The organism is Nocardia sp. NPDC003999 (genome assembly GCF_053604885.1).
On sequence record NZ_JBSGIB010000017.1, the window covers coordinates 56,414 to 114,084 of the forward strand.

The window sequence follows — 57,671 nt, forward strand, 5'->3', positions numbered from 1 at the left end:
GCGATCGTGGAGCCGCCGTCGTCGACCCAGCCCGCCAGCAAGGCGGTGATGCTGACCGCCGGTGCGGTGTTCGGCGTTTCGATCGTGCTCGTCGGCAGCTATCTGCTGCTGCGCCGAGGTCTCGATCGGCGGCGGCTGCGCAGGTGGGAGACCGAGTGGGTGGCGGCCGATCTCACCTGGGGGCACGGCTGAGCCTTGGTGCGGCGTGCCCGCCGGGCGAGGGTAGGGAACAGGCGCAGCGGGCACGTCGCGTGCCGCGCCGCTACGCGGCGAACGAAGCGGGCCCGGCACTGACCTGAGATTAAGGCATCGGCGTGCCGGACGGCCCGGTTCGCCGCTGATCGCCGGAGATCCCACCACATAGACCCGGTTATGTTGTGACACAGCATAACCGGGTCCGCTGCGCCTCAGACCGGAAAAAGACTGTGCTTGCGGGGGTTGGGCTCGGCGCTCGCCTCTTTCTCGCGCAGCAGACGCAGCGCCCGGCGGATCTCCAGTCTCGTCTGCGAAGGCTCGATCACCGCATCGATGTAGCCGCGCTCGGCGGCGATCCACGGCGTGGCAACCGTCGTGTTGTACTGCTCGATCATGGCGTCGCGCACGGCCGCGCGGTCCTCAGGGGCCACCTGGGCGAGCTGCCGTTTGCCGACGATGCTCACCGCGCTCTCCGCACCCATCACGGCGATGCGCGCGGTCGGCCAGGCCAGGCTGACGTCGGAGCCGAGTTGCTTGCAGCCCATCACGGCGTAGCCTCCGCCGTAGGCCTTGCGGACCACGACGGTCACGATCGGGACGGTCGCCTCGATCACCGCGCGGAAGAACCGTCCGCCGCGCTTGATCACTCCGCTGCGCTCTTCCTCCACGCCGGGCAGCACGCCGGGGGTGTCCACGACGAAGATCAGCGGCAGCCCGAAGACATTGCACAGCCGGATGAAGTGCGTCGCCTTGTCCGAGCACTTGGCGTCGATCGCGCCGCCGAGGACCAGCGGCTGATTCGCGATCACCCCGACGCTGCGCCCGTCCACCCTGGCGAAGCCGGTGATCAGGTTCTGCGCGGTCGCCGCGCTGATCTCGTGGAAGTCGCCGTCGTCGAACAGGCGCAGCAAGATCTCGTGCATGTCGTAGCCCTGCCGATCGGAGTCGGGAACGATCGAGTCCAGCTCCAGATCGTGCGGCGTGACCTGCGGCTCCAGGCCCGGATTGACGACCGGGCCCGGCTCGAGGCAACTTGACGGCAGGTAGCCCAAATAGGTCCTGGCCCAGTCGAAAGCGTCCTGCTCGGTGGCGGCGACATGGTGGACGGTGCCGTTGGCCGCCTGCGCCTGCGCGCCACCCAGTTCCTCCATGGTCACCTCCTCGCCGGTGACCTCCTTGATCACCTCGGGGCCGGTGACGAACATGTAGGACTTCTCGGTCGCGATCAGAATGTCGGTGTTGACCGGTGCGTAGACCGACCCGGCCGCGCATTTGCCCAGCATGATCGACACTTGCGGGACGAAGCCCGACAGTCGTTCCTGGCGGCGGCTCATCAGCGCGTACCAGGCCAGCGAGGTGACCGCGTCCTGGATGCGGGCGCCGCCGGAGTCGTTGATCGCGACGACCGGGCAGGCGTTCCTGGTGGCGAAATCCAGCGCCGCGGCGACCTTGCGGCCGAACATCTCGCCGACGGAGCCTCCGAAGACCGTCTGATCGTGGGCGATCACCACGACGGGCCTGCCGTCGATCCGCCCGCGGCCGGTGACCACGCCGTCGCCGTACATGGCTCCCGGGGTGCCCGGCTGGCGCACCAGCGCGCCGGTCTCCACGAAACTCCCCGGGTCGAGTAGCGCGCGCACTCGCTCCCGCGCGCTGGGAATGCCCTTGGTCTTGCGCTTCGCGATGCCGTTTTCGCCTGCGGGCTCTTCGGCCAGTTCCAGAATCCCCCGCAGCTCGTCCAGCTTGTCTCGCGTACCGCTCATATGTGTTGTCGCCCTTCGAAACTCGTCGCGACGCCGTACGGCAGCGCGGCGCTCGATGCTATCGGCGGTGCGATCTGCTGCACAGCGGTTCGGATGATCTGATGGAACAGCTCACAGGTTTGCCTTTCGATGCCTCGGTTCATAGCACGCGACGCCCCGGCTCACGGCGACGACACGGACTGTGTGACGTCCCAATCGTGGCCGTAGGTCGCGATGAACCGTCCCCAGAGCGCCGGAGGGGACTACTCAGGGCGGTGCCGACGGATCTAGGGTGATCTCGACGCAGCGCCGGAAATGCGCGGACGGCGCTGCGTCACACACTCCGGAAATCGGTGCGCCCGCGGAGACATCGGGCCGGATCCGAAAATAGCGGTGCCGCAGCGGTTCTGCCTGTGCGGGACGCGGGCTGCGCGAATTCCAGCGAAAGTTGTGATTGCGCCCAACGGGTCGGGCGGCCGCTGATGACTTACCCGATGCGGCGGAACATATCTCGATTCCATCACGATCCGACGCTAACCTTCGGGAGGCATGATGGGCAGGCAGTCGAGAACGAGTACCGAGACGTTGACATCGAAACTCGTCGCACACCTGGCCGGGCGCTCCGGCCGCGACGCGTCCGGCGATGTCGCGACGACCGCACGGAACTGTCTGGCGGCCGCTGTCGAACTACTGGCTCCGCGTCCGGCGCCCGCGACGGTCCGGCCGCCGGAGATCGCCGGTTTCGCCTCGCGCTGGGCGCGGGAGGGCATCACACTGGAAACGGTGCTCGGCGCATATCACGACGAAATCCGTAGCGGCCTGGAATTCCTCGCCGACGAGGTCGCCGACGAGCGAACCGATCATTTTCTCGCGGGTGCGCGATTGGCGGTCCACGTACTGGAGATGGTGACCGTGGCGGCGTCGACCGCTTATGTCGACGAGCACCGCGCGGTCGCGCGGGAACATCAGACCGCGGCGCAGACGCTGGTCTCCGCGCTGCTGGGCGGGCACGCGGTCGGCGAACTCGCCAGGGCGACAGGCATTCCGATCGCACGGTCGTATCAGGTCGTCGCGCTGGGCATTCCGGCGCATCCGGACGAGCGAAGACCCGGCACGGGCACGGACGCGGCCCGGCGCAAACTCCGTCGCGTGCAGGCCGCGCTGGCCGGTCCGCTCGGCTCACGGGCCTTGTCGGTGCTGTCCGCCGCGGGCGGCACGGTGCTGGTGCCGCTCGACGACGTGCCCGCCCGCACCGGAACATTCACCATGACCGACGACGTGCTGGCCATCGTCGGTGAGGCCGCCGAGGTCCCGTTGACGGCCACGGTGGCCACCGGCCGCACCGCGCGCATCCCGGAACTGGCCGGTCGCGCCCACGATCTGCTGGACCGGCTGCGGGCTGCGGGCGGGCCGCCGGGGCTGTATCGGGTGGCCGACGCGGGCGATGCCCCGGCTTGTGAACTGCCCCAGCCGGGCCATATGGCCATCGTCACCTCGCCCAACGATCGCGTGATCGGCCGTTCTGCCTGATATTCCGCCGCTATCGTCGACTGTGCCCTGATCTCGAGGGTGAGCAAAGGAGTTCGAGTGACCACCGCGTTGACCGATCGCGATATTCTGCGCGAACTGGAGCCCACCGCCGAACGCCTGCTCAACGACCATCTGCGCAAGGCGAAATCCTGGAATCCGCACGATTACGTGCCGTGGGACGACGGCCGCAATTTCGCCGCCCTCGGCGGAATCGATTGGGAGCCGGGTCAATCCGCGCTTTCCGAGGTCGCGCAGACCGCGATGATCACCAATCTGCTCACCGAGGACAATCTGCCGTCGTATCACCGGGAGATCTCGGAGTCGTTCTCGCTGGACGGGGTATGGGGTACCTGGGTGGGCCGGTGGACCGCCGAGGAGAACCGCCACGCCATCGTGATGCGCGACTATCTGGTCGTGACCCGCGCGGTCGATCCGGTGCTGCTGGAGCAGGCGCGGATGGCGCATATGACCACAGGTTTCGCCACACCCGGCGAAGAGGAGCGGTTGCTCCATTCGGTCGCTTACGTCACGTTGCAGGAGCTCGCGACCAGGATCAGCCACCGCAATACGGGAGCGGCCTGCGGGGAACCGGTCGCCGAGCGTATGCTGCAGCGAGTTGCCGCCGACGAGAACCTGCACATGATCTTCTACCGGAACATCAGCGCCGCGGCCCTCGACCTGGTGCCGAACGAAGCGCTGCGCGCCATCACCAGCGTGGTCACCCGATTCCAGATGCCGGGGCTGACCCAGCCGAATTTCCGGCGCAACGCCGTGCTGCTGGCCAAGCACGGCATCTACGACTTGCGTCAGCATCTCGATGTGGTGGTGCGTCCGGTGCTGCGCGCGTGGCACGTCTTCGAACGCGACGATCTGACCGGCGACGGCGAACGAGCCCGCGAGGAACTGCACGCCTACCTCGAAGACCTGGAGATCCGGGCGCGCCGGTTCGAGGAACAGCGTGAACGCGCCGCGGCCAGACAAGCAGAACGGGCCGCCGCAGCCGGATGAGCCCACGTATGCCGATCACCGCGGTGGCGATGGCCCTCATCGCCACCGCTGCCGCTGCGCCCGTTCTCGCCGATCCGGTGCCGCAGACCCCGCCGCCCGCCGTCGACCCCGCCATGACCCGCACCGGGCTGCTCTCGATCGAGGACCTGGGCGGGGGGCACGAACGGCTGTCGATCGCCTCGGCGGCGATGCGCCGGATCATCACCGTCGACATCCTGCGCGGCAGCGGAGCGGCGCCGCGCCCGGTGCTGTACCTACTCGACGGCGTCGACGGCGATGCCACGTCCGCATGGCTGACCAAGGGCGCGGCAGCCGAGTTCTTCGCGGGCAAGCCGGTGGACGTGGTGCTGCCCGGCGGCGGCACCGGCAGCATGTACAGCGACTGGGTCCGGCAGGACGCCGCACTCGGACTCAACCGCTGGGAGACGTTCCTCACCACCGAGCTCCCGCCCATCGTGGAGTCGCTGCTGCGCACCGACGGGCGTCGCGCCATCGCCGGGGTGTCGATGGGCGCACAGGCGGCGATGATGCTCGCCCAGCGCCATCCGGGCTGGTATCGCGCCGTCGCCGGGATGAGCGGGTGCTACTCCACCGCCGACCCGCTGGGGCACGCGGTGACCACCATCACGGTCGCCTCGCGCGGCGGCAACGTGAACAATCTCTGGGGCCCGCCGACCTCACCGGAGTGGGCCGCGCACGACAGCCTGCTGCACGCGGAGAACCTGCGCGACACCGCCGTTTACCTCTCGGCGGCCACCGGGCTGCCGACGGGAGCCGATCTGGTGTCGGTCGCGAACTCCCCGTCGGTCGCGGAAGCGCTGCAAACCGCAGGCGGCGGTGCTGCGCTGGAAGCGGGCGCCCGGGCCTGCACCGAGCGGTTCGCCGACCGCCTGTCCCAGCTGAACATCCCCGCCACCCTGGAGTACACCGCGGCGGGCATGCACACCTGGCCGGACTTCCAGGCGCAGCTGCCGAAGGCGTGGCGGGTGCTTGCGCAGGCACTGGGGCTGCCCACGCCGTCGTGAATCGGCGGAATGAGCGCGGCGCGCTCGCGTTGACACCGATATGACCTCGGCGCTGTCCCCTGTCCGGTTCTCCGTTCTCGATCGCTCGCGCGTCCGGCGCGGTCAGAGCCATCCGGCCGCGTTACGGGAGACCGTCGAGTTCGCCCAGCTCGCCGAACAGTGGGGCTATCACCGTTTCTGGGTGTCGGAGCACCACAGTGTGCCCGGCGTGGCGGGCTCGGCGCCGACCGTGCTCGCGGCCGCGGCGGCAGGAGCGACCGAGCGGATCCGGATCGGCACGGGCGGTGTGATGCTGCCCAACCACCAGCCGCTGGTGGTCGCCGAGCAGTTCGGCGTGCTGGAATCGCTCTACCCGGGACGCATCGACATGGGTCTCGGCCGCTCGGTCGGGTTCACCGACGGCGTGCGGCGAGCGCTGGGGCACGACAAGCGCGACGCGGAGGATTTCGACGCCCAGCTCGCCGAGCTGCTGGGGTACTTCGCCGAGGGCAGACAGGGGGTGCACGCGTGGCCCGCCGAAGGGCTGCGTATCCCGGCGTTCCTGCTGGCCACCGGGTCCGGCGCCGAGCGGGCCGCCCGCTTCGGGCTGCCGCTGGTCATCGCCGCGGTCGGCGGGGAGGACCGCATGGTGGAGGCTATCGAGCGCTATCGTGCACTGTTCCGCCCCGCCGCGGTGGGCGCGGCGCCTTACGTCGTGGTCTCCGCCTCGATCGTGATCGCCGACAGCGCTCCCGAAGCGCATCGGCTGCTGCTGCCGGAGGCGTGGTCCGGCGCATACGCGCGCACCCATGGCGAGTTCCCGCCCCTGATACCGCCCGTGGAAATCGAAGCGCGCACCATGACCGATCGGGAGCGCCGGATCTTCGACGAGGGGTTGCGCGGCCACCTGTACGGAACCGAGGACGAGGTCGCCGGCCGACTGGAGCGGCTGGTGGGCAGGACGGGCGCCGACGAAATCCTCGTACACACCAGCACCTACGATCGCGACGCGCGGCTGGATTCGCACCGCCGCCTGGCTTCGCTCGTCGGCCTGTCGCGCGTGGCTGTCCGCGATCGGGCCGGTACAGCGGCCTGATCAGCCGGTGCTCGCCTATGGGAAGCGCACTTCGGCGGCGGCATAGCCGAACAGTCTGCGTCCCTCGGCGCGCGCGTCGACCGCGATGGTCGCCCGCCGCCTGCGCGGGTCGATCGAGGTGACCCGGCCGCGGAATTGGATCACGCCGGTGCCGACCGGTGGTATGCGCAGGTGCTGCGCGTTGTGCGCGAACTGCACACGAAACCGGGTGAGGGCCGCGGGGTCGCCGAGCCAGGAGCTCAAGAACGAGGTGGCCAGACCCAGTTTGAGCATGCCAGGAGCGACCACGGTCGGCAGGCCGCTGGCGACCGCGACCCTCTCGTCGAACAGCACCGGATTGGATTCGCCCGTCACCCCGGCGTAGTTGACCAGGTCGCCACGGGACAGGCGCATGGTGCGAAGGGGCAGTTCGGCGCCCACCGACAGGTCGGCGAAAGCGACGCGCGGACGCGGTATCCGGCGCAGCGGCGTCGGCGCGAGGTGATCCGCCGCGGCCGGGACGACGGCGCTGCCCCGCGCCGGTGCGTCCGGGGAGCGATGGCCCATGGCGACCTTGCGTACGGCGTCGGCCAACCACGGATCGCGACCGCCCACCCGGGCGAGCAATGCGCTGGAGCCGGTCTGCACCACGGTGCCGTGCTGGTCGATGAGCACGCTCTTGATCGCGAGGACGTCGTAATCGCCGAAGTGCCGGAACGATTCGAAATAGACGTCGCAGGTGAGGCGATCGCCCGCCAGCAACGGCCTGCCGAAGTCGAAAACTTGGTCCGCGTGCAGGATCCGGGTCGGGTCGTAGCCGGTGATCAGCGTGTCCAGAATTTCGCGGTGCACTCTGGTGAGGATTATCGAGCTGAATGTGGCGGGCGCGATGAGCCCGGGAAAGCCGAGTTCGGCCGCGGCGTCCTCGCTCCGATGCGCGGGATGGGAATCCTGGACGGCGCGGGCGAATTCCCGGATCTTTTCCCGTTCCACCTCATAGCGGAGAGTGGAACGGTAACGATGGTCGATGAGCGATCTGGCCTGATCGGCCGGATTCACCGCGGTCTCGTTCATGGTTGCTCCTGTATCGCGAAATGGTGGACGACGGCGCGCTCTCGTCACGAGAGCGGACCGAACCGCCAGACCAGGGGCGGCATCTGCTCGGGAGTCACGGTGCCGACGACGTCCACCCCCGCGTCGTGGAAGCTGCCCACCGCGCGGGCGAGGTGGTCGGCCGAGGTGATCAACACGACGTCGCGCGCGCCGATCGCGCGCATGATCGTCGCCGAGCGTTCGGCGTTCTGCACGGTCGTGGCCGCCTCCGGTTCCAGATGGATGCGCGCCGCGGGTACGCCGCGAGCGATCAGCCAGTCCGCCATCGCCCGTGCCTCGGTGACACCGTTGTGCGCGTTGCCGCCGGTCACGATGATCGGCGAGAAGGGAGCCAGCAACGCCTGCAGGTATCCGGCGTGCAGGCGGTCGACCAACTCCGGGCGCATGGCGCCGTCGGGCAGCAGCCCGTAGCCGAGCACGACGATGGCGGTCACCGGTCCGCGCGGTGTGGGCATGGGCGCGGGGACCGGCGCCTGTGGTCCGGCGGTCACGGATCCCCAGTCGGCGGAGCCCGAGCCCTCCGCCGCGGCGGAGGGGAGATGGGTCGCGGCGGCGGCGACGGCGACCACGCCCAGCAAGGTGCGGGCGAGACGAACCACGATGGCGGACATGGGATCTCCAAGCGGTTAGCCACCGGATGGCCACCGATGGCTGGGGTGCAGCGTCCGTCCATGATGCGGCCGCAGGCCGTTGCGGAACCGTAATCGTCTGGTGATCTGGACAATTCACCGTCCGCGAGCCGCTCGCTTGTGCCCGACGACCTCGTCGGCGAATTCCGGGACCGGTCGTCTTCGCCTTCTTGTGCCGCTTCCCTAGCCGCGTCGAGTACGGTCGTGAGGTCTCCAGACCCGGCCGTGGCGGGTGGGCGGGTCGTGTTCGCCGGTTCTAGCGTTGATCCGGCTTCGGTGCCGTCGATCGGCGTGAACGGCCATCGAATGACCTGTTTCCGTCGAGCGCGTGGCTCGTGCCCTGACTTCGCCCGAGGGCTCGACGGAAGCACCGACCGCCACGCGTTGCGCTCGCCGGACGGGATCTCGCAACCCGCCTCTGTCCGGCGCGCACGTCCCCGGCGCGCGGCGGTGTGCCCACCGAGCGGACCCTCGCACCCCCGCTCGGTGGGCATCGGGGCGTATCGATACGACCGGCTCGAATTAGTTTTGTTCAGGTGAACAAAACCGCATTGCCGTGGCGTGGAATGTCGACTCAACGAAATGGCTCGGGTATCGAGCGGCGGGTGGGGCGTGTTCCAAGTATTCGTGTCGTAGGCGAGTGATCGTGAAATGCGGGTATTCTGATCCGGTTCGGACCTGCGTTCCTCTTCCGGCGCCTCCAGGTGGCCTTGTGGTATCTGCCCACTTGATGAATTCACAGGAAATATTCGGGCGGGCCGAAAACGGCAATATCCTCTTTCGGAGTTGTTTTCGGTATGGGTAGCCAGCAACGAGGTTGTTACGCCCCTTTGCCGGATGGTACGTAGGCGGACCGCATGCTTCGCTCCGGCGCGTGCCGGGTCGGCGCTCGGGAACCGCAGCGACGTCGGATGTCTCGGCGGTGGTTTGCCCATCGAGTCGAGCGGTGCGCACTCGCGGCATTCGCACACGACATCGATGCGAGCGGCCTGCTGCCGGGCATTCGCCCTCTCCTCGTTCCGTGCGTCGGTGGGAGGCTCGATTCGCCTGTGGTGGCCCGGCGGGTCCATGTTCGATCTTGAAACAGGGCAGGTCCGCGTATCACTTGCGGGAAACTGGAACGGCTGGCAGGCTAACGCTCAGCACGCGACTGGACGGTCGTCCTGTCGCTTTGCTCTGCCGAAGAAAGATTGTGCGTGTGCCATGGGTTCGTCTTCTCAGCAATGGGAAACAGAGTGTTCGCCGCGAATAAAGAATCGTGGTATATGAAGTGCTCTATGGTGTCGGGTTTACCGTCAGTGAAGGTGGCCTCGAGATGTCCATCTCGGTAACCGCCGAGAAACATTCTCCTGCCGAAAAACACGGTCGGGCCGGCGAGCACGGGCGAGCCACCCCGCTCGCGGGTACCTCGACCGGCTGCTTCGTCACCGATACCTGATCGAACTACTCGGTAGTTCTCGCCGACCCGCGCCGCTGCTCGCGACGCCGGGTTTCTTCGTCGACCCTGCGATACCCGGGATGTGAAACGTGGACTCGAGCGCTGGTGAATCGTCCGACCGCATGTTGGAGTACCTGAAGAAGGTCACCGTCGAGCTCATGACGACTCGCGACGATCTGACCCAGTTGCGGGAGAAGATCGACGAGCCGATCGCGATCGTCGGCATGAGCTGCCGCTATCCGGGCGGCGTCGAATCGCCGGAGCAGCTGTGGGAGCTGGTCGCGGCGGAAGTGGACGCGGTGGGCGGGTTCCCGGCGGACCGGGGCTGGGACCTCGATGGGCTGTACGACCCGGATCCGGACCGCTTCGGCAAGGTGTACACGCGGGAGGGCGGCTTCCTGCGCGGCGCGGGCGACTTCGACGCGGGATTCTTCGGCATCGGCCCCCGGGAGGCGGCGGCGACCGACCCGCAGCAGCGGCTGCTGCTGGAGGCTTCCTGGGAGGCCCTGGAGAACGCCGGTATCGCCCCGACCTCGCTGCGCGGCAGCGATACCGGCGTGTTCGCCGGTGTCATGTACGAGGACTACGAGCACACCGCCAGGGCCGCTGGACCGATCGCGGAGGGCTACGCGGGTATCGGTTCGACGGGCAGTGTGGTCTCGGGCCGGGTGGCCTATACGTTGGGCCTGGAAGGCCCTGCCGTGTCGGTGGACACGGCGTGTTCGTCGTCGCTGGTGGCCATCCACCTGGCCTGCCAGGCGCTGCGGCGCGGAGAGGCGTCGCTCGTGCTGGCGGGCGGCGTCACGGTGATGTCGACACCGTTCCTGTTCGTCGAGTTCTCCCGGCAGCGAGGTCTGTCGCGGGACGGTCGATGTAAGGCGTTCTCGGCGGCGGCCGATGGGGTGGGCTGGGGCGAAGGCGTGGGCGTGCTGGTGCTGGAGCGCCTGTCGGATGCGCGGCGCTCGGGGCACGAGGTGCTCGCCGTGATCAGGGGCTCGGCGGTGAATCAGGATGGCGCGAGCAATGGTTTGACCGCGCCGAACGGTCCGTCACAGGAGCGGGTGATCGCCTCGGCGCTGGCCGCGGCGGGGCTGACGCCCACTGATGTGGACGCGGTCGAGGCGCACGGTACGGGCACGTCGCTGGGAGATCCGATCGAGGCGCAGGCCCTGATCGCCGCGTACGGACAGCAGCGGGACGAGCCGCTGCGAATCGGTTCCCTGAAATCGAACATCGGTCATGCGCAGGCGGCGGCGGGTGTCGGCGGTGTGATCAAGATGGTGCAGGCGCTGCGCCACGGAGTGTTGCCGAAGACGCTGCACGTGGATGCGCCGTCGCCGCACGTGGATTGGTCGGCGGGGGCGGTGCGGCTGCTGACCGAGGCGGAAGCATGGCCCGCGTCGGCGCAGCGGGTGCGCCGTGCGGGTGTGTCGTCGTTCGGGATCAGCGGCACGAACGCGCATGTGATCGTGGAGGAAGCGCCCGCGCCGGTCGCCGGGTCCGACGGCGAGTCCGCCGATACCGAAGCCGGTCCGGCGTGCGCGGCAACCGTCGTTCCGTTGCTGGTGTCGGCGAAGACCGATGACGCGCTCCGCGCCCAGGCGGCGCGGCTGCACGCGTGGCTGCTCGAACACCCGGACGCCGACCTGCGGAGCGTGGCGTCCGCGCTGATCGAAACCAGGGCGCAATGGAATCGGCGCGCCGCGGTGGCCGGTAGCGATCGTGACCAGTTGCTGTCCGGGTTGGCGGAGTTGGCGGCCGGTACGTCCGCCGGTGCGCTCGAAGGTGTGGCCGGATCGGGGAAGACGGCCTTCCTGTTCACCGGTCAGGGTGCGCAGCGGGTGGGCATGGGGGCAGGGTTGTATGCGGCGTTTCCGGTGTTCGCCGCGGCGTTCGACGAGTTGTGCGCCGAATTCGATCGCTTGCTCGGGCCGGGTGTCTCGCTGCAGGACGTCGTCTTCGGCGCCGCGAGTGCGGATTTGCTGCACCGCACCGAGTTCACGCAGCCCGCGCTGTTCGCGTTCGAGGTGGCGTTGTTCCGGCTCGTCGAGTCGTTCGGCCTCACTCCCGATGTGCTGATCGGTCATTCGATCGGTGAGCTGGTGGCGGCGTATGTGGCGGGTGTGTGGTCGACGGCGGATGCGTGCGCGTTGGTGGCGGCGCGTGGGCGGTTGATGGGGGCGTTGCCCGAAGGCGGCGCCATGCTCGCTGCGGCGGTCACCGAGCGGCGGGCCGTCGAGATCACGGCTGCGCACGAGGGTCGACTGTCGGTGGCGGCGGTGAACGGTCCGTCGTCGGTGGTGTTCTCCGGCGACGCGGACGCCATCGGCGCGGTCGAGCGGCAGCTGTCCGATGCGGGGGTCACGGTCTCGCGGCTGCGGGTCAGCCATGCGTTCCATTCCGCGCGAATGGATCCCATGCTCGCGGAATTCCGCGCAGTCGCACAGCGGCTGACGTACCGGATGCCCACGATCGCGGTGGTGTCGAATGTCTCCGGGGCGCTCGCCGGGGCCGAATTCACCGACCCGGGTTACTGGGTCGAGCAGCTACGCGGTTGCGTGCGGTTCGCGCCGGGCGTGGACGCTCTCGTGGCCGCCGGGGTCCGCCGCTTCGTCGAAGTCGGCCCGGACGCGGTGCTGGCCGCGACGACACGTCGCTGCCTGGCCGAACACCCGCGGATCGAAGCCGAGTCGATGGTGACGGCCGCGTCGCGCCGTTCGGGCGACGAGGTGACGCAGTACATCACCATGCTCGCGCAAGCCCACACCGCCGGTGTCGAGGTGAACTGGCGCCCCCTTTTCAGCGGGCGGACACCAGAACGTGTGTCGTTGCCGACGTACGCGTTCCAGCGGCAGCGGTACTGGTTGGAGCCGCTCGCGATCGAGGCGTCACTCGAGTCATCGGATCATCCGATGCTTACCGGCGCCGTGCCGTTGGCCGGTCGGGACGAATGGCTGTTCACCGGTCGGCTGTCGTTGCGGACGCACCCGTGGCTGGCCGAGCACGCCGTTTTCGGGTCGGCGCTGCTGCCCGGCGCCGCGTTCGTGGAACTGGCGCTGACCGCGGGGGCCCGGCTCGGTGCCGGGTTCGTCGAGGAACTGCTGCTGGAAGCGCCGCTGTCGCTGACCGACGACGTCGCGATCGACGTGCAGCTGACCGTCGAACCCGCCGACGACGCGGGCGCGCGCCGGTTCGCGATCTATTCGCGTGCGGTGGTGCCCGGAGAAACCGAAGCGAGCGAGTGGATTTCACACGCCAACGGTGTCCTCGTCGCCGCCGCGGAGAGTGTGCCCGCCTGGGTCGAATCGGGATGGCGCGCCGCGCCGGAGGACGGGCGATGGCCGTCGAGCGGGGCCGAACCGGTGCCGGTCGACGGACTCTACGACCGGTTGGCGCGGCTCGGCTTCGGGTACGGTCCGCTGTTCCAAGGCGTCACCTCGGCTCGGCGCGACGGCGACGACCTGCTCGCCGAGGTGTCGCTCGCTACCGAGCCCGATGCTCAGGGACCGGCCTTCGGCATCCATCCCGCCCTGCTGGACGCCGCCTTCCACACCGCGATCACCGAACTGGCCGACGACATGCCCGCGGGCAGGCTGCCTTTGCCGTTCTCGTTCGGTGGGGTCCGGCTGTATCGCGCCGGGGCGACGGCGCTTCGGGTGCGTCTGGAACGGGTGGGGGCCGGACGCATCCGGGTAGCCGCCTTCGACGACACCGGTGCGCCCGTGCTGAGCGTCGAAGCGCTGACGGCTCGCCCGGTGGATGCCAAGGCACTCGACCGTGGAGCTGGACGCCGTGCGTCCCTGTCGGACATCGAATGGGTGCAGGCGGCCGCCGTCGCGGGCGGCGCGTCGGGCACGATCGCACTGCTCGGGGAGGCGAGTGTCGCGGGTGCCGATCGCCGCGGGACGGCACCGGCCGATCTGCTCGGCGACCAGGCGCCGCCGGAGATCGTCGTGTGGTCGCCGGACGGACCGGCCGATGGCGGCGTGACCGCGCGGACGCGCACCTGGCTGCGGGCGGCGCTGGAGTTGATACGGGAATGGCAGGCCGAGGAACGATGGCACGATTCGCGGCTGGTGATCCTGACGCGGGGTGCCGCGGGCCTGCCGGGCGAGAACCCTGACCCGGCCGGGGCCGCGGTGTGCGGTCTGGTGCGCAGCGCCCAGGCCGAACACCCCGGCCGGTTCGTTCTCCTCGACGCCGCACCCGAGGACGACCTCACGACCGAAGTGATCGCCGCGGCGGTGCGGTCGGAGGAACCGCAGCTGGTCGTGCGCGGCGGAGAACTGCGCGTCCCGCGGCTGCGCAGGCAGCACGCGGCGGCGGACGGCAACGGTCTCGGTGCGGGTGCGGTGCTGATCACCGGTGGCACCAGCGGACTTGGAGCCGAGGTGGCGCGTCATGTCGTCGCCACCCACGGCGTGCGGCGGCTGGTGCTGGTGTCGCGCCGTGGTGAACAGGCCGACGGGGTGGCCGATCTGGTGAGCGAGCTGACCGCCGCGGGCGCGCGGGTGCGGGTGGCGGCCTGCGATGTGGGCGACCGGGCCGAAGTGGCGGCGCTGCTGGCGGATCTGTCGGACGAGTTCGCGCCCAGCGCGGTGGTCCATTCCGCGGGCGTGCTCGATGACGCCACCATCGAGACCCTGACCGCCGAACAGCTCGACCGGGTGCTGGCGTCGAAGGCCGACGCCGCCTGGCATCTGCACGAACTGACCGGCGGCCTGGGACTGGCCGCCTTCGTGCTGTTCTCCTCGGTCGCGGGTGTGGTCGGCGCGTCCGGCCAAGGGAATTACGCGGCGGCGAACGCGTTCCTGGACGCGCTGGCAGTAGGACGGCGGGCGGCGGGGCTGCCCGCGGTATCGATCGCCTGGGGATCGTGGAACCAGAGCATCGGCATGACCAGTGGGCTGGGCGGCGCGGCGATGGCGCGGATGGGTCGCCTCGGCGTGCGGCCGTTGGAAACGGCGTATGGCTTGACGCTGTTCGATCGCGCCGTCGCCGCGTCGTCGCCGGTCGTGATCGCGACGGAGTTCGACACCGAGGCACTGGCGGTGCAGGCCAGGGAAGGGTCGCTGCCGCGACTGCTGCAGTCGATCGTCACGGTGCCGGTGCGGCGGGCCGCCGAGACGAGTGGGACGTTGGCGCGGCGGCTGGCCGCCGCGCCCGCGCAGGAGCGTGCGGCGATCGTGCTCGACGTCGTCCGCGAACAGGTCGCCGGTGTGCTCGGCCATATCTCCGGCGACGCCATCGATCCGACGGCGCCGTTCACCGAACTGGGCTTCGATTCGCTCGCCGGTGTGGAGTTCCGCAATCGCCTCGCCAAGACGACCGGCGTGCAACTGCCCTCGACGCTGGTGTTCGATCACCCCACCGCCGCGGCGGTGGCGGCCTTCGTGCGCTCGCGGGTGGGCGAGGCGACCGAAACCGACGCCGGGCGGCCCGCGCGGGTGACGCGCCGGATCCGTGCCGACGAGCCGATCGCGATCGTCGGGATGAGCTGCCGGTACCCGGGCGGTATCGAATCGCCGGATGGACTGTGGGACCTGGTGGCCGCCGGTGCGGACGCGATCGGCTCGTTCCCCGTCGATCGCGGGTGGGATCTGGATCGGCTGTTCGATCCCGACCCCGACCACCCGGGAACCTCCTACCTGGACCGAGGTGGATTCCTCTCCGGCATGGCCGATTTCGACGCGGGCTTCTTCGGAATCGGTCCGCGCGAGGCGGCGGCGATGGATCCGCAGCAGCGGTTGCTGCTGGAGGCGTCGTGGGAAGCGCTGGAGCACGCCGGTATCGATCCGTCGGCACTGCGCGGCAGTGACACCGGCGTGTTCACCGGGGTCTCCTATCAGGACTACGAAGAGATCGCCAAGGCCGCGGGTGCGGTCGCCGAAGGCTATATCGGTACCGGTTCCACCAGTAGCGTGCTCTCCGGTCGCGTGGCATACACCTTCGGATTCGAGGGTCCGGCGGTCACGATCGACACCGCCTGCTCCTCCTCGCTGGTGGCCATCCACCTGGCCTGTCAGGCGCTGCGCCAAGGGGAGAGTTCGCTGGTGCTGGCCAGTGGCGCCCAGGTGATGTCGACGCCGTTCATGTTCGTCGAGTTCTCCCGGCAACGCGGTCTTTCCCGGGACGGGCGGTGCAAAGCCTTCTCGGCCTCCGCCGATGGTGTCGGCTGGGCCGAAGGCGTCGGTGTGCTGGTGCTCGAGCGGCTGTCGGACGCGCGCAGGCTCGGTCACGACGTGCTCGCGGTGATCCGGGGTTCGGCGGTGAACCAGGACGGTGCGTCCAACGGGCTGACCGCGCCGAACGGTCCGTCGCAGGAACGGGTGATCGCGGCGGCGCTGGCCACCGCGGGACTGGCCCCCGAGGACGTGGACGCGGTGGAGGCGCACGGCACGGGCACACCGCTGGGCGACCCGATCGAAGCGCAGGCGTTGATGGCGACCTACGGGCAGGGCCGGACCGAGCCGCTGTGGGTCGGTTCGCTGAAGTCGAATATCGGGCACGCCCAGGCCGCCGCGGGGATCGGTGGCGTGATCAAGATGGTGCAGGCGTTGCGGCACGAGATGCTGCCGAAGACGCTGCACGTGGACGCTCCGTCGCCGCACGTGGACTGGTCGGCGGGGGCCGTGCGGTTGCTGACCGAACAGCGGCCGTGGTCGGCCTCGGTCGAGCGGGTGCGCCGGGCGGGAGTGTCCGCGTTCGGGATCAGCGGCACCAACGCGCACGTCATCGTGGAGGAAGCGCCGGGAGCCCCGCAGCGCGCGGCGGTGACGAAACCGGCGGACGCTTCGCCGGGAATGCCGCTGCTGCTGTCGGCGAAGACCGAGGCGGGGCTGCGGGCGCAGGCTGCTCGGTTGCGCGAGTGGCTCGCGGCCAGGCCCGACGCCGACCCGGTGGACGTGGCCCATTCGCTGCTCACGACGCGGGCCCGATTCGATCGGCGCGCAGCGGTGGTCGCGGGCGACCGCGCGGCCGTGCTGGCCGGGCTGGCGGATCTGGCGACCGGTGCGAGGTCGCCGGGAGTGGCCGAGGGCGGCCCCGTCGGCGGGAAGATCGCGTTCCTGTTCACCGGGCAGGGGGCGCAGCGAGTCGGCATGGGCGCTCGGCTTTACGCGACTTTCCCGGTCTTCGCGGCGGCGTTCGACGAGCTGTGCGCCGAATTCGACGGTCTGCTCGAATTACCCGAGCCTGGAATGTTGTTGCGGGACATCGTCTTCGGTGCCGCGGGTGCGGAACTCCTGCACCGCACGGAGTACACCCAGCCCGCGTTGTTCGCCTACGAGGCGGCGATGGTGCGGTTGATCGAGTCCTTCGGGATCACGCCGGACGTGCTGATCGGGCATTCGATCGGCGAACTGGTCGCGGCGTACGTCTCGGGGATGTGGTCGACCGCCGACGCGTGCGCGCTGGTGGCGGCGCGGGGGCGGTTGATGGGCGCGCTGCCCGAAGGCGGCGCGATGCTGGCCGCGGCCGTCCCGCCGGAGCGAGGGACCGAGCTCATCGCCGGATTCCGCGGCGAACTGTCGATCGCGGCGGTGAACGGACCCTCCGCGATCGTGATCTCCGGTACCGAAGGTGCCGTCGCCGAGTTGGAATCCATGCTGACGGCGGACGGGATCAAGACGTCACGGTTGCGGGTCAGCCACGCGTTCCACTCGGCGTCGATGGAACCGATGCTGCCGGAATTCGAGGCGATGGCCGCCGGTCTCGACTACCGGAGCCCGCTGCTGCCGGTGGTGTCGAACGTGTTCGGCGTCGTGGGGGGCGAAGCGCTTTCGGATTCGCTGTACTGGGCCGGTCATGTCCGCGACACCGTGCGCTACGCCCCGGGGGTCGACGCGCTGGTGGATCTCGGTGTCCGGAAGTTCTTCGAGGTCGGCCCCGATGCGGTGCTGACGGCGATGACCCGTCAGTGCCTGCCCGACGAGGTCGGGTCCCGGTCCGTCGTGGCGGCGGCGAGCAGGCGCGGCGTCGACGAGGTCACCCAGTTCCTCGGCTTCCTCGGGCATGCCTGCAACGCCGGTGTCGAGGTGAACTGGGAGCCCTTGTCGGAGGGGCGGTCACCGGAGCGTATTCCACTGCCCACCTATGCCTTTCAGCGTCGGCGCTATTGGCTGGACGTGGTCCGGCCGGTCGCGGCGGGCGCCGTCGACCATCCGATCCTGCTGGACGCGGTGCCGGTGGCGGGCAAGGACGAATGGCTGTTCACCGGGCAGCTGTCGAATGGCAGGCAGCCGTGGATCGCCGATCATGTGGTGTTCGGTACGCCGGTGGTACCGGCGACGACGTATCTGGAACTGATGTCGGCGATCGGCGATCGGCTCGGGATGCGCTCGGTCGAGGAGATGCGGCTGGACATCCCACTGGCCCTCGGTGAGCGCGCCGTCGACGTGCAGGTGTCGGTCGGTGCGGCCGAAGCGGACGGGCGGCGGAGCTTCACCCTGTACTCCCGCACCGCGGACCTCGACGACGCCGAGGCGTGGATTCCCCATGCAGGTGGCGTGCTCGCCGCCGACCACGGCCCCGAACTCGCCACCGGCTGGGACCGAATTTGGCCGCCCGCGGGCGCGGAACAACTCGACGACGAGGCGATCTATCGGCGGATCGCGCGCCTGGGAATGGAATACGGTCCCACCTTCCGTGGGATGCGCGCGGTGTGGCGGCGCGGCGACGAGGTGTTCGCCGAGGTAGCGCTGGACGACGCCACCGCCGCCGCGGCGTCGGGTTACGGCATTCATCCGGCGTTGTTCGACGCCTGTCTGCACCCCGCGCTCGACTTCGTCATGGACGAGCTGCCCGCCGGGCGGGTTCCGCTGCCGGTCACGGTCGGGGGCCTGCGGCTGGCCCGGTCCGGTTCCGGGCCGGTCCGGGTCCGCGCGGTGCTGTCGGGCGGCTACCGGATCCGGATGGATGTGGTGGACGAGACCGGCGCACCGGTATTGGGCACGGAATCCGTCGTGGTGCATCCGGTGGAGCGGCGCACGGTGGAGCGGGTCCGGTCGAATACGGCGCCGGTGCCGCTGCACGGTCTGGAGTGGGTGCCGGTGTCCGCCGGCACCGCCGAGCCGACGGGATCGATGGCGGTGCTCGGTGCGGGAAGCGTGGCCGGAATCGACCTGCGCGTCACCGACCTGAGCGAATCGGTCGACGCCGATGAGGACGCGGCAACGATCGTCTGGGTGGCCGAGACCGCGGAAGCGGGCGCGGACCCGGCGCGAGCGGGCAGGCAATGGGTCACGCGGACACTGGAACTGACGCGGTCGTGGCTGACCGACACGCGGTACGACCGGGCGCGGCTGATCGTGGTGACGCGGAACGCGCTCGGATTGCCGGGCGAGTCGCCCGACCCGGCGGCCGCTGCCGTCGCGGGCCTGTTGCGCAGCGTTCAGGCGGAGCATCCGGGCCGGATCGTGCTGCTCGATCGGGACGGCGAGATCGATGCCGGAGTGGTGGCTGCGGCGCTGGCCGCGGACGAACCACAGGTCGCGGTGCGCGACGGCCGGTTGTCGGCGCCACGGGTGCGCCGGATCGCGGCCGCACCGGCCCCGGGGGCGATGTCGTTCGGGACGGGTACGGTGCTGGTGACCGGCGGCACCAGCGGGCTGGGCGCGCTGATCGCGCGACATCTGGTGACCGAGCACGGAGTTCGGCGGCTCTTGCTGGTCTCGCGACGCGGTCGCGATGCCGCCGGGGTCCCGGAACTCCTCGCGGATTTGTCGGCGCTGGGCGCGCGAGTGGATGTCGAGTCGTGTGACATCGCCGATCGCGACGCGCTCACCGCGATACTGGCGTCGGTGCCGGAGCGGTTCCCGTTGTCCGGCATCGTGCATGCCGCCGGGGTGGTGGACGACGGCACCGTCGAGACCCTGACCACGGAGCAAGTGGATCGGGTGCTGCGCCCGAAGGTGGATGGCACCTGGCTGCTGCACGAGGCGACGCGGGACGCGGATCTTTCGGCGTTCGTGGTGTTCTCGTCGCTCGCGGGGCTGGCGGGCTCGCCGGGCCAGGGCAACTACGCGTCGGCGAACTCGTTCGCCGACGCGGTGGTCCGGCTGCGCGGTGCCGCGGGCCTGCCCGCGGTGTCGGTGGCCTGGGGGCCGTGGAACGCGGGCACGGGAATGACCGGCGACCTCGGTACTTCCGGGTTGGAACGGTTGCGGCGCTTGGGTTTCCGGCCGCTCGGCGATACGACGGGACTGTCCCTCTTCGACGCCGCGCTCACCGCGGGCTCGGCGCTGGTGGTCGGTGCGGAATTCGATCGATCGGGACTGGCGGAGCAGGCCGAGGCGGGAGCGCTCCCGAAACTGCTGAGTGCGCTGGCGCCCTCGTCCGCGCGGACCGCTCGCGCCGGTGGGGATCCGGTCGGGCGGCTGGCGTCGGCCGCGCCCGCCGACCGTGCCGAGGTGGCCCTCGCCGTGACCAGGGAGCAGGCGGCGGCCGTGCTCGGGCACGCCACCGCGGAGGCGATCGACCCCGATACCGCGTTCACGGAGTTGGGTTTCGACTCGCTGGCCGGTGTGGAATTCCGCAACCGGCTCGCCGAGGCCACCGGGCTGTCGCTGCCCTCGACCCTGGTATTCGACCATCCGAGTTCCCGTGCGGTGGCGGGTTTCCTCGTCTCCAGGCTCGGTGACGCTCCGCCCGCGCGACCACGTCCGGTGCGGGTGACGTCGCGGACTCGCACGGACGAGCCGATCGCGATCGTCGGCATGAGCTGCCGTTATCCCGGCGGCGTGAGTTCCGCCGAGCAGCTGTGGCAGCTACTGGTCTCGGGTACCGACGCGATCACGCCGTTCCCCACGGACCGGGGCTGGGACCTCGATCGGCTGTATCACCCGGACCCGGACGAACCAGGCACCACCTACGTGCGCGAGGGTGGCTTCCTCACCGACGCGGGCGGGTTCGACGCCGCTTTCTTCGGGATCGGCCCCCGGGAAGCGACGGCCATGGATCCACAGCAGCGGCTGATGCTGGAAGCCGCCTGGGAGGCGTTGGAAGACGCCGGTATCGATCCGACCGCGCTGCGCGGCAGCGATACCGGAGTGTTCGTCGGGGCTACCCCGTCCGGCTATTCCGAGCGGGTGGTCGGCGCGTACGAGGGATTCCGGATGACCGGGAACTCCGACAGCGTCACCTCGGGACGAGTGGCCTATGTCCTGGGTCTGCAGGGTCCGGCCATGACGGTGGACACGGCGTGCTCCTCCTCATTGGTGGCGCTGCACTTGGCCTGCCAGGCGCTGCGAAACGGGGAAACGTCGCTGGCGCTGGCCGGCGGTGTGACGGTGTCGGGCAGCCCGGAGCTGTACGTGGACTTCGCGCGGCAGCGGGGGCTCGCGCCCGACGGGCGGTGCAAGTCGTTCGCCGCGGGCGCGGACGGCGTCGGCTGGTCGGAAGGGGTCGGCGTGCTCGCCCTGCAACGGCTTTCGGACGCTCAGCGATCGGGCCACGAGGTGCTGGCGGTGATCCGGGGGTCGGCGGTGAATTCGGACGGTGCGTCCAACGGCCTGACCGCGCCGAACGGTCCCTCGCAGGAGCGGGTGATCGCGTCGGCACTTGCGGCGGCGGGCTTGGAGCCGGTCGACGTCGACGCGGTGGAGGCACACGGCACGGGAACTCCGCTGGGCGATCCGATCGAAGCGCAGGCGCTGATCGCGACCTACGGGCAAGGGCGGACCGAACCCGTGCGGATCGGTTCGTTGAAGTCGAATATCGGCCATTCGGTGGCGGCCTCGGGCGTGGGCGGCGTGATCAAGATGGTGCAGGCCCTGCGGCACGAGATGCTGCCGAGGACGCTGCACGTGGACGCTCCCTCGCCGCACGTGGATTGGTCGGCGGGGTCGGTGCGGTTGCTGACCGAAGCGGAGCCCTGGCCCGCGGGGCAGCGGGTACGGCGGGCGGGGGTGTCGTCGTTCGGGATCAGTGGGACGAACGCGCACGTCATCGTGGAAGAAGCGCCCGCACGCGACGAACGGCCCGCCGTGCGGGACCACCGCTGCGATCCGGACGGTGTGATCGCGTGGGTGGTGTCGGCGAAATCGGAGGCCGGTCTGCGGGCGCAAGCGGAACGGCTGCGCGCCTGGGCGGCCGAGCATCCCGAGGCCGACGCCCGTGCGGTCGGACGCTCGCTGGTGGAGACCCGCGCTCAGCTGGAGTGGCGTGGCGCCGCGCTCGGCCGTGATCGGCAGCAATTGCTGGCGGGACTGGCGGAATTGGCCGCGGGTACCGGGTCCGGCGTGGTCGAAGGGACGGCCGGATCGGGTAGGACCGCGTTCCTGTTCACCGGACAGGGCGCGCAGCGCGTGGGCATGGGCGCCGAGCTGTACTCGGCCTACCCCGTGTTCGCCCACGTGTTGGACGAGGTGTGCGCCGAATTCGATCGGTTGCGCGAGAACTCGGCCGACGCGGCGCGTTCGCTTTCGGTGGGCGATCCCGCGCCGTCGTTGCGGGAGGTGATGTTCGCCGATCCGTCGGGTGTGCTGGATCGGACCGAGTGGACGCAGCCCGCCTTGTTCGCGTTCGAGGTGGCGTTGTTCCGGTTGGTCGAGTCGTTCGGGATCACCCCGGACGTGCTGATCGGGCATTCGATCGGTGAGTTGGTGGCCGCGTATGCGGCGGGAGTGTGGTCGTTGCCGGACGCGTGCGCGTTGGTGGCGGCGCGGGGACGGTTGATGGGGGCGCTGCCGGAAGGCGGGGCCATGCTCGCGGTAGCCGTCTCCGAAACCGATGCGGCGCACCTACTCGCCGGTTTCGGTGACCGCGCGTCGATCGCCGCGGTGAACGCCCCGGACGCGGTGGTGATCTCCGGCGACGCGGACGCGATCGACGAGCTGGAACGAACTCTCGCGGCCCAGGGCCGCAAGACGACGCGGCTGCAGGTCAGCCACGCGTTCCACTCCGCGCGCATGGAACCCGCGCTGGCCGGCTTCCGCGCGGTCGCCGAGAAACTGACCTACCGGGAACCCATGCTGCCGATCGTGTCGAATGTGACCGGAGCGGTGGGGGAGACCTTCACCGACCCGGAGTACTGGGTCGGGCAGATCCGCGCGGCCGTCCGGTTCGCGCCCGGCATCCGGGCGCTGGCCGACACCGGCGTGCGCCGGTTCCTCGAAATCGGTCCTGACGCCGTACTAACGACCATGACCCGCAGCGTTATCGGAGACGAGCCGGGGAGCGGATGGTTGACGGCCCCGGCGGCCCGCCGCGTGGGAACGGAAGCGCGCCAGTTCGTGACGTTCCTGGCGCGTGCGCACGTCGCCGGAACGACGGTGGACTGGCGGCCGCTGTGGGAGGGCGGCTCGTCGCGGCGAATCCCTCTGCCCACCTATGCATTCCGTCACCAGCGGTATTGGCTGACCGCCATCGAACACACCCCCGACGTGCGGTCCTCCGGCCTGGACGATGTCGACCATCCGCTGCTCGGCGCCGCGGTCTGGCTGCCCGACTCGCACGGTGTGGTGGCGACCGGCCGGTTGTCGCTGTCGAGCCATCCGTGGCTCGCCGACCACATGATCGGCGGGACGGTGCTGTTGCCCGGCACGGCCTTCGCGGAGCTGGCGCTGTACATCGGCGCGATGACCGGCAACCCGCGCCTGGCGGAGCTCGTCGTGACGGCGCCGCTGGCGGTGCCCGCCGACGGCTCGGTCGAATTGCGGGTGCTGGCGGACGGCCCCGACGACACCGGCGCACGTGCGGTGTCGGTGTATTCGCGCCCGCGTCGTTCCGGCGCGCCGGAACAGGCGGACTGGATCCGGCACGCTACCGGAACCCTTGTCGCGCAAGCGCCGTCGGCCGAGGCGAACCCGACGACGGAAACCTGGCCGCCTGCCGGGGCGCAGCCGGTCGATATCAGCGATATGTACACCGAGTTCGCCGACCGCGGCTACGGGCACGGGCCGCTGTTCCAGGGACTGACCGCACTGTGGCGGCGCGGCGAAGAGGTCTTCGCCGAGGTGCGCCTGCCGGAACAAGAGCATTCGGCGGCCGATCGGTTCGGGCTGCATCCGGCGTTGCTGGACGCGGCACTGCACGCGATCCGGTTCACCGGGCTCACCGGAGAACCCGCTCCGGACGAGATCTACGTGCCCTACTCGTGGGAGAACGTGGACCTGCACGCCGTGGGCGCGGGCGCGGCGCGGGTACGGCTGACCGCGGCCGAGTCCGGATCCGGTGACCGGGACAACCAGCCGATCGCGGTGACGCTCACCGATCCGCACGGGGAGCAGATCTTCCGGATCTCGGCGTTGACCATGCGCCCGATTCCGATCGACACGCTGCGTTCCGCAGGCGCCGCCCCGACCGGGCACGACCCGTATCGGCTCCGGTGGGTCCCGGTGCCGGTGGCGGAACACACCGGACTCGTCGCGGACGAGCACTGGGTGCGCGGCGGCGCCGACGAGTTCGTGCGCGTCGGCGGAGGTTCCGTCGCCGTGATCCGGGTCGAAGAGACACCGGTGGACAGCGATGTGCCCGGCGTGGTGCGCACCCGGCTCGCCGAGACGGCGGAGCGGGTCACCGGACTGCTGACCCGCCACGATCGCGTCGTCGTGGTCACCCGCGGTGCGGTCGCCGTGACGCCCGCCGCGCCGGTGGACCTTGCGGGCGCGGCGGTGTGGGGCCTCCTGCGCAGCGGGCAGCACGAGAACCCGGGACGGATCGTGCTGGTCGACGTGGCGGACCGGTCGGGATACCGCCGTGCCGTCGCGGCCGCGCTGGCCATGGCCGAGGAATCCCAGGTGGCCGTGCGCGATAGTGCGGTGTACGTGCCGCGGTTGAGCCGGAGCGGGGCAGACCGGACACGGTCGCCGCGGCCGAATCCCGACGGCACGGTGCTGATCACCGGCGGCACTGGAAGCCTTGGTGCGCTCACGGCCCGGCACCTGGTCGTCGAGCACGGTGTGCGCCGGGTGCTGGTGGCGAGCAGGCGCGGCCCGGACGCGCCGGGTGCCGCGGAACTGGCGGCGGAACTGACCGAACTGGGCGCACATGTGGAGGTGCGGTCCTGTGATGTGAGCGATCGGGCGGCCGTCGACCGGCTGCTGTCCACCGTGGCGCCGGAACATCCGCTCACCGCGGTCGTGCACACCGCGGGCGCTCTCGCCGACGGTCTCCTGACCGACCTCACCTCGGCGCGGCTCGCGACGGTGCTGGGGCCGAAGGCCGACGCGGCCTGGTATCTGCACGAAGCCACGACCGATCTCGAACTGTCGATGTTCGTGCTCTTCTCCTCGTTCGCGGGGACGATCGGCAGCCCGGGCCAGGCCGACTACGCGGCGGCGAACGCCTTCCTCGACGCGCTCGCCCAGCACCGGCACCACCGGGGATTGCCCGCCACGTCCATCGCGTGGGGACCGTGGCGGGCGGAGAGTGGCATGACGAGCACCCTCACCGAGACCGGCATCGCGCGGATGCGCCGTGAGGGCCTGATACCGCTGGACGACGACTACGGAATGGCGTTGCTGGACAGCGTGCTGGCCGCGGGCGAGCCGACCGGTGTCGGCGTGCGTCTCGATTCCGCGGTGCTGAACGCACTGGCCGCATCGGGTGCGTTGCCCAGGATGCTCGGTTCCCTGGTCACCGCGGCGCCGCGACGGGCAGGCGGGGTGCGTTCGCTGGCACAGCAGCTTGCCGCGACCGCCGAAGCGGAGCGCGCAGGCGTCGTACTCGCCGCCGTTCGGGAGCACATCGCAGCGAGTCTCGGCCACACTTCCGGCGACGTGGTCGATCCGCGTGCTCCGTTCACGGAGTTGGGATTCGACTCGCTGGCCGGCATCGAGTTCCGCAATCGCCTCGCCAAGGCCACCGGGCTGGCGCTGCCGTCGACACTCGTCTTCGACCATCCCACCGGCGAGGCCCTGGCGGCGTACCTGGGTTCCCGGATCGCGGAGATGGTGCCCGTGGACGAGCCCGCCGCCGCGCCCGCGATACCCGTGGAAACCGGGGCGAGGGGTGCGCTCACCGAGCTGGTCCTGGCAGCGCACCGGCGTGGCCGGGTCGGCGCCGCGATACCGATGCTGCTGGAGAGCGCCGAACTCGTCGACACTTTCACCGCTGCGGCAGGGTCCGGTGATCCGGCGCCGATCCCACTGAGCAGGGGCGCCGGAGCGGCGACACTGCTGTGCGTTCCGTCGTTCGTGGTCGGCACCGGGCCGCACCAGTTCGCCCGGCTCGCCAGGGAACTCGGCGGCGACCGGTCGATCGCGGCGCTGCGCCTGCCCGGTACGCAGCCGGGCGAGGCGCTGCCCGAGTCGTGGGATGTGCTGCTGGATCACTTGGCGGCGGCGGTGCGCAACCGCGGAGACGACCGGCCGGTCGTGCTCCTCGGCTACTCGGCGGGCGGCGCGATCGCGCATGCGCTGGCGCATCGGCTCGAGCGGGACGGGCGCGGACCGTCCGCGGTGATCCTGCTCGACACGTATTCACCCGACGACCCGGAACAGAACCGCCGGGTGCTGCTGAGCGCGATCGGCTCCGTACTCGACCTCGGCCACGAGGTCACCGAGATCGGTGATCACGGCTTGGTCGCCATGGCGAGATACGCGCGCCTGTTCGAGCAGCGCAGGCCGTTGTCGATCACCGCGCCGACGTTCGACCTGCGGGCCGCGACACCGCTGCCGGGGCTCGACCTCGCCGAGCCGGTGCCTGCCTGGCTGCACACCGGCGAGACGGTCGAACTCGACGCCGACCACTTCTCGATCATCGGGGCGGCGACCTCGGCCGTCGCGGCCGAGATACGGCGCTGGCTGAGCGAACTCGATGACAAGGAGCCGATCCTCGCGCGGTCGGCGGCAGGCAGTGACGGAGATCCGCGATGACCGCCGGGCGGGCGTGGCACGCGGCATCGAAGCGGCGAGACAGAGGAAATCCCATGGTCGAAGCGGCGAATGACATCGCTATCGTCGGAATGTCGTGCCGGATGCCGGGCGCTTCCGACCTGGAGAAGTTCTGGCGGTTGCTGCGCGAGGGCCGCGATGCCGTCGGGCAGGCGCCCGCCGACCGGCCCGGTCTCGAGGAGACCGCGGGATTCCTCGACTCGGCCACCGAATTCGACGCCGGATTCTTCGGCGTCCCACCGAACGAGGCGAACGCCATCGACCCCCAGCAGTTGCTCGGGCTCGAGCTCAGCTGGGAGGCGTGGGAGGACGCCGGTCTCGGGGACGCGACGGGGGCGCGGGCCGGCGTGTTCCTCGGCTGCACCGGCACCGATTTCGCCGAAATCGTTGCCGCGCAGGGCAGCACCGGCGTCGGTCGGCATTCGCTGTGGGCCGTCGGACGAGGGGTCACCGCCAACCGGATCTCGAACTACTACGGGTTCACCGGGCCGAGCATGGTCGTCGACAGCGGGCAGTCCTCGTCCCTGGTCGCGGTGCACCTGGCCTGCGAATCGATCCGCGGCGGCGAATGCGAGGTGGCCGTGGCGGGCGGGCTGAATCTCATCCTGTCTCCGTTGAGCGGCGAACGGTACGAGCAGTTCGGCGCGCATTCGGCGTCGGGGAAATGCCACACCTTCGACGACCGGGCCGACGGTACCGTCCGCGGCGAAGGCGGCGGCATGATCGTGCTCGAGCCGGTGGAGCGTGCGATCGCCGCGGGACACCGGATCTACGCCGTGATCCGTGGCAGTGCCGTCAACAACGGCAACGAGCGGCAGGTATTGAGCGCCCCGAGCGGCGCTGCCCAGGCCGCCGTCATCCGGGCCGCGCTGACGGCGGCCCGGGTCGACGGCGCATCGGTGCAGTACGTGGAATTGCACGGCACCGGCACGCCCGCGGGCGACCCGGTGGAGGCGGCGGCGCTGGGCGAAATCTACGGCGCGGGCCGCCCGGCGGGCCGGCAGCTGGCCGTGGGTTCGGTCAAGACCAACATCGGGCATCTGGAAGGCGCCGCGGGAATCGCGGGATTGATCAAGACCGCACTGTGCCTGCGGCACGGACAGCTCGCGCCCAGCCTGAACTTCCGAAACCCCAATCCCCGTATCCCGCTGGACGAGTTGGGCCTGCGGGTGCAGACCAGCACGCAGCCGTGGACGGGCGACGCGCGTCGCCGGGCCGGTGTCTCGTCGTTCGGGATGGGGGGAACGAACGCGCACGTGATTCTCGAGGAGGCGCCCGCGACGGCTGCCGTCGAGGTGACCGGCGAGACCCGGCCCGCGGTGTGGCTGCTGTCGGCCCGGAACCGGGAAGCCTTGCGGGAGCAAGCTGTTCGTCTGCGGGAGTGGCTGGCGGAGCACCCGCGAGCCGGTAGCGCCGAGGTGGCGTACTCGCTCGCCCACACCCGGACGCCGATGGAGTGGCGGGCAGCGGTGGTGGGGTCCGGCGCCGATCGGATGCGTGCCGGGCTCGCCGCCTTGGCCGACCCGGCACCCGACCTGGTCGCCGCTGATCCCACGGTGGTGTCCGGCCGGGCCGCGGCGCGCCGGGTGGTGTTCGTGTTCCCTGGCCAGGGCAGCCAGTGGGTGGGAATGGGCGCCGGACTGCTGGCGTCGGACGAGGTCTTCGCGGCGTCGATCGCGGAATGCGAGGCGGCGCTGGCGCCGTTCGTGGACTGGTCGCTGACCGACGTGCTGCGCGGGACGCCGGGAGCCGCCTCGCTGGATCGCGTGGACGTGGTGCAGCCGGTCCTGTTCGCGATGCTGGTATCGCTGGCAAGGCGGTGGCAGGCGGCCGGTGTGCGGCCGTCCGCGGTGGTGGGGCATTCGCAGGGCGAGATCGCGGCCGCGGTGGTGGCCGGTGGACTGTCGCTCGCGGACGGGGCGCGCGTGGTGGCCCTGCGATCGCGCGCGGTCGCGGAACTGCTCGCGGGCTCGGGCGGTATGGCGTCGGTCGGCTTGCCGGGTGACGCGGTCGCCGACCGGCTGGCGGCCTTCGGCGGCCGATTGTCGGTCGCGGCGGTGAACGCGCCCGGCCAGACCGTGGTGTCCGGGGCGGCCGACGCGATCGAGCGGTTCCTGGCCGAGTGCGCGGCGGAAGGGATCTGGGCGAAACGTATTCCGGTGGACTACGCGTCGCATTCGGCGGCGGTGGAACGTATTCGCGACCGCGTGCTGGCCGACTTGGCGCCGATCCAGCCGAAAGCCGGTGCGATTCCGTTCTTCTCGACGGTGACGGCCGAGTTCGTGGACACCTCCGGCCTGGACGCGGCGTACTGGTATCGCGGATTGCGCGAGCAGGTGCGCTTCGCCGAGGCGATCGAGGCGTTGCTGCGCGCGGAGATGACGGCATTCGTGGAGACGAGTCCGCATCCGGTGGTCGCCTCGGCGATCGAACTGGTGGCCGAGGCGTTGGGCGCGGCCGACCGAGTGGCGGTGTGCGGCACGCTCCGGCGTGGTCACGGGGGCCCGGAGGAGTTCGCCACGGCGTCGGCCCGGGTCTACTGCGCGGGTGTCGACGCGGTGGCGGCGGAATTGGCTCCGCCGGCCGCGCGAGTCGACCTGCCAATCTACGCGTTCCAGCGCCGCCGGTGCTGGACGCCGGAGGTCGGCGCGGGCGCGGCGGATCTGCGCCGTGCCGGGCTGGTCGCGCCGGATCATCCGATACTGGGCGCCGCGGTGCCGGTGGCGGAGCGCGACGAATGGCTGTTCACCGGGCTTCTGTCCCCCGACACCCAGCACTGGCTGGCGGATCACCTCGTCTTCGGGGCTCCCGCGGTGCCCGCGGCGGTCTGGCTCGATGTCGCGTGGAGCGTGGGCGCTCGGGTGGAGGCCGCGCGGGTCGAGGAACTGCGGATCGAGGCGTCGCTGCCCGCGAACACGCCGTGGACGATCCAGGTGCGCGTCGCGGCAGCCGACGGGAGTGGTCGGCGGACGTTCACCATCCACGCCCGGCCCGCCACCGGTGCCGCCGCGGAATGGTCTCGGTGCGCGCAGGGAGTGCTGGCCGGAGACCGAGACGAGATCCCCGCTCGGCCGGACGTCGAGTGGCCGCCCGCCGGAGCCGAACCGGTGGCCGCCGAGGAACTCTACGACCGGCTGGCAGGCCGCGGGCTCGGCTACGGTGTGGCATTCCAGGGCGTCACGGCGTCCTGGCTGCGCGGTCGCGACGCGTTCGCCGAGGTTTCGCTCGACGAGTCGGTCGGCGATCGAGGCCGGTTCGGCATCCATCCCGCGCTGCTCGATGCCATGGCGCACGCCGCGACGGATCTGCTCGCCCACGACACACCCGACCGGACGCCGATGCCTCTGTCGTTCACCGGCGCTCAGCTGTATCGCTCCGGCATCGCCGCCGCCCAGGTGCGGATCGAGCGGGTCGATGCGGACACCGTGCGGGTGACGGCCGTCTCCGAGGACGGCGAGCCGGTTCTGGTGATCGGCTCGCTTCGGCTGCGCATGGTCGATCGGGTGATGGACGACTCCCCGGCGGCGGTACCCGTGTCCGCGCCGACGCGCCGCAGGCGCGCCGCGGTAGAGGGTCCGCTCGCGCCGCGGCTGTTCGCCGTCCCCGAGCCGGAGCGCGACGCGCTCGTGCTGAACGTCGTCGCCGAACAGGCCGCCGCGGTACTCGGCTACGAGTCTCCCGAGGCCGTGCCCGCCGATCTGCCGTTCACCGCCTTCGGATTCGACTCGCTGAGCGGCGTCCAGTTGCGCGACCGGCTGGCCGCGGCCACCGGGCTGACGCTGCCCGCGACGCTGATGTTCGACCACCCCACGCCCACCGCGGTGGCGCGGCTGGTGCGCGCTCGGCTCGAAGGGACCGATCCCGCCGCGCCGCGTACCGTGCGCCGCGCCCGATCCGACGAGCCGATCGCCATCGTCGGGATCGGCTGCCGCTTCCCGGGCGGTGTCGGATCGGCCGAGGACCTGTGGCGTCTGGTCGCCTCCGAAACCGACGCGATCACGCCGTTTCCCGAAGACCGGGGATGGGACCTGGAGCGGCTGTTCCATCCCGATCCGGACGAGCCGGGCACGGTCTACATCCGCGAAGGCGGATTCCTCTCCGGCGCGGCGGAATTCGACGCCGGGTTCTTCGGCATCGGGCCGCGGGAGGCGGCGGCGATGGATCCGCAGCAGCGGCTGATGCTGGAAGTCGCCTGGGAGGCGTTGGAAGACGCGGGCCTGCACCCCGCCGCGCTCCGCGGTACGGATGCCGGTGTGTACGTCGGCGCCTGCGCCTCCGGCTACGCCGACGGCGTGACCGGGGAGTACGAGGGTTTCCGGCTGACCGGGACGTCGCACAGCGTCATCTCCGGCCGCGTGGCCTACGCCTTCGGCCTGGAAGGTCCCGCGGTCACGATCGACACCGCGTGTTCCTCGTCGCTGGTCTCACTGCACCTGGCTTGTCAGGCGCTGCGCCAGGGCGAGACCTCCCTGGCGCTGGCCGGTGGGGTGAGCATCTCGGCGAGTCCGGCGCTGTTCGTCGACTTCGCGCGTCAGCGGGGGTTGGCGGCGGACGCGCGGTGCAAGCCATTCTCCGCCGCGGCCGACGGCGTGACCTGGTCCGAGGGCGTCGGCGTGCTGGTCGTCGAACGCCTCGCCGACGCCCGTCGCCTCGGGCACCGGGTCCTGGCGGTCGTGCGCGGTAGCGCGATCAACCAGGACGGTGCGAGCAATGGCCTGACCGCGCCGAACGGTCCGTCGCAGGAGCGGGTGATCGCGGCGGCGCTGGCCGACGCGGGGTTGCGGCCCGCCGATGTCGACGCGGTGGAGGCGCACGGAACCGGTACCGCGCTGGGCGATCCGATCGAAGCGCAGGCGCTCATCGCCGCCTACGGCGCCGAGCGAGCGGAACCGCTGCGCATCGGATCGGTGAAATCGAATATCGGTCACGCCGTCGCGGCCGCCGGTGTCGGTGGCGTGATCAAGATGGTGCAGGCGTTGCGGCACGAGATCCTGCCGAAGACAGTGCATCTCGATGCGCCGACTCCGCACGTGGACTGGTCGGCGGGTTCGGTGCGGCTGCTGAGCGAGCCGGAGCCCTGGCCTGCGGGCGACCGGCCGCGTCGTGCCGGGGTGTCGTCGTTCGGTATGAGCGGGACGAACGCGCACCTGATTTTGGAAGAAGCTCCGTCGCAGGCGATTTCGGCAGAGACGCCTACCGCCGCAGATGATCCGGGTGATGGTGATCGCGGTGTCCGGACGTGGACGGTGTCCGCGCGCACCCCGGAAGCATTGCGTGCGCAAGCGATTCGGCTCACCGAATGGCTCACCGCGCAACACGACGTGAACGTGGCGGATGTGGCGCACACACTGCTGCGGCACCGCGCGCAGCTGGAGTTTCGCGCCGCGGTGGTCGGGCGCGAACTCGGGGATCTGCGGTCCGGGCTCGCGAGTCTGGCCGAAGCCTCCGACAGCGATTCCGTGGTCACCGGCCGTGCCACGGCGCGGCGGGTAGCGTTCGTGTTCCCGGGTCAGGGCAGCCAATGGCCCGCGATGGGCGCCGAACTGCTCGCCACGCATCGAGTTTTCGCGGAGTCGATCGCGGACTGCGAGGCGGCGCTGGCGCCGTTCGTGGACTGGTCGCTGACCTCCGTCCTGCGTGGGGAGCCGGGCGCGGCATCGTTGGACCGGGTGGATGTGGTGCAGCCCGCGCTTTTCGCGGTGCTGGTGTCGCTGGCGCGAGTGTGGCGGGCGAGCGGTGTGGAGCCCGCCGCGGTGGTGGGGCATTCGCAGGGTGAGATCGCGGCGGCTGTGGTGGCGGGCGGGCTTTCGCTCGCCGACGGCGCGCGTGTGGTCGCCGTCCGGTCCCGGATCGTCGCGGAGGAACTGGCGGGCGCCGGTGGCATGGTGTCGGTCGGGCTGGCGGCAGAGGCGGTCGCGGACCGCTTGGCCGGGTTCGGGGACCGGTTGTCGGTGGCGGCGGTGAACGGGCCGGGGCAGACCGTGGTGTCGGGGGAGATCTCCGCCGTGGACGAATTCCTCGCGGCCTGCGCGGCCGACGGTGTGTGGGCGAAACGGATTCCGGTGGACTACGCGTCGCATTCGGTCGCGGTGGAAGCCATCCGCGAACGAGTCCTGACGGAGCTGGCTCCGGTCGCGCCGGTATCCGGTTCGGTGCCGTTCTTCTCGACCGTGTCCGCGGACTATGTCGACACCGCGACGCTGGACGCCGCCTACTGGTATCGCGGCCTGCGCGAGCCCGTCCGGTTCGCCGAGTCGGTCGCAACGCTGCAGCGAGCGGGTGTGAACGCCTTCATCGAGGTCAGCCCGCACCCGGTTTTGACCGTAGGGATCGAGCTGGCGGCGGATGCCATCGGCATGTCCGGCCGCGTGGCCGTGCTGGGCACCCTGAGACGCGAACTCGGCGGGCCGGAACAACTCTCGCTCGCGCTGGCGCGCGCCCACTGTGCCGGTATCGACCTGGCCGCACGGGCATTGGCGCCCGTCGCCACCCGGGTGGACTTGCCGCGGTACGCGTTCGAGCACAAGCGGCACTGGCTGGCGCCTGGCGGTGTGCCGGATATTCGGCAGTCGGGTCTGGACGAGGCGGCGCATCCGTTGCTGGCGGCGATGGTCCGGCTGCCGGACAGCGACGAGGCGGTGTTCACCGGCCGGCTGTCGCGTTCGGCGTATCCGTGGCTGTCCGATCACGCTGTCGCGGGTGTGGCGTTGCTCCCCGGAACCGCCTTCGTGGAGCTCGTCCTGCACGTCGGCGCGGTGGTCGAGTGCACGCGGGTGTCGGAACTGGTGCTCGAGGCGCCCTTGGTGGTGCCGTCGTCGGGGACCGTCGAGCTACGGGCGGTGGCCGCCGCACCGGACGAGTCGGGCAGGCGCAGGGTGTCGGTGTACTCCCGGTCGGACGAGGCCGCATCCCGTGTCGGGCACGATGCGGCCGACCGGAGCTCGGGCACGCCGTGGGTCCGGCACGCCGTCGCCACGATCACCGCCGAAGCGGATGCGGCCGAGGCGTCGGTCGTGGCCGTCCGCCCACCGGCCGCTGTGGCCGCGATCGATAGCTCCGCTGTCTACCCGGAGTTGGCCGAGCGTGGCTACGAATACGGTCCGGTGTTCCAGGGACTGACCGCCCTGTGGCGCGGTGACGGCGAAGTCTTCGCCGAAGTGACACTGCCGGAGCCCGGCCGCGCCGGTGCCGCCGAATTCGGCGTACATCCGGCATTGCTGGACGCGGCGCTGCACGCGGTCCTGCTCGGCGGGCTCGTCTCCGACGTGCCGGATGGGACGGTCGCGGTGCCGTTCTCCTGGGAGAACGTCAGGCTGTACGCGACGGGAGCGACCACGCTGCGGGTCCACGCGTCCCTGTCCGGCTCCCCGTCCGCCGGACCGCGGATCGCGGTGACCCTCACCGATACCTCGGACCTGCCGGTGGCCGAGGTGGGCGCGTTGACCATGCGCCCGATCCCGGTCGAGGCGCTCGGACGGTCCCGGCCGCGCAGCGAGGGACTCGGCTACCGGGTGGAGTGGGTCGCGTCGTCCGCGCCGGAAGTCGCGGCCGCCGGGGTCTGGAGCGAAGCCGAAGACGGCGACACCGTGCGCGTCGAGGGACGGGTGGCGACGGTGATCCGGCTCGACGAGGCCGCGGGCGGCACTGTGCCGGAATCGGTACGGGATGTAGTGACCGCGGTGACCACGCGGGTGCAGCGGTTGCTGGAGCGGGAGACGCCTATCGTCGTGGTGACCCGCCAGGCCGTGGCGGTGCATCCCGGTGAATCGGTGGATCTGTCCGCGGGAGCGGCGTGGGGATTGCTGCGGACCGTCCAGAGCGAGCATCCGGATCGGATCCTGCTCGTCGACGTCGACGACTGGGCCGAATATCGGGAGAGCGTCGCGCTCGCGATGACCACGAGCACCGAACCCCAGTTCGCCGTCCGCCGTGGTGTCGCGCACGTTCCGCGCTTGCACCGGGCAGCGGGCGACGTCGGGAACGCGAGCGTGGCGACGCGGGCTTCGGCGTGGGCGCTGACCCACCACGGCAAAGGTGCCCTGACCGGCGACAACCTGACGCTCACCGAGACGCCGGACGCGTCGCGGCCGCTCGGCCCCGGCGAGGTCCGGGTGGCGCTGCGGGCGGTCGGTCTCAATTTCCGCGACGCCTTGATCGCCTTGGGCATGTACCCCGATCCGGACGCTGTGCTGGGTGTGGAGGGCGCCGGTGTGGTGGTCGAGGTCGGTTCCGAAGTGCCGAATCTCGTGCCGGGCGAACGTGTTTTCGGGTTCTTGACCGGTGTGGGGTCGGTCGTGGTGGCGGACTGCCGGTTGTTGGTGCGGATGCCTGCGGGGTGGTCGTTCGCGGAGGCGGCGGCGGTGCCTGCGGTGTTCGTGACGGCGTTTTATGGGTTGGTGGATGTGGCGGGGGTGCGTGCTGGGGAGCGGGTGTTGGTGCATGCGGCGACGGGTGGGGTGGGGTTGGCTGCGGTGCAGTTGGGGCGGTGGTTGGGTGCGCGGTTGGTGGTGACGGCGAGTCGTCCGAAGTGGGGTGTGTTGCGGGGGTTGGGTTTTGGTGACGAGGAGATCGGTGATTCGCGGTCGCTCGATTTCGAGGGGAAGTTCCGTGCGGGGCTGGGTGGTGTGGATGTGGTGTTGGATTCGTTGGCGGGTGAGTTCGTGGACGCCTCGTTGCGGTTGCTGGGGCCCGGTGGCCGGTTCGTGGAGATGGGGTTGCTGGATCGGCGTGATCCCGAGCAGGTAGCCGCCGACCACCCCGGGGTGCGGTACGACAGTTTCGTCCTGCTGGAGGTGGCGCCGGAACGGCTGCGGGAGATCCTGACAACGGTTGTGCAGCTGTTCGAGGCCGGGATCTTGACGCCGTCCCCGCTCACCGCATGGGATCTGCGGCAGGCGCCGGAGGCGTTGCGGTTGATGAGTCAGGCTCGGCATATCGGCAAGAACGTGCTGACGGTGCCCGCGCCGTTGCGGCCTGAGGGGACGGTGTTGATCACCGGTGGTACCGGTGGGTTGGGTGCGTTGGCGGCTCGGCATCTGGTCACCGAGTACGGGGTGCGCAGGCTGGTGCTGGCGAGCCGACGCGGCCCGGAAACGCCCGGTGCGGCCGAACTCCGCGACGAACTCGAGGCTCTGGGTGCGCACGTGGAGGTCGTCGCCTGTGACGCGGCGGACCGGGACGCACTCGAGACGACGCTCGCGGCGATCCCGTCCGAGCATCCCCTGACCGGCGTCGTCCACGCCGCGGGTGTGCTGGCCGACGGCCTGTTCACCGGCTTGACGGCGGAGCGGATCGCGGAGGTGTTGCGGCCGAAGGTGGATGCGGCGTGGAATCTGCACGAGGCGACGCGGCATCTGGATTTGTCGATGTTCGTGTTGTATTCGTCGGTCGCGGGTGTGATCGGTAATGCGGGGCAGGCGAATTACGCGGCGGCGAACATGTTCCTGGACGCGCTGGCGCAACACCGGCAGGTGAACGGCCTGGCGGCGACCTCGATCGCGTGGGGACTGTGGAGTCGCAGCACCGGTATGACGGGCGCGTTGGGTGATGCCGATATCGCCCGTTTGCGGCGGGAGGGTTTCCCGCCGTTGGGCGAGCGCGAGGGGATGGCCCTGTTCGACGCGGCACTCGCGGGCGGCGCGTCGTCGTTCGTGGCTGTCCGCGTCGACCGTGACGCACTGGCGGAAACCAAAGCTCGCGCCCTGACAAGCGATTTGGTGCGACCCTCCCGCCGCAGGATCGCCGATGCGGTGGCGCAGCGACCGGAACTGGCCACGCGGCTGGCGGGTCGCTCGGCTGCCGAACAGGACCGCATCGTCCTCGATCTCATCCGCGCCCAGGCGGCGGCGGTGCTGGGACATACGAGCGCCGAGTCGATCCCGGCGGACAAACCGTTCCGCGACATCGGCTTCGACTCACTCGGTGTCATGGAATTCCGCAACAGGCTGTCCGAAGCCATCGATCTGCAACTGCCGTCGACGCTGGTCTTCGACCATCCGACCGCCACAGCTATGGCGAAGCTGGTGCGCTCTCTGGCGGCGCCGACCGCCGCCGAGCAACCCGCCGAACAGGCGCCACGCCGGGACCGCGCGGTCGACGAACCGATCGCCATCGTGGGCATGAGCTGCCGCTTCCCCGGCGGGGTCACCTCACCGGAGAGTCTCTGGGACCTGCTGGTCGCCGGCGTGGACGCCAGCGGAGACTTCCCCACCGACCGCGGCTGGGATCTCGAGCGACTGTTCGACGCCGACCCGGACAAACCGGGTACCTCCTACACCCGCCGCGGCGGATTCCTCGCGGACGCCGGTGATTTCGACGCCGGTTTCTTCGGCATCGGTCCCAGGGAGGCGTCCGCCATGGACCCCCAGCAGCGCTTGCTGCTGGAAGCGACCTGGGAGGCGCTCGAGAATGCCGGTGTCGACCCGGTCGCGTTGCGTGGCAGCGATACCGGCGTCTTCGCCGGAGCGTGCTCATCCGGCTACGGCGACCGGGTCACCGGAGAACTGGAGGGCTACCGCCTCACCGGCACCACGCACAGCGTGATCTCCGGCCGGGTGGCCTACGTCTTCGGTTTCGAAGGCCCGGCCGTCACCGTGGACACCGCGTGCTCCTCGTCGCTGGTCGCCCTGCATCAGGCCACCCGCGCCCTGCGCGACGGAGAGACCTCGCTGGCACTGGCCAGCGGTGTGACCGTCGCGGCCGATCCGTATCTCTACGTCGACTTCGCCCGCCAGCGCGGCCTGGCGCCCGATGGACGCTGCAAATCGTTCTCCGCCGACGCCGACGGCGTCGGATTCGCCGAGGGCGTGGGGGTGCTCGTGCTCGAACGGCTGTCCGATGCCCAGCGCCTCGGGCACACCGTGCTCGCTCTCGTGCGCGGTAGCGCGATCAACCAGGACGGTGCGAGCAATGGCCTGACCGCGCCGAACGGTCCGTCGCAGGAGCGGGTGATCGCGGCGGCGCTGGCCGACGCGGGGTTGACGCACGCGGATGTCGACGCGGTGGAGGCGCACGGAACCGGGACGACGTTGGGCGATCCGATCGAGGCCCGGGCCCTGATCAATGCCTACGGGCGCGACCGCGCCGGTCGCCCGCTGCTCATCGGGTCGGTGAAATCCAATCTCGGCCACACCATCGCCGCCGCGGGCGTCGGTGGCGTGATCAAGATGGTGCAGGCGCTGCGGCACGAAACCCTGCCGAAGACACTGCACGCGGACGAGCCGAGCCCGCATGTGGACTGGTCGGCGGGCACCGTGCGACTGCTGACCGAGGCAGAGGCGTGGCCCATCGGGGGCCGGGTCCGCCGGGCAGGCGTGTCGTCCTTCGGCGTCAGCGGCACCAACGCGCACGTCATTCTGGAAGAGGCGCCCGCGGCGGGGCTGTCACCGATCGTGCCCGCTCCCGGGCCACGCATCGAGACGGTCGTGCCCTGGCTGGTGTCGGCCGAATCCGAGTCGGGCCTGCGGTCGCAGGCCGAGCGGCTACGGCAGTGGTCGATCCGCCACCCCTACGCCACACCATGGGACACCGCCCACGCGCTGCTCACCACCCGTGCGCAACTGCCGTGGCGCGGCGCTGTCGTCGCACGCGACCGGGACGAACTGCTGGCCGGGCTGGCCGAATTGGCCGCAGGCAGCCCGGGTGCGATCGCCGCGAAGACGAATGGGGCGGGCCGGACGGCGTTCCTGTTCACCGGGCAGGGCGCTCAACGCGCCGGGATGGGCGCCGGTCTGTACGCGGCGTTCGGCGTGTTCGCCACGGCCTTCGACGAGATCTGCGCCCATATCGATCCGCTGCTCGGCCGGTCGCTGCGGGAGCTGGTCTTCGACCCGGACGGCGCCGGTCTGCTGGAGCGGACCGAGTTCACCCAGCCCGCCCTGTTCGCGTTCGAGGTGGCGCTGTTCCGGCTGCTGGAATCGTTCGGCGTCGTTCCGGACGTGCTCATCGGACATTCGATCGGCGAACTGACCGCCGCGTATCTCGCCGGGGTGTGGTCACTGCCGGACGCGTGCGCGCTGGTGGTGGCGCGTGGGCGGTTGATGGGCGCATTGCCCGGCGGCGGCGCGATGCTGGCCGCGGCGATCCCCGAAGAACAGGCGGTGGATCTGCTCGAGGAGTTCGCCGGTGAGGTTTCGCTGGCCGCGGTGAACGGTCCGGGAGCGGTGGTGTTCTCCGGCGCGGCCGCCGCGATCGACGCGATCGCCGACCGGCTGGCCACGGCGAACGCGCGGACTTCACGGCTGCGGGTGAGCCATGCGTTCCATTCGGCGGCGATGGAACCGATGCTGGACGAATTCCGCCGGGTGGCCCGAGGCTTGACCTACCATCGGCCGTCCCTGCCGATCGTGTCGAATGTGTCGGGCGCCCTGATCGATGCCGAACCGACCGACCCGGACTACTGGGTCGCCCAGGTGCGCGGGTGCGTCCGGTTCGCACCGGGGATCGCCACCCTGATCGACGACGGCGTCCGGCGGTTCGTCGAGGTCGGCCCGGATGCCGTGCTGGCCGCCATGGTTCGGCAGTGTCTGGCCGAAAAGCCCGACGCGGAAGCGGAATCGATCGTGGTCGCGGCCGCTCGGCGCTCGACCGACGAGCCGGACCAGCTCGTGACCGCGCTGGCGCAGGCCACCGCCGGAGGAGTGCCGGTGGACTGGACGCCGCTGTTCGCGGGCCGCGCGGTCGAGCGGGTAGCACTGCCGACCTACGCGTTCGAGCATCGGCGGTACTGGTTGCCACCGGTCCGGGTGGCGGATGTCTCGCGCTCGGGACTGGACGACGCGGGTCATCCACTGCTGGGCGCTCTGGTGCGGTTGCCGGATTCGCCGGATGTCGTGTTCACCGGGCGATTGTCCGGAGCGGATCATCCGTGGCTGGCCGATCACGCGGTCGGCGGGGCTGTCGTGTTCCCCGGCGCCGCCTTCGTCGAACTCGTCTTGCACGTGGGCGCGGCAGTGGACTGTCCCGCGGTGTCGGAGCTGGTGATCGAGGCGCCCTTGCCGGTGCCCGCGGCGGGTGCCGTCGAATTGCGGGTGGTCGCCGGTGGGCCGGATGAATCCGGTGCACGGGCGGTCACGGTGTATTCGCGGTCGCGGGACGGCGAGGAGCCCGGTGCCGACTCTGCCGAGTGGGTACGTCACGTGACCGCGACGGTGGCCGCGCGAGCGGATGGCCCGTCAGCCGCGTCGGTGGCGACGAGTTGGCCACCGGCAGGCTCGACCGCGCGTGAACTCAGCGGCGCGTATGCGGATCTGGCCGAGCTCGGCTACGAGTACGGCCCCGCGTTCCGGGGGCTTTCCGCGCTGTGGCGCGGCGACGGTGAGGTCTTCGCCGAGGTCGTGCTGCCCGAGTCCGCTCGATCGCAGATCGGCGGGTACGGAGTGCATCCGGCGCTGCTGGACGCGGCGCTGCACTCCGTCCTGCTCGGTGGGCTGGCCGAATCGGAGGACGGTGCGGTGGCCGTGCCGCACTCGTGGGAGAACGTCAGGTTGTACGCGGCCGGAGCGACCACGGTGCGAGTCCATGCCGCCGTATCCGCCGTAGCGGCGGGAGAAACCCGAATCGCGGTGACGCTCAGCGATGTCTCGGGGCGGCCCGTGGCCGTGATCGGTGCGTTGAGCCTGCGCAGGCTCTCGGCCGATGTGTTCGCGTCGGTGCGCCGCCGCGCCTCCGGCTACGGCATCGACTGGATCGCACTGCCCGCCGTCGAGCCGAGCGTGACCGCGGCCTGGGACGTCGCAGGTGATCTCGAGACCGTGCAGGTCGCGGGCGCGGACGCGACGGTGGTCCGGCTCGAAACCGAGGCCGAGAAGGGTGAGCTGCCCGCGATTGTGCGAGCGGTGGTGACCGCGACGACGAGTCGCGTACGAGAGCTGCTGGAACGAGAGGGTCGGGTCGTGGTGGTGACCCGGCGGGCGGCGCCGGTCGATGCCGGTGAGTCCGTCGACCCGGCCGCGGGAGCGGCGTGGGGAATGCTGCGCACCGCCCAGAGCGAGCACCCGGAGCGGATCCTGCTCGTCGACGTCGACGACTGGGCCGATTACCGGGAGAGCGTCGTCCTGGCGCTGACTCTGAACGCCGAACCGCAACTCGCCGTCCGCGGCGGCATTCCGCACGCACCGCGTCTCCACCGTGCCGGGCGCGCGGAGGACGCCCGCCTGCGTGGCGCGGAGCTATTGGCCGCCGGAACTTCCGACCACCGGGAATGGTCGTTCGCGCCGACCGGGAAAGGCACCCTGACCGCGGACAATTTCGGCCTGCGCGTACTTCGGGACGCCTGGGAGCCACTGGCTCCGGGGCAGGTGCGGGTGCGCACGATGGCGGTGGGCCTGAACTTCCGGGACGTACTCGTCTCGCTCGGCACCTACCCCGATCCGGACGCTGCGCTGGGTGTGGAGGGCGCCGGTGTGGTGGTCGAGGTGGGTTCCGACGTGACGAACCTCGTGCCGGGAGATCGAGTCTTCGGGTTCCTGCCGGGTGTGAGGTCGGTGGTGGCGGTTGATCGCCGATTGGTGGTGCGGATGCCTGCGGGGTGGTCGTTCGCGGAGGCGGCGGCGGTACCTGCGGTGTTCGCGACAGCGTTCTACGGGTTGGTGGACGTGGCGGAAGTTCACGCTGGGGAGCGGGTGTTGGTGCATGCGGCGACGGGTGGGGTGGGGTTGGCCGCGGTGCAGTTGGGGCGGTGGTTGGGTGCGCGGTTGGTGGTGACGGCGAGTCGTCCGAAGTGGGGTGTGTTGCGGGGGTTGGGTTTTGGTGAGGGTGAGATCGGTGATTCGCGGTCGCTCGATTTCGAGGGGAAGTTCCGTGCGGGGCTGGGTGGTGTGGATGTGGTGTTGGATTCGTTGGCGGGTGAGTTCGTGGATGCGGGGTTGCGGTTGTTGGGGCCGGGTGGCCGGTTCGTGGAGATGGGGATGCTGGATCGGCGTGATCCGGCACAGGTAGCCGCCGAACATCCCGGAGTCGCCTACACCGGTTTCATGCTCATGGACCTGGCGCCCGACCGGCTCCACGAGATCTTGACCCGCATCGTCGATCTGTTCGAGGCGGGTGTCCTCACTGCGTCTCCGCTCACCGCATGGGACATCCGGGATGTGCCCGAGGCATTGCGATTCATGAGTCAGGCTCGGCATATCGGCAAGAACGTGCTGACGGTGCCCGCGCCGTTGCGGCCTGAGGGGACGGTGTTGATCACCGGTGGTACCGGTGGGTTGGGTGCGTTGGCGGCTCGGCATCTGGTCACCGAGTACGGGGCGCGCAGGCTGGTGCTGGCGAGCAGACGCGGCCCGGATACACCGGGTGCGGGGGAGTTGCGCGACGAGCTCGTCGCTCTCGGCGCGCACGTGGACGTGGTCGCTTGCGATGCGGCGGACCGGGATTCGTTGGATGAGGTACTGGCGGCGATCCCGCCGGATCATCGGTTGACCGGTGTCGTGCACGCGGCCGGGGTGCTGGCCGACGCGCTGCTGGAGAACATGACGGCGGAGCGGATCGCGGAGGTGTTGCGGCCGAAGGTGGATGCGGCGTGGAATCTGCACGAGGCGACGCGGCATCTGGATTTGTCGATGTTCGTGTTGTATTCGTCGGTCGCGGGTGTGATCGGTAATGCGGGGCAGGCGAATTACGCGGCGGCGAATGTGTTCCTGGACGCGCTGGCACAACACCGGCGGGTGAACGGCCTGCCCGCGACGTCGATCGCGTGGGGGCCGTGGCAGCAGAGCACCGGCATGACGCGGACACTCGCTGACACCGACTTCGCCCGTTTGCGGCGGGAGGGTTTCCCGCCGTTGGGCGAGCGCGAGGGGATGGCGCTGTTCGACGCCGCGCTGTCCGGTAGCAGGGCCGCGTTCGTGGCGGCCCGCATCGACCGGTCCGCGCTCACGGAGAGCGCCGATCACGACCCGCGGCCGATCATGCGCGACCTGGTCGGACCCGACCGGCGCCGAGCCGAGACCGTGGTGGGTGGATCGCCGCAACCGGTGCACCGCCTTGCGGGCCTGTCGACCGCCGAGCAGGACCGGGTCGTCCTCGATCTGATCCGCGCCGAAGCCGCGGCGGTTCTCGGGAGCGACGCCGAGACCATCGCCGCCGACAAACCCTTCAGCGACATCGGATTCGACTCACTGGGTGTCATGGAATTCCGCAACCGGTTGAAATCGGCCGCGGGCGTCCAGGTGCCCGCGACGGCGATGTTCGACTACCCGACTCCGAGGGACCTGGCGGGCTATCTCCGCCAGGAGATCGCTCCGGTGGAGGACCCGGCGAAACGGCTCGCCGCCGAAGTCGAAGCCCTGGCCCACAGTCTCGCCTCCGCCGAACTCTCCGCCGCCGACCGGTCGTCCCTGGCGACCACATTGTCCGCCCTGCTGCGTGAACTCGAAGGCAGGGACGCCGGCGCCGCCGATCCGGGCGGCGACGCCGACCACCTGGACACCGCGGACGATCACGAACTCTTCGAGTTCATCGACAACCTCAGCTGACCTCGCACGATCAGGAGCCCCACCGATGGCCGACACCGACGAGCTACGCCGCTATCTCAAGAAGACGGCGAAGGAGCTCTACGAGACCAAACAACACCTGCGCGAACTCACCGATCGGACACGGGAGCCCATCGCCATCGTCGGTATGGCCTGCCGGTACCCCGGCGGCGTCCGTTCACCCGAGGACCTGTGGCGCGTCGCCGCCGCCAGCGTGGACGCCGTCGGGGTGTATCCGTCCGACCGTGGCTGGGACCTGGAGCGATTGTTCGATCCCGACCCGGACGTGCCGGGCACGGTCTACACGCGGGAGGGCGGTTTCCTCGATTCCGTCGCCGATTTCGACGCGGGTTTCTTCGGCATCAGCCCGCGCGAGGCCGCCGCGATGGACCCGCAGCAGCGCCTGATGCTAGAGGCGGCGTGGGAAGCGCTGGAAGACGCCGGGATCGACCCGGCCTCGCTGCGCGGTAGCGACACCGGCGTGTTCGCCGGGGTTGCCCACCAGAACTACGGGCCCCGCGTCGGCTCCCCGAATATCACGGCCGAAACGGAAGGCCACGCCTATCTGGGTGTTTCCAACAGCGTGCTGTCGGGCCGGATCGCCTACACCCTCGGGCTGGAAGGTCCTGCCGTCTCGATCGATACGGCATGCTCGTCATCGCTGGTCGCCCTGCATCTCGCGTGCCGAGCGCTGCGCAACGGTGACGCCACCCTGGCCCTGGCAGGCGGCGTCACCGTGATGTCGGACCCGTCGCTGCTCATCGCGTTCGCGCGGCAGCGCGCCCTCTCACCCGACGGACGGTGCCGGGCCTTCGCGGCGGCGGCCGACGGGACGGGTTTCTCCGAGGGACTCGGCGTGCTTGTGCTCGAACGGCTCTCCGACGCACGGCGGTTCGGGCACACCGTCCTGGCGGTCGTGCGCGGCAGCGCGATCAACCAGGACGGCGCCAGCAACGGACTGACCGCGCCGAACGGCCGGTCGCAGGAAGCCGTGATCGGGCAGGCGTTGCGCGACGCGGGCCTCGAGCCCGCGGACGTCGACGCGGTGGAGGCGCACGGCACGGGCACGATGCTGGGCGATCCGATCGAAGCCAGGGCACTGATCGCGGCCTACGGCGCCCGGCAGGCCGACGCGCCGCTGCGTCTGGGATCGCTGAAATCCAATATCGGCCACACCTCGGCCGCGGCCGGTGTCGGCGGAGTGATCAAGATGGTGCAGGCCATGCGGCACGAGATGCTGCCGAAGACCCTGCACATCGACGCGCCCACCCCCCATGTGGACTGGTCCGCGGGCACCGTGCGGCTGCTGCGGGACAGCGAGCCGTGGCCCGCCGGTGCCAGGGTCCGGCGCGCGGGCGTGTCGTCGTTCGGCGCCAGCGGCACCAACGCCCACGTCGTCCTCGAGGAAGCGCCCGCCGAGCCCGCCGCGGAAGGGGAGCCCGAGCCCGCTACCACGGCGGGGACCGGGTCGAATCACGCTGCTCCGCAGCACATCCCGTTGCTACTGTCGGCCGGTTCCGGTGCGGCGTTGCGGGCGCAGGCGGATCGCTTGCGACAGTGGATGGCGGACGACCCGGAAACGGACGCCCGGGATATCGCGCACTCGCTGCTCACCTCCCGTGCCCGGCTGGAGTGGCGCGGAGCGGTCGTCGGTCGCGACCGTGGCGAACTCCTGGCCGGTCTGGCGGCACTCGCCGAGGGTCGTTCCGCGCCCGGTGTGGTCGAGGACCGCGCCGGATCGGGACGCACGGCGTTCCTGTTCACCGGCCAGGGTGCGCAGCGCGCCGGGATGGGACGGGAACTGTACGCGACGTTCCCGGTGTTCGCGGCGGAGCTGGACCGAGTCTGCGCCGAATTCGATCCGCTGCTCGGACGTTCGCTGCGGGACCTGCTCCGCGCCGAGGCGGCGGACGGCGACAGCGCGCCGGGCCCGCTGGATCGGACCGAGTACACCCAGCCCGCGCTGTTCGCCTACGAGGTGGCGCTGTACCGGCTCGCCGAATCGTTCGGCCTGACACCGGATGTGCTGCTCGGCCATTCCATCGGTGAGCTCGCGGCGGCGTATGTCGCCGGAGTGTGGTCGCTGCCCGACGCGTGTGCGCTGGTGGCGGCGCGCGGGCGGTTGATGGGCGCACTGCCCGCCGGCGGCGCGATGCTGGCCGTGGCGGCGCCGGAAGCGGAGGCGTCGGCCGCGCTCGACGGGTACGCGGGCCGGGTGTCCGTGGCCGCCGTGAACGGGCCCGCTTCCGTGGTGTTGTCCGGTGACGCCGACGCCGTCGCCGAGGTCGAGCGGATCTTCGCTGCTCATGGCCGTCGGACGAACCGGCTGCGCGTGAGCCATGCCTTCCATTCGGCGCGGATGGAACCGATGCTGGCCGAGTTCCGTGCCGTGGCCCGCGGTGTGACCTACCGGCAGCCGACGATCCCGATCGTCTCGAACGTTTCGGGCGCACCGGCCGCTGACGAGCTGACCGATCCGGAGTACTGGGTCCGTCAGGTCCGGGCGGCCGTGCGGTTCGCCCCGGGAGTCCAGGCGCTGGCCGCCGGCGGGGTGCGACGATTCCTGGAGATCGGTCCCGACGCGGTGCTGACCGCGATGACCCGCGAATGCATGACCGAACAACCCGATATCGAGGCCCGCTGCGCGGTGGTCGCCGCCGCACGACGCGGCGCGGACGAGGTCGGGCAGTTCACCGCGTTCCTGGCCGCCGCCCACGCCGCGGGCGCCGACGTGGACTGGAGCCCGGTGTTCACCGGTCGGCCGGCGCGCCGGGTCCCGTTGCCGACCTACCCGTTCCAGCGTCAGCGGTACTGGTTGCCGCCGACCGACGGCATCGGCGATGTGGGCCGCGCCGGATTGACGGCGATGGACCATCCGATGCTCGGCGCGGCGCTGGCCCTGGCCGGTACGGACGAGTGGCTGTTCACCGGTCGCCTGTCCACGGCGTCGCAGCCGTGGCTGGCCGATCACACGGTGTTCGGCACGGTGCTGTTGCCCGGGACCGCGTTCGTGGAGTTCGCGTTGGCAGCCTGCGCGCGAGTGGATGCCGGGACGATCGACGAGCTGGTCCTGGAGGCGCCGCTGCGGCTGGACGAGGGAACCGAAGTAGATATCCAGATCAGTGTCGAATCGCCCGACGACGCCGGGCGCAGGCGCTTCGTCATCGCCTCGCGGGCCGTGGGCGACCCGACCGCCGGATCCACGCACGCCCGCGGTGTACTCGCTCCCGACACGGGAAACGCGGCGGTGCCCGCTGATACGGACGACCCGTTCCAGGACGACGACGCGACCACCGGAGCGGCGCTCTACGACCAACTGGCCGCCCGCGGTCTCGGCTACGGACCCGCCTTCCAGGGCGTGCGCCGGTTCGTGCGCCGCGGCGACTCCGTCGTGGCCGAGGTGCGGCTCGGCGAGACCGATTCGGACGCTTCGCGCTTCGGCGTGCACCCCGCACTGCTGGATGCCGCGTTGCACGCCGCCGTCGACCTATTGTCCGCTGATTTCGCCGACAACCAGGCGCCGCTGCCGTTCTCGTTCACCGGCGTGCGGTTGTATCGCGGTGGCGCGAGCGCGGCACGCGTGCTGATCCGGCGGACGGGCGCCGAAGGGGCGCGGGTAGAGCTCCGCGACGATACGGACGCGTTGCTGCTGACGATCGATGCGCTGCGGGCGCGGCCGGTCGACAGCGACACGGTGCGCAGCGCGCGCTCCGCCGGACCCCACCGTCTCTACGACGTGCGGTGGGCCACGGTGGCTTCCGGCGCCGGGTCCGGCGCGGTGCGGCTGGCGGCGGTCGGCGGACCGTCGGAATCCGCTTTCGAGGAACACTATTCGGATATGGCCGCGCTGGTAGCGGCCGCAGATACCGACACCCCGGGAGCGGACACCCGAGCGCAGCCCGACGCCGTGGTGTGGTTCGCCGAGTCCGGTCCCGGGCACGCCGTCAGCACCGAGGCCGACCGGGTGCGCCGGAGCGTGAACACCGCGCTGGCGGCGGTGCAGTCCTGGTTACGCCTCCCCGAGTCCGGCGACACCCGGCTGGTCGCGGTGACCCGTAACGGCGCCGGACTGCCCGCCGAGGATCCGGATCTGGCCGCCGCGGCGCTCTGGGGCCTGCTGCGCAGCGCACAGTCGGAGCATCCCGGCCGGATCGTGCTGGTGGACGCCGAGAGCGACGCGGTCATCGGGCCCGAGCTGATCTCGGCGGCCCTCGCGACCGACGAGCCGCAGCTCGCGGCGCGTGGCGGCGAGCTGGTCGCGCCCCGGCTCGCCCGGCGTGACGACGCGCCCGGCGCGGCCGTCACCCTGGGCCGAGGCACGGTGCTGATCACCGGCGGGACCGGTGGGTTGGGCGCGCTGGTGGCCCGGCACCTGGTCGCGACCCACGGTGTGCGGGATCTCGTTCTGGTGTCACGCCGCGGCGAACGGGCCGACGGTGTGCGCGAACTGGTGGCCGAACTGGCCGGACTCGGTGCTCGGCCGCGGGTACTGGCCTGCGACGTCGGCGACCGCGCCGCGGTGCGCGCCCTGCTCGACCAGCTGGCCGATGGTCCGGAGCTGACCGCCGTCGTCCATGCCGCCGGCGTCCTGGACGACGCGACGCTCGACGCACTCACGCCCGACCGGATCGAGCGGGTGTTCGCGCCGAAGGTCGACGCCGCACTACACCTGGACGAACTCACCCGTGACCGGAATCTGTCGGCGTTCGTGCTGTTCTCCTCGGTCGCGGCGGTCCTTGGCTCGGCGGGCCAGGGCAACTATGCCGCCGCGAACTCGGTGCTGGACGCGCTGGCCCGGCGGCGCGTCGCGGCGGGCCTGCCCGCGGTCTCGGTGGCCTGGGGCCCGTGGAACCAGAGCGGCGGGATGACCGCCGAACTGGGACGCGCGGGCCTGGACCGCTTGTCCCGCATGGGCTTCCGCCCCTTGGCCGAGTCCGACGGGCTCGCGCTGTTCGACCGGGCGGCGGGCGCGCAGATGCCGCTGGTCGCCGCCGTGGACTTCGATACCGCGGCATTGTCCGCGCAGGCCCGCGCGGATCTGCTGCCGCCGCTGCTGCGTTCGCTGGTAGCGGTACCGCGCCGTGCCGAGGGCGGCGGCGAACTGGCCGAGCGGCTCGCGTCGGCGCCACCGGACCGGCACGACGCGATCGTGCTGGATTTCGTGCGCCATCAGGTCGCCGAGGTACTTGGACACGCCACGGGCGAACAGATCGAGGCCGACAAGCCGTTCAGCGAACTGGGCTTCGATTCGCTGGGCGCGGTGGACCTGCGCAACCGCCTCACCAAGGCCACCGGTCTGCGTCTGCCGTCGACGCTGGCCTTCGATCACCCGACGTCCGCGGCGGTCGCCCGGCTGCTGCGTTCCCGGATCGACGGCGCGGGGCAGGGCGTCCGCCCGACGCGGAAGCGCGCGCGAGCCGACGAACCGATCGCGATCGTCGGCATGGCCTGCCGGTACCCCGGCGGAGTCGCGTCGCCGGACGATCTGTGGAACCTGGTGGCCTCGGGGACGGACGCCATTTCCGAGTTTCCCGCCGATCGCGGCTGGGATCTCGATCGCCTGATCGATCCCGATCCCGAGCACACCGGAACCTCCTACGTGAACGAGGGCGGGTTCTTGACGGGCGCGGCCGATTTCGACGCCGGATTCTTCGGCATCGGCCCGCGGGAGGCGAACGCGATGGACCCCCAGCAGCGTTTGCTGCTGGAGGTGTCGTGGGAAGCGCTCGAGCACGCGGGCATCGATCCGACGTCGCTGCGGGGCACCGACACCGGCGTCTACACCGGGGTGATGTACCAGGACTACGAGGTCTTGACCCGCAAGGCCGGACCCGAGGCCGAAGGCTACGTGGGCACCGGCTCGGCGGCCAGCGTGGTCTCGGGACGCATCGCCTATTCGCTCGGTCTGGAAGGCCCCGCGATGACGGTGGATACGGCGTGCTCGTCCTCGCTGGTGGCACTGCACGTGGCGTGCCGTGCGCTGCGACAGGGGGAGAGTTCGCTCGCCCTGGTGGGCGGTGCGACGGTGATGGCCACGCCCACGGTTTTCGTGGAATTCTCCCGCCAGCGCGGACTGGCGCCGGACGGGCGGTGCAAATCGTTCTCGGCCGCCGCCGACGGTGTGGCGTGGGCGGAGGGCGCGGCCGTCCTGGTGGTCGAACGGCTCTCGGACGCACGGCGACTCGGCCACAACGTGCTCGCGGTAGTGCGCGGCAGCGCGGTGAACCAGGACGGCGCCAGCAACGGTCTCACCGCGCCGAACGGTCCGTCGCAGGAGCGGGTGATCGCGGCGGCGCTGGCCGATGCCGGGCTCGGGCCGTCGGACGTGGATGCCGTGGAAGCGCACGGCACCGGAACGACACTGGGCGACCCGATCGAGGCGCAGGCGTTGCTCGCCACCTACGGCCAGGGCCGCCCTGAAGGTCCGCTGCGTGTCGGTTCGCTCAAATCCAATATCGGCCACACCCAGGCGGCGGCCGGTGTGGGCGGCGTGATCAAAATGGTGCAGGCGCTGCGCCACGAGATGCTGCCGAGAACCCTGCACGCGGAGGAACTCTCACCGCATGTGGACTGGTCGGCCGGATCGGTGCGCGTGCTGACCGACGCCGAATCGTGGACCTCGGGCAGCCGGATACGACGCGCGGGGGTGTCGTCGTTCGGTATCAGCGGCACGAACGCGCACGTGATCCTCGAGGAGGCGCCACCGTCCACGCGTGCCGAGCGACCGGCGGCGGACTCCGGCCCGGTAGCGGGCGGCGTGGTACCGCTGGTGGTCTCCGCGAAATCCGCGGAAGCCCTGCGCGGTCAGGCCGAACGCTTGCGCTCCTGGCTGGCCGATACGCCGGAGATCGACCCGCGGCGGGTGGCGCGTGCCCTGCTCGACTCGCGTGCGCTGCTGGATCGCCGCGGCGTGGTCGTCGGCCGCGATCGGGAGGAACTGCTCGCCGGGCTGGCCGCGCTGGCGGCGGGAACGACGTCGCCGCACGCGGTCGAGGCACCGGCCGTGCCGGGTACGACGGCCTTCCTCTTCACCGGTGGTGGCGCGCAGCGAGTCGGCATGGGTGCCGGTCTGTACCAGGCGTTTCCAGTGTTCGCGACCGCGCTGGACGAGGTGTGCGCCGAGTTCGACCGGCACCTCGGGGGTTCCCTGCGGGAGGTGATGTTCACCGACGAGGCCGGGGTGCTGGACCGGATGGACTGGATGCAGCCCGCGCTGTTCGCTTTCGAGGTGGCGATGTTCCGGCTGCTCGAGTCGTACGGTCTCCTACCGGACGTGCTCGCGGGTCACTCGCTGGGCGAACTCGTCGCGGCCTATGTGTCCGGGGTCTGGTCGCTGACCGACGCCTGCGCGCTGGTGGCGGCGCGGGGACGACTGATGGGTGCGGCGCCCGCCGGTGGGGCGATGCTGGCGGCCGCGGTGTCGGAAACGGAAGCGGAGGAACTGCTGACCGGTCTCGCCGACCGGCTCGCGATCGGGGCGGTGAACGGTCCGGAGTCGGTGGTGTTCTCGGGATACGCCGATGCCGTCGACGAGATGCGGCGGCGGCTGACCGAGGCGGGACGGAAGCACACCCTGCTGCGGATCTCCCACGCGTCCCATTCGATGTTGATGGAACCCGTCCTCGACGAATTCCGCGCGGTGGCGGAGGGACTGACCTATCGCGAGCCCACCGTGCCGATCGTGTCGAATGTATCCGGCACGCGGGCCGGCGACGAAATGCGCGATCCGGGCTACTGGGTGGCGCAGGTGCGCGGCTGTGTGCGCTTCGCGCCCGGGGTGCGCAGTCTCCTCGACTCCGGGGTGCGGCGTTTCATCGAAGTCGGACCGGACGCCGCGCTCACCGCGATGACCGGAGAATGCTTGGCCGAGCGTCCGGAAGTGGCGGCGAAGTCACTGGTGGCGGCCTCGTCCAGGCGTTCGGTCGACGAGGTGACCCAGTTCGTCACGCTCCTCGCCCAGTCCTTCGCGGCAGGCGCACCGGTGCGGCTGCGGTCGCTGCTGCCGGGAGCGGACGCACGGGTGGAATTGCCGACGTACGCGTTCCAGCGCCGCCGGTACTGGGTGCGACCGGCTCCCGAAGTCGTGACCGGCTCGTTCGGCCATCCACTACTGACCAGCGCGGTGCCGGTCGCGGGCAAGGACGAATGGTTGTTCACCGGCCGGTTCTCCGCGCGCACCCAGCCGTGGATCGGCGACCACGCGGTGTTCGGCTCGGTATTGCTGCCCGGGACGGCCTTCGCGGAGATGGCGCTCGCCGCGGGCGCGCAGGTGGACGCCGGGGTGGTCGGCGAATTGCTGCTGCAAGCTCCGTTGCCGCTCACCGCGACCGCCGAGATCGAGCTCCAATTGAGCGTCGGGGCGCGCGACGAGCAAGGGCGGCGCGGATTCGCCGTGCACTCCCGCGCGGCCGATCGGGAGTCCGACGGCACGGACCCGTGGGTGCGGCATGCGAGCGGCGTCCTGACCACCGCCGACGACGACCACGCGCCGGTGTGGAGCGAACCGGTGTGGCCGCCGTCCGGCGCGGAGCCGTCGGACGGGTCGCTCTACGACCGGCTGGCGGAGCGCGGCTTCGACTACGGTCCCGGTTTCCAGGGCGTCACCGCGTTGTGGACGCGCGGCGAGCAGACCTTCGCCGAGGTGTCCCTCGACGAATCCGTGGGCGTCGCGGCGGCTCCGTTCGGCATCCATCCGGCGCTGCTGGACGCATGCCTGCACGCGGCGCTCGGCGAGCTGATCGGCGACCTGCCCGCCGGGCAGGTGCCGTTGCCCTTCTCTTTCACCGGTGTGCGCTTGTGGCGCTCCGGTGTCACCGCGGCGCGCGTTCGCGTCGTCCGGGATGCCGAGGGACAGGTCACGATCGACATCGCGGACGACACCGGCTCGCTCGTCGCGCGCATCGATGCGGTCTCCGCACGTCCGATCGCGGCCGACGCGCTGGGCGCGGCGCATGCGGGACGCCGTACGGCACCCCTGACCCTGAGCTGGACGCGCGCGGAGCTACCCGCGCTGCGGGCGGTGCCCGACCGTGTGGCGACGATGGGGCAGGCGCGAGTGTCCGGTGTCGACCGTCACTACCTCGACGCGTCGGAAGTCGCTGCAGCCGAACAGGTTCCGGATATCGTCGTCTGGTCGCTCCCGGCGGGACCTGCGGCCACCGCTGACCCGGTCGAGCCCGGGACGGTGGGGGAGGCGACCCGCACCGCCTGGGAGCTGCTGCGCTCCTGGTTGTCGCTCGAGCGGCTGGCGGACACACGCCTCGTGGTGGCGACCCGCCGCGCGACGGGCCTGAACGGAGAACCGGTCGATCTGGCCGCCGCCGCCGTCACCGGTTTGGTCCGCAGCGCACAGTCGGAACAACCGGGTCGTATCGTGCTGCTGGACCACGACGGAGACCTGGACGCCGCGACGGTGCTCGGCGTGCTCGAATCGGGGCACGCCCAAGTGGCGGTCCGCACGGGCGAGATCTACCTCCCGCGCCTGGCCTATGGCGACGTACCTACCGAAGAACCCGGAAACATCCGCAGCACGAGCGCTTTCGGCGATGGCACGGTGCTGATCACGGGCGGAACCAGCGGATTGGGCGCGGTGATCGCGCGGCACCTGGTCACCGCACACGGTGTCCGGCATCTGCTGCTGGTGTCGCGGCGCGGCGCGGCGGCCGACGGTGTCGCGGAACTGATCGCCGAGCTGGAACGGCTCGGTGCGCGCACCCGGGTCGCCGCGTGCGACGTGGCCGATCGCGCGGCCTTGGCCACCGTGGTCGAGTCGATCGGGACCGAGCACCCGCTGTCGGCGGTGATCCACTCCGCGGGCCTGATCGACGACGCCACCATCGAGACGCTGACCGCTCAGCGGATCGATCGTGTACTCGCGCCCAAGGTCGACGGCGCGCTGCACCTGGACGAGCTCACCCGGGGCCACGACCTGTCGGCGTTCGTCGTGTTCTCCTCGGCCGCGGCGATTCTCGGTTCGCCCGGACAGGGCAACTACGCGGCCGCGAACGCGTTCCTCGACGGGCTCGCGCAGGCCCGGCGAGCGCAGGGGCTGCCCGCCTTGTCGGTCGCCTGGGGTTTGTGGAACCAGGACACGGGCATGACCGCCGAAATGGACCGGGCCGCGCTGGCGCGGCTGGAACGTATGGGTCTGCGGATCCTCGGTGACTCCGACGGTACGGCGCTGTTCGACGCGGCGCTCGCCACGGATGCGGCCATGGTCGCTTGCGTCGAGTTCGACAAGTCCGCCCTGGCCGCGCAGGCACGCGCGGGGCTGCTGCCCGAAGTGCTGGGCGGCTTGGTCGCCGGCCGCGCCCGCCGGGTATCCAGCGCAACCGCCACCGGCGGACTGCTGGCCGACCTGCTCGCCACCGCGCCGGAGGACGAACGCGACGCGCTGGTGCTCGGATTCGTCCGCGAACACGCCGCGGCGGTGCTGGGATACCAGTCCGCGGCGGCGATCGATCCCGAAACTCCGTTCAACGAGATGGGTTTCGATTCACTCGGCGGCGTCGAGCTGCGCAACCGGCTGTCGGAGGGCACGGGCACGCGACTGCCCTCGACGCTGGTGTTCAACTACCCGACGGCGAGCGCGGTGGCGAAACTGCTGCGGTCGCAATGGGAAGCGACCGCGACCACCTCGGCGATCGATGACCAGATCGCCGCGCTCGCCGCGCTGCTGGCGACCCTGCCGTCGCAGGAGGACAAGGCGCGGCTGGCCGAGCGGATCCGCGCGACGCTGACCGACGCCATCGACGAACCCGCGCCCGAGCCCGCGCCGGTCGCCGATCAGGGCCGCGACGCCGTCGAGGCGGCCGCCACGGCGGACGAACTGTTCGCTCTCATCGACCAGCAGATCAGCGGAAAGTAGAGGAAGGCTATGACATCCGACGACGTGTCGGCGATCGAAGTGACCGATGGCGTGCGCTCGCTGCACCTGGAGTGGGACGACCCCGGCATCGCCGTGCTGGGCATGATCCAGCTCACCAGGGACGAACTCGTCGCGCGCATCCGTACCGGCGAACTGCCGCTGCCGCCACTGGCCAAACTACTCAACATCGAGGTCGTCGACGCCGCGCCGGGGCGGATGACGCTGCGCCTCACCCCGGACGAGCGGCATGTGAACTTCCTCGGTGTGGTCGGTGGCGGCGTGGTCGGTACGGTGCTCGACGTCGCGATGTGGGGTGCGGTGCAACTGTCGGTGCAGGACAAGTCCATGCTCACGACGGTGAGCATGACGTCCAATCTGGTGCGCGGGGTCTCGCACACCCAGGGGGCGCTGGAGGCGGTCGCGGAGGCGGTGCACGTCGGCCGGACGACGGCCACCGCCGAGAGCCGTCTCGTCGATGCCGCGGGGAAGGTCTACGCGACCGCGACCGCCACGTTCGTCCGGATGGGCGGCGGCAACGGGTGAATTCCGGCGGCCCGGGGACCAGGTCCCCGGGCCGTCCGGGATCAGAGTTCGGCCGCGAGCTGGGTGCCCTGCTGGATGGCGCGCTTGGCGTCGAGCTCCTTCGCCTCGTCGGCGCCGCCGATGAGATGCACCCGCACGCCACGCGATTCGAGCTGGTCGTGCAGGTCGCGCACCGATTCCTGGCCCGCGCACACCACCACGTTGTCCACTTCGATCACGCGCGGCGCCTGCCGCTGCGGACCGAAGCTGACGTGCAGTCCGCGATCGTCGATCCGTTCGTAGTTGACCCCGCCGATCTGCTGGACTCCGCGCGCGTCCAGCGCGGCGCGGTGGATCCAGCCGGTCGTCTTACCCAAGGTCAGTCCGAACGGCCCCGACTTGCGTTGCAGCAGGGTCACTTCCCGGGTCGCCCTGGCAGGCCGAGGGGTTCGCAACTGGCCGCGAGCGTGGATGTCGTCGGTGACACCCCACTCGTCGCGCCATTCGTCGAGCGCGAGGGGGCCTTGGTGGACCGCGGTCAAGAATTCGCCGACGTCGAACCCGATTCCGCCCGCACCGACGACGGCCACCCGGTTGCCCACGGGCTTCTCCTGCCGGATCAGTTCCGGATAGGACAGCACCATGGGGTGATCGATGCCGGGGATCGCGGGAATTCGAGGGCGCACGCCCGTGGCCAGCACCACCTCGTCCCAGCCACCCGCGGCGAGTTGTTCGGCGGTGGCCCGGGCATTCAGATGCACGGTGACGCCGGTGAGTTCGAGTTTGCGCCGGTAATACCGGATCGTCTCGTCGAACTCCTCCTTGCCGGGGATGCGGCGGGCGAGGTCGAATTGTCCGCCGATCCGGTCCTCGGCTTCGAACAGTTCCACCTGGTGCCCGCGCTCGGCCAGGCCGATCGCGGCCGACAACCCGGCGGGACCGGCGCCGACGACGGCGATGCGCTTGGCCCGCCTGGTGGGCAGCAGTTGCAGCAGCGTCTCGTGGCACGCGCGGGGATTCACCAGGCAGGACACGGTCTGCCGGGTGAAGGTGTGGTCCAGGCAGGCCTGGTTGCATGCGATGCAGGTGTTGATCTCGTCCACCCGCGATCCGGCGGCCTTGTTCACCCATTCCGGATCGGCCAGCAGCGGGCGGGCCAGCGAGATGAGGTCCGCCTCGCCGCGCTCCAGGATCTGCTCGGCGACCTCGGGCATGTTGATCCGGTTCGACGCGCACACCGGAATCGAGACATGTTCCTTGAGCGCCGCGGTGTATCCGACGAACGCGGCACGTGGCACCGAGGTGACGATCGTCGGCACCCGCGACTCGTGCCAGCCGATATCGGTGTTGATGACGTCGACTCCGGCGGCTTCGAGTTCCTTCGCCAGGTCGATGATCTCGGCGTAGGTCTGCCCGTCCTCGACGAATTCGGCCAGCGACATCCGGAACATGATGAGCAGGTCGTCGCCGACGGCGGCCCTGGTCCGTGCGGCGACCTCGACCGGGAATCGCCGCCGGTTCGCCGCCGATCCGCCCCAGCGATCGGTCCGGGTGTTGGTGCGCGGCGCGAGGAACTGGTTGATCAGAAAGCCTTCGCCGCCCATGATCTCGACGCCGTCGTATCCGGCCAGCCGCGCCAACCGCGCGCAGCGCACGTGATCGGCGATCGTGGTCTCGATCTCCTGCTCGGTGAACGCCCGCGGTTCGAACGCGGTGAGCGGCGACGCCACCGCCGAGGGCGCCAGATTGGTGGGGATGTTCGAATCGCGCCCACCGTGCAGGATCTGCAGCGCGATCTTGCCTCCCGCTTCGTGAACGGCGTCGGTGATCACGCGGTGCCGCTCGGCGTCGGTCTCGTCCAGCATCGCGCACGCGAACGGCCACAGCCATCCGTCGCGGCTGGGGGAGTAGCCGCCGGTGACGATCAGCCCCACGCCGCCGCGTGCGCGTTCGGCGAAGAACGCGGCCAGCCGGTCGATGTGCCAGGCCCGATCTTCCAGCCCGGTGTGCATGGAGCCCATGACAACTCGGTTGCGGAGTTTCACCCTCCCCAGCTCGATCGGCGACAGCAAATGCGGAAAGGTGGAACTCATGGGATGAACCTAACGGTAGCTACCCACCTCCGCAATGGCTGGCGCGGCATGCCATCTGCGATGTACGGCCCGATACGGACAACCGGGTGTTCTGAGGGCGACAACCCGGCAATCTCCTACTCGACCGCCTTCGCCGCCACCGCGAACCGAGCGCCGGGCACGGCTTCGCTACCCGCCGTGCCGAGCGCATACGCCGGGAAGGCCCGCAGCGGATCACACCTCCTGTCGCGCGGCGACCATCGCGTCCACGGTCGCCGGGGACAACATCTCGTCCGCGACCAGACCCGCCAGCCCCACGAACGCGCCGTTCTCACCCAGCCGCGAGGGGCCGAGGTCGAGATCGCGCAACGCGCTCGGGTGCGCGTTCGACTCGACGCCGCGCCGCACCCCCTCGAGAAACGGCGGCAGCACCCCGATCGCCCCGCCGACGCGGACATGGGCCGGATTCACGATCGACACCATCGTCGCGAGCACGGTACCGACCAGGCGCCCGGCCCGCTCGGTCGAGCGAATCGCCTCGGGGCTGCCGTGGCCGACCAGCCGGACCACGTCGGCCGTCGTGCGTACGCCCAGTTCCCGGGCCAGCGCCTGCCCGCCCGCGCCCGCCGCCACACACCCACGGCGGCCGCAGCTGCAGAGCTGCCGACTGCCCTCGATCCGCAGGTGCCCGATCTCGCCCGCCGAGCCGCTCACGCCACGGTGCACGCGCCCGGAGATCACCACGCCCGCACCGATTCCGGTCCCCACCTTCACACCGACAAGGGTCGCGGCCGGACGGTCCAGCGCCCGGAAGTCGCCGAATGCCAGCGCATTCGCGTCGTTCTCCAGCAGCACCGGGACACCGAGCGCGTCGGCGAAAGGTTCGCGCAGCGCAGCGCCGTTCCAGTCCGGCATGGTCGGCGGCGCGACGGTCACTCCGCTGTCGTGGTCGATTTGGCCCGGCACCGACAGGCCGATCGCGCACAAGGTTTCGGCTCGCCCGGTCCGCCGCAACAGCTTCCTTCCCGTGTCGAGCAGCATCGGCACGACCTCGGTCGGACTGTGCCGCAGGGGCAACCGCCGGTGTTCTCTCGCGAACACCGTCCCGCGCAGGTCGACCACGGCCAGCGTGGCATGGCTCTGTCCGAGATCGGCGACGAGCGCGGTGCTTC

13 protein-coding genes and 1 pseudogene (2 of these 14 running past the window's edge) are annotated in these 57,671 nt (G+C 70.8%); 9 read left to right on the forward strand and 5 right to left on the reverse strand.

The genetic code is table 11. From position 1 onward, the window contains the following. Positions 1 to 192 carry the 3' end of an Rv1733c family protein gene (locus tag ACWESM_RS27415; RefSeq protein ID WP_355078401.1) on the forward strand. It extends 390 nt beyond the left edge of the window, so the window shows 192 of its 582 coding nt (coding positions 391-582); the start codon falls outside the window, past its left edge; it ends in the stop codon at positions 190 to 192. Positions 193 to 407: 215 nt separating this feature from the next. Here ACWESM_RS27415 and ACWESM_RS27420 read toward each other — a convergent pair whose 3' ends face one another. Further along, positions 408 to 1,958, reverse strand: coding sequence for an acyl-CoA carboxylase subunit beta (locus ACWESM_RS27420; RefSeq protein ID WP_355078400.1), 1,551 nt, complete (start codon positions 1,956 to 1,958; stop codon positions 408 to 410). 564 nt (positions 1,959 to 2,522) lie between these two features. On the opposite strand from ACWESM_RS27420, the gene ACWESM_RS27425 reads away from it, so the two are divergent. Genes ACWESM_RS27425 through ACWESM_RS27440 form a run of 4 tightly spaced genes read left to right on the forward strand, consistent with a single transcriptional unit; the run spans position 2,523 to position 6,575 of the window. Continuing rightward, on the forward strand, positions 2,523 to 3,467 hold the full coding sequence (locus ACWESM_RS27425) for a transcriptional regulator (protein WP_364436310.1): 945 nt from the start codon (positions 2,523 to 2,525) through the stop codon (positions 3,465 to 3,467). A 57-nt stretch (positions 3,468 to 3,524) separates the two neighbouring features. Then, complete coding sequence (locus tag ACWESM_RS27430; RefSeq protein WP_364436313.1) at positions 3,525 to 4,475, forward strand: acyl-ACP desaturase; 951 nt, start codon at positions 3,525 to 3,527, stop codon at positions 4,473 to 4,475. An 8-nt stretch (positions 4,476 to 4,483) separates the two neighbouring features. Next, positions 4,484 to 5,500, forward strand: a complete 1,017-nt coding sequence (locus tag ACWESM_RS27435; RefSeq protein WP_355078397.1) for an alpha/beta hydrolase — start codon at positions 4,484 to 4,486, stop codon at positions 5,498 to 5,500. 40 nt (positions 5,501 to 5,540) lie between these two features. After that, positions 5,541 to 6,575, forward strand: coding sequence for an LLM class flavin-dependent oxidoreductase (locus ACWESM_RS27440; RefSeq protein WP_397280030.1), 1,035 nt, complete (start codon positions 5,541 to 5,543; stop codon positions 6,573 to 6,575). Between the two features lie 15 nt (positions 6,576 to 6,590). On the opposite strand, the gene ACWESM_RS27445 is transcribed toward ACWESM_RS27440, so the two are convergent. Both ACWESM_RS27445 and ACWESM_RS27450 read right to left on the reverse strand, forming a co-directional pair. Further along, positions 6,591 to 7,628: a fused (3R)-hydroxyacyl-ACP dehydratase subunits HadA/HadB gene (locus ACWESM_RS27445; RefSeq protein WP_355078395.1), complete on the reverse strand. Its 1,038-nt coding sequence runs from the start codon at positions 7,626 to 7,628 to the stop codon at positions 6,591 to 6,593. A gap of 44 nt (positions 7,629 to 7,672) precedes the next feature. Then, positions 7,673 to 8,278, reverse strand: coding sequence for a YdcF family protein (locus tag ACWESM_RS27450; protein ID WP_397280028.1), 606 nt, complete (start codon positions 8,276 to 8,278; stop codon positions 7,673 to 7,675). Positions 8,279 to 9,856: 1,578 nt separating this feature from the next. Here ACWESM_RS27450 and ACWESM_RS27455 point away from each other — a divergent pair. From ACWESM_RS27455 to ACWESM_RS27470, 4 genes and pseudogenes are all read left to right on the forward strand, one after another. After that, on the forward strand, positions 9,857 to 26,551 hold the full coding sequence (locus ACWESM_RS27455) for an SDR family NAD(P)-dependent oxidoreductase (RefSeq protein ID WP_452494167.1): 16,695 nt from the start codon (positions 9,857 to 9,859) through the stop codon (positions 26,549 to 26,551). A gap of 53 nt (positions 26,552 to 26,604) precedes the next feature. After that, the gene (locus tag ACWESM_RS27460) at positions 26,605 to 43,041 is read left to right on the forward strand and encodes a type I polyketide synthase (RefSeq protein WP_452494169.1); all 16,437 of its coding nucleotides are present in this window, start codon (positions 26,605 to 26,607) and stop codon (positions 43,039 to 43,041) included. Positions 43,042 to 43,078: 37 nt separating this feature from the next. Next, positions 43,079 to 53,905: pseudogene (locus ACWESM_RS27465) on the forward strand (type I polyketide synthase); the annotation flags it as partial. A gap of 9 nt (positions 53,906 to 53,914) precedes the next feature. After that, complete coding sequence (locus ACWESM_RS27470; RefSeq protein ID WP_452494171.1) at positions 53,915 to 54,448, forward strand: PaaI family thioesterase; 534 nt, start codon at positions 53,915 to 53,917, stop codon at positions 54,446 to 54,448. A gap of 41 nt (positions 54,449 to 54,489) precedes the next feature. Here ACWESM_RS27470 and ACWESM_RS27475 read toward each other — a convergent pair whose 3' ends face one another. Beyond that, on the reverse strand, positions 54,490 to 56,520 hold the full coding sequence (locus ACWESM_RS27475; protein WP_452494172.1) for an FAD-dependent oxidoreductase: 2,031 nt from the start codon (positions 56,518 to 56,520) through the stop codon (positions 54,490 to 54,492). 213 nt (positions 56,521 to 56,733) lie between these two features. Next, positions 56,734 to 57,671, reverse strand: partial view of an ROK family protein gene (locus ACWESM_RS27480; RefSeq protein WP_364438028.1) — the 3' portion only. 226 nt of this gene lie beyond the right edge of the window; 938 of the gene's 1,164 nt are visible here — the last part of the coding sequence; its start codon lies off the right edge, out of view; its stop codon occupies positions 56,734 to 56,736.

Bases quoted from the DNA above. Each gene is read 5' to 3' on its own strand.
- ACWESM_RS27420 (WP_355078400.1), bottom strand. From the start codon at position 1,958: ATGAGCGGTACGCGAGACAAGCTGGACGAGCTGCGGGGGATTCTGGAA.
- ACWESM_RS27435 (WP_355078397.1), top strand. From the start codon at position 4,484: ATGCCGATCACCGCGGTGGCGATGGCCCTCATCGCCACCGCTGCCGCT.
- ACWESM_RS27440 (WP_397280030.1), top strand. From the start codon at position 5,541: ATGACCTCGGCGCTGTCCCCTGTCCGGTTCTCCGTTCTCGATCGCTCG.
- ACWESM_RS27445 (WP_355078395.1), bottom strand. From the start codon at position 7,628: ATGAACGAGACCGCGGTGAATCCGGCCGATCAGGCCAGATCGCTCATC.
- ACWESM_RS27450 (WP_397280028.1), bottom strand. From the start codon at position 8,278: ATGTCCGCCATCGTGGTTCGTCTCGCCCGCACCTTGCTGGGCGTGGTC.
- ACWESM_RS27455 (WP_452494167.1), top strand. From the start codon at position 9,857: ATGTTGGAGTACCTGAAGAAGGTCACCGTCGAGCTCATGACGACTCGC.
- ACWESM_RS27460 (WP_452494169.1), top strand. From the start codon at position 26,605: ATGGTCGAAGCGGCGAATGACATCGCTATCGTCGGAATGTCGTGCCGG.
- ACWESM_RS27470 (WP_452494171.1), top strand. From the start codon at position 53,915: ATGACATCCGACGACGTGTCGGCGATCGAAGTGACCGATGGCGTGCGC.
- ACWESM_RS27475 (WP_452494172.1), bottom strand. From the start codon at position 56,520: ATGAGTTCCACCTTTCCGCATTTGCTGTCGCCGATCGAGCTGGGGAGG.